The sequence below is a fragment of the Aliidongia dinghuensis genome, assembly GCF_014643535.1.
Lineage (GTDB): Bacteria > Pseudomonadota > Alphaproteobacteria > ATCC43930 > CGMCC-115725 > Aliidongia > Aliidongia dinghuensis.
The window spans coordinates 1-54,502 of the sequence record NZ_BMJQ01000023.1 but is presented as its reverse complement, the minus strand read 5'-3'; the positions used below and the strand labels follow the sequence as shown (position 1 = coordinate 54,502).

Here is a 54,502-nt window from a genome sequence, read left to right as displayed (position 1 = left end):
GGCGGCGCGCACTGCGCGCTCAATCAACTCGCGGCCGACGCCGCGGCCACGCAGCACCCGGTCGACGCTGACCGCGATTTCCGCGACCTCGGGCACGAAGGGCTTGTCGTAGGCGATCTCGCCGATGCCGACCAGATGGCCGTGCTCGAAGGCGCCGATAGCCGAATGAGTGGACCACGGCAGTTGGACAACATAGCGCCGGACATGATCGTCGCCGGCGCGGCCGTGAAACCGCGAATACCGGTCGTCGGCGTTCAGCCGAAGCAGGTGACGTTCGATCTCGCCGGCGTCCGCTTGGCCCAGCGTCCGATAGTGAATCATAGCCCAATACCGTACTGTTGCGCCGCAATGCGCTTGCTGCAGTGCAATATAGTCGGAGAATTCGGCACGACAACCCGGTGGGAGGCAGCCATGTCCCTTTTGTTACAGACTGCGGCTGTCCGGCAGAATCAGGCGATCTATTGGGCGGCGGCGTGCTGGGCAGGGGTCGGTGCGCCGAACTGCAGGGCGGCCAGGCGCGCGTAGAGCCCGCGTTCGCCGACGAGGCTCGCATGCGTCCCGGTCGCTACCACCTTGCCCTCGTCGATCACGATGATGCGGTCGGCCGACAGCACGGTCGCGAGCCGGTGGGCGATCACGAGCGTGGTGCGGCCCTTGGACAGGCGGTCGAGCGCCGTCTGCACCGCGCGCTCGGACTCCGCATCGAGCGCGCTTGTCGCTTCGTCCAGCAGCAGGATCGCCGGATCGCGCAAGATCGCCCGTGCGATGGCGAGCCGCTGGCGCTGGCCGCCCGAGAGCCGGACACCCTTTTCGCCGAGGAACGTGTCGAAGCCCTCCGGCAGCTTGTCGAGGAACTCGGTCGCGAGCGCCGCGTCGGCGGCGGCGCGCACCTCGGCGTCCGACGCCTCGGGTCGGCCGTAGCGGATGTTCTCCCAGGCGTTGGCGCTGAACACGACCGGTTCCTGTGCCACGACGCCGATGCGCCTGCGCACTTCGGCCGGATCGGCTCGGCGCAGGTCGACGCCGTCGATCAGCACCGCGCCCGCGGCCGGGTCGTACGAGCGCAGCAGCAGCTGGAACAGCGTCGTCTTGCCGGCGCCCGACGGGCCGACGAGCGCCACGGTCTCCCCCGGCGCCACCTCGAAGCTCAGGCCGTCGAGCGCCGAGCGGTCGGGCCGGGCCGGATAATGGAACGTGACGTCCCGGAACGCGACCTGGCCCCGGGGCGGCGACGGCAACGGCCCGGGCACGGCGGGGGCCGCGATGTCCGGCACCTCGCGGATCAACTCCAGAAGCCGCTCGGCTGCCCCGGCGGCGCGCTGGACGTCGCCCCAGAGCTCGCTGAGGCTGGCGCCGGCGGTCGCCACCAACACGGCATAGAGGACGAAGGCGGTGAGGTCGCCTGCCGTCATGCGGCCGGCCAGCACCTCGTGCCCGCCGATCCACAGCACGGCGGTGATGGCGCTGAAGGCGAGCGCGATCACGAGCGTCAGAAGGCGCGCGCGCGTGGCGATCCGCCGCTCGGCCGAACCCAGTGCCCGGGACACATGCTCGGCGAAGCGCCGCCGGTCGACCGATTCGTGCGTGAAGGCCTGGACGGTGCGGATGGCGTTCAGCGTCTCTTCGGCATAGGCGCCGACATCGGCGATCCGGTCCTGGGCCGCGCGCGACAGGCGCTTCTCGCGCCGGCCGAACAGCACGATCGGCACGAGCACGCAGGGCACCAGTACCAGGACGACGGCCGCGAGCTTCGGGCTCGACGCGACGAGCATGGCGAGCGCGCCCACGAACATGAGCGCGTTCCGGAGCCACTGCGACATGCTGCTGCCGACCACGGTCTGGATCAGCGTCGTGTCCGAGGTGAGCCGGGTCAGGATCTCGCCGGTCCGCGTCGTCTCGAAGAAGGCGGGCGACAGGCTCAAGACCCGGTCGAACACGGCGCGCCGGATGTCGGCAGAGACCCGCTCGCCCAGCCATGACACGAGATAGAAGCGACCGGCCGTGGCGCCGGCCAGCACGGCCACGATCAGGATCATGCCGAGTGCTGCCTGATCGAGCCGGGCGCCCGAGGGATCGGCGAAACCCCAGTCGACCAGATGGCGTACGCCCTGGCCCAGCACCAGGACCGCGCCGGCAGCGGCAATGAGGCAGAGGCCAGCCAGCGCCAGGCGGCCGCGATAGGGCGCAAGGAAGCGCCAGAGCGGCGCCAGCGCCTTCAGTTGCCCCTTGGCGCGCGGTCCGGAACTGCCGCCGGTCGGATCCTTGGCCATGTCTTCAGCCTCGCGCTCTTCTGTCGTGCAGTAAAATCAGAGGGGTAGATGGGCAGTCCGGCCGCCGCCGCAAGGCGAGCCTTTCGATGCGCGAGGGTTGGGCTTGCAATCCGCGCCGGTCTCAGGCATGTATCCGCCCCTCATTCGAGTTGCAACGCAGCGGGGCCGCCGCTATAAGACGCGGCTTATCGCGGAGCCATGCCATGAAGACCGAAATTCACCCCGATTACCACGAGATCACCGTCGTGATGACCGACGGCGAGAGCTACACCACGCGGTCCACTTACGGTAAGCCGGGTGACACGCTGCGTCTCGACATCGATCCGAAGACCCATCCGGCCTGGACCGGCGGCCAGCAGCGCCTGAACGACCAGGGCGGCCAGCTCGCCCGCTTCAACAAGCGCTTCGGCGGCTTCGGCATCAAGTACTAAGCGGTTTCGACCGTTCGGGAAGGCTGACGCGCCGGCTTGTCCGGCGCGTTCGCATTTGAGGCAATAGGCGGCGAGCGTACTCAGGCCGATCCTGCCGTCCCGCCGTGCACCAGGACTTCGCGCCTCACCCGTTCGTCGAGGCGCGATACCCGGACATAGAGCCGGAGCGAGCGCTCGAGCAGCGCCGACAGCCACTCGTCGCCCAGGCGGTCCACGTCATCGACCACCGTCAGGCAGATCTTGCTGCCGCCCAGCGCATAAGGCTCTTCCGCGCTGTCGGCGAGCGTGATCTCGCCGGCGTAGACGGCCCGCTGCGCCAAGAGCCAGGCCATGATATGGGCAAGGCGCGTTGTGAGGCGCATGGTCTCGCAGCACAGCATCAGCCGGTCGGTCGGCGTCAGGGCCGGCGGCGCCCGCAACTCGTTGACCGCAACGTAATTGCGCGCCTCGATCAGAAGCCCCATGGCCTCGTCGTAGGTCCGGCCGAAATAGGCCGTGTTGGCGGATGCCGGGTTCAGCATCGCGAGAAACCGCGATCGGGTGCGCCCGAGGGGCGCGGAAGGTTGGTGGGCCGAGCCCGACAGGTGCAGGCGTTCATAAAGATTAAGATAGGGCGGCGGCCTGCGCTGTCATCCCCCCTACGTATTCGTACGGAGGCCGGCTCCGTACTGACCGGGCGTCAGGCGACCACGAGCCGTCCCAGAATGGCTCTTGCCGTCTCGTCGAGCGGCACCGGCCGTCGCGTCGTGCGATCGACGAAGACATGGACGAAATGGCCGGTCGCGGCCGGCGCCTCGATATTCTCGCGGAAGAGGCCAATCTCGTAGCGCACGCTCGAGGTGCCGAGCCTTCCCACGCGCAGGCCCGCCTCGACCGTCTCCGGGAACACGAGCGGGGCTGCGAAGCTGCAATGGCTCTCGACGCAGAGCCCGATCGTCGGCGACCGCTCGATGTCGAGCAGTCCTTCGGCGATCAACATCTTGTTCACGACCGTGTCGAAATACGAGTAGTAGACCACGTTGTTGACGTGGCCGTAGACGTCGTTGTCCATCCAGCGGGTCGGGATGTCGAGGAACCAGCGATAGTCGGCGCGGGTGGTCGGCTTGTCCACGAGGGTCATGCTCGGGCGATCTCCGTCAGCGCTGCGGTGACCGCGCCGGGCGCCTCCTGCATCATCATGTGCCCGGCGCCGGGCAGCACGATCGTCCGGCTGCCCGCGATCGCCCGGGCGAGGGGTGCTGCCTTGGCCGGCGTCGTCATCTTGTCCTCGGCGCCGAGGATCAGCCGGGTCGGGCAGGCGACGCGCGCCGCCGCGGCGAGCGCGTCCTGGTAGGTCGCACAGGCGGCAAGATCGCTCGCAAGGCTCTGCCGGTCACCGCGCTCGAGCAGCCGTTCGGCACCGGCCGGCAGGTAGCCGCCGGGCGTACCGACCGATCCCAGCAGGCTCTGCCGACCGAAGCTCCAGCCGACCATCATGTCGATCACCCGGTGATCGCCGGCCCTAGCCGATTCCAGCATGGTCGGGTGGACCGCCATCTGCGGCACCGTGCCGAGCAGCGCCAGGCCCGTTGTCCGGTCGCCGCCCATGGCCGCTGCCTCGAGCGCCACAAGCGAGCCCATGCTGTGGCCGGCGAGCGCCGCCCGGGCGACGCCCAGCTGGTCGAGCAACCGCCAGATCCACCCAGCCATGGCTGCGACCGAGTCCAGGGCCGGCCCGGCGCTGCCGCCATGGCCGGGCAGGTCGACCGCCAGCACCGACCAGCCGCGATGGGCGAGTGCCCGCGCCTGATAGGCCCAGACGGTATGGTCCATACCGGCGCCGTGGACGAGCACGATCACCGGCAGGTGCGGGTCGAACGGGCGGCCGCCGGTCGCGATGCCGATCGATCGGCTATCGAGCATCGGCGCCGTCACTTGCGCGGCTCCTGCAGCTTCTGCGCCCGCCGCAGCGCTTGGGCCAGATCGGCGATCAGATCGTCCGGATCCTCGAGGCCGACCGAGAGGCGGATCATGTCCTCGCCAATGCCGGCGCGCGCCAGGTCCTCGGCCGCGAGCTGCTGGTGGGTCGTGCTCGCCGGATGGATCACCAGGGTCTTGGCGTCGCCGACATTGGCCAAGTGCGACACGAGGCCGAGGGCGTCGATGAAGGCCTTGCCGGCGGCACGGCCGCCCTTGATGCCGAAGCTGACGATCGAGCCGGCGCCGCGCGGCAGCAGCTCGGCCGCGAGCGCATGATCCGGATGGTCGGGCCGGCTCGGGTGATTGACCCAGGCGACCGCCTCGTGACCGGCGAGGAAGTCGATCAGCCGGGCGGTATTTTCCATGTGGCGCGCCATGCGCAGCGGCAGCGTCTCGACACCCTGCAGGATCTGGAACGCATTGGCCGGGCTCATGCACGCGCCGAAATCGCGCAGTCCCTCGGCCCGCGCCCGCTGGATGAAGGCGGCCGGGCCATATTCGGCGGCGAAATTGATGCCGTGATAGCCGGCATAGGGCTCGGTCAAGGTCGGGAACCTGGCTGATGCCGCCCAGTCGAAACGGCCGCCGTCGATGAGCGCCCCGCCGATCGCGACGCCATGGCCGCCCAGCCACTTGGTCGCCGAATGCACCAACAGGTCGGCGCCGAGCGCCAAAGGCCGCATCAGATAGGGTGTGACGAAAGTCGCGTCGACCAGCAGCGGCAGCCCATGGGCGTGGGCGAGCGCCGACAGGCGCGGGAGGTCGGCGATCTCCAGCCCCGGGTTGCCGATGCATTCCGTGAACACGAGCCGCGTCTCGGGCCGGATGGCGGCAGCGAAGCCGTCGAGGTCGCGTGCCTCCACAAACGACGTTTCGATACCGAAACGAGGAAGGGTCAACTTCAGGAGATTGGTCGAGCCACCATAGAGCGAGGCGGAGGCGACGATATGGCCGCCGGCGCCCATGAGCGTCGCCACGGCCAGATGCAGCGCCGCCTGGCCGCTCGCGGTGCAGATGGCGCCGACGCCACCTTCGAGCGCAGCCAAGCGCTCTTCGAGCACGGCCACGGTCGGGTTCGAGATGCGGCTGTAGACGTGGCCGGGCTGTTCCAGGTTGAAGAGGGCGGCCGCCTCGTCGCTCGAACCGAAGACGTAGGAGGTCGTCTGATAGATCGGCACCGCGCGGGCGCCGGTTGTCGGATCGGGGCGCTGGCCGGCATGGAGCGCCAAGGTCGCGAATTTCGGCCCGTAATTCTCGGCCATGGCAGGGAGCGGCACCTTTCGGGCGGGGCAGTGGGTCAATGAGGCGTGCCCGCATCCTAGCCCGGCCGCGAAACCGGGCTCAATCCTGGTTCTTGTGTCGGCCAGACGCAAAAACGGCGGGCGCCGCGAGGGCGCCCGCCGGGAAAGTCCTGGTGAATTCCTGTTCCGTCCGACCGCGGAGCGGTCCCGGCTAGTAGAAACCCCTCAAAATGTTCGTGCGCTACCGGCCGATAATGTGGTCTTCCCACCGCGGCCACGCACGGAACCTACGCGTGCCGAATTAAGGATTCCTCTCCAATACTCGGCAATTTAGCTAATTCATTCAGCGACCCAGCCGCCGTCGACCGAGAGTGCCGTGCCGGTCGTCGTCTCGGCATTGTCCGAGCACAGATAGACCGCAAGACCGCCCAGATGCTCGGGCGTGGTGAATTGCTTCATCGGCTGCTTTTCGCCGAGGAGGGCGGCCTTCTCGGCCTCGACCGACGTGCCGTTCTTCTGGGCGCGATCCTCGATCTGCTTTTGGACGAGCGGGGTCAGCACCCAGCCCGGGCAGATCGCATTACAGGTGACGCCGTCGTTCGCGGCTTCGATGGCGACGACCTTGGTCATGCCGATGATGCCGTGCTTGGCCGCGACATAGGCGACCTTCTGGGCGCTACCGACCAGGCCGTGGGCCGACGCGATGTTGATGATGCGGCCCCACTTCTGCTTCTTCATGTGCGGCAGCGCCGCCTTCGAGGCGTGGAACGCGGCCGACAGGTTGATGGCGATGATCGCGTCCCACTTTTCGTCCGGGAAATCCTCGGTCAGGGCCGTGAACTGGATGCCGGCGTTATTGATCAGCACGTCGACCGAGCCGAACGCCTCGACCGTGTCGGCGACCATCTGCCGGATGTCGGCCGGCTTCGACATGTCGGCCGCCGAATAGGCCGTCTTGATGCCGTGCTTCTGGGCGAGGCCGGTCTTGACCTTCTCGATCTCGGCGGCGTCGCCGAAGCCGTTCAGCATGATGTTGTAGCCCGCGGCCGCGAGGGATGTCGCGATTCCGAGCCCGATCCCGCTCGTCGAGCCGGTGACGATGGCGCTCTTGGTCATGGGTATCTCCTGGTGAAGGTCGGTGAACAGGACGGAAGGCTGCCCTGCCCCGTGGGCGTGTCCAGTGGGCGCATCCGGTGGGCGTGTCCCGTGGAGGATATAACGACAGTTTGCCGGTCCGGAACCGGTGGAAGGTGCAGTTTTTTGCGGGCGCGAAGAAAAGCCGCGTCCCCGAGGTCAGCGCTTGAACAGGCCTTCCACGCCGGAACGATGGCTTTCCTTGGCGGCAATCGCGATACGGGCGCGTGCGATCTCGGCCTCGAGCCCGGCGATATAGTGCCGCAGTTCCTCAACCGAAAGCGGCGTCAGGTCCTTGGGGGCGATTGGGCGCTTCTGCGGCAGCTCGTCGTCATCCAACGCCATGTCGTGCTCCCTGGGTCATGCTCCCTGCCGATGGACGCCGGAGGCGACGCGGTCGGCGCCGCTGCCGACCGCCTCGGCGACATGGGCAAAGCCGTCGCGCCTGAGGCAGGCGGCGAGGTCGCGCTTGATGCGCTGGATGAGCGCCGGCCCGTGATAGACCAGCGCCGAATAGAGCTGCACCAGCGAGGCACCGGCCCGGATCTTGGCATAGGCGTCCTCGCCGGAGGCAACGCCGCCGACGCCGACGAGCGGGATGCGGCCGTGGGTGCGGCGATAGACCTCGGCCAGCACGGCGGTCGACGGTTCGAACAGCGGCTTGCCCGACAGGCCGCCCGGCTCGGGCGCGTTGATGCTGCGCAGCGTGGCCGGCCGCGCCACCGTCGTGTTCGACACGATGATGCCGTCGATCTTGGAATCGAGTGCCACCTCGGCGATGTCGTCGATTTCCTGGGGTGTCAGGTCGGGCGCGATCTTGAGCAGGATCGGTGGCGGGCGATCGAGGCGGACTGCATCACGCGCCTCGATGACCGCGTGGATGAGCGCGCCCACTTCGCTCCGCCGCTGCAGGTCGCGCAGGCCCGGCGTGTTCGGCGAGGAGACATTGATCACGAGATAGTCGGCGAGCGGCGCCAGCGTGGCGACACCGCGGCAATAATCCGCCGTCGCGTCGGCCGCGTCGCGGTTCTTGCCGAGATTGGCGCCGACGATGCCGCGGCGCGCGCGGGCGGTAAGGCGCGCCGTGACGATGCCCAGGCCCTCGTTGTTGAAGCCCATCCGGTTGATGACGGCGCGATCCTCGACGAGGCGGAACAGGCGCGGCTGCGGATTGCCGGCCTGGGGGCGCGGCGTCACCGTGCCGATCTCGCTGAAGCCCATGCCCCAGCGCAGCATGGCGTCGGGCACCTCGGCATTCTTGTCGAAGCCGGCGGCGAGCCCGATCGGGTTCGGGAAATCGAGATTCCAGAGACGCGTCGCCAGCATCGGCTCGTCGGCCGGCGGCCGGGCCGGGGCGAAGCCGGCCTTGAGCGCGCGGATCGTGAGCTCGTGCGCGCGTTCCGCCGGCAGCAGCCGCAGAAGCGGGAGTGCTATGGTCGCGAGCGCCATCATGGCTGCTCGCCCGACCGGTTCAGCGGCGGGAACAGATGCTTGCCGTCGGGGCCGAGCGGCAGCTCGCGCACCCAGCTGACGGCGGTCAGCGGCAGCGACCCGTGGAGATGCGGGAAGAGCGCGCCCGAGCGCGACGGCTCCCACTTGAGCTCCGGCCCGAGGGCCGCCGGATCGACCGCGATGAGCACCAGCCCATCCTGGCCGGCGCGGTGGCGGGCGGCGCTTTCGACGATCTGCTCGGCCGTCGAGAAATGGATGAAGCCGTCGGCCTGGTCCTGGGTGGAGCCACGATAAACGGAGCGCGCGGCCGCTTGCCACTCGTCACGCCGGCACATATGGAAGATGAGGTCGGTCATAGGACCTCGAAGCGTAGGCCGCCGCGCGACGGGAGGCAAGACCGCCCCGCAGGCTGCGATGGGCCGTGCGACATCGCCGCCCCGGGGGGCGTTCCGGGCGGCGCCGGTCTCAGTCGCGCGAGGAGCGCAGGAACTCGGCGAGGCGCGGGCTCTTGGGCGCGCCGAAGATCTCAGACGGCGGTCCTTCCTCGGCGATCCGGCCCTGCTCCATGAACACGATCCGGTGCGACACGTCGCGGGCGAAGCGCATCTCGTGGGTAACGATCAGCAGGGTGGCGCCTTCGGCGGCGAGCGCCTTCACCGTCTGCAGCACCTCCTGCACCAGCTCCGGGTCGAGCGCCGAGGTGATCTCGTCGAGCAGCACCAGCTTCGGGTTCATGGCGAGCGCACGGGCGATGGCGACACGCTGTTGCTGGCCGCCGGAGAGCTGGCTCGGGAAATGGTCCGCCCGATGGCCGAGGCCGACCTTGCCGAGCCAGCTCTCGGCGAGCGACCGCGCCTCGGCCCGCTCCATGTGCCTGACCTTGCGCAGCCCCAGCATCACGTTGCCCGCCGCGGTCAGGTGCGGGAACAGGTGGAAGCCCTGGAACACCATGCCGGTCATGGCGCGTTGGCGCGACAGCTCGCGATCACCGAGCCGCCGGCGCCGGCCGTGCTGGGTCCGGTAACCGATGGCCTCGCCGTCGAGCACGATCTCGCCGTCCTCGAACTCCTCGAGCAGGTTGACGCAGCGGAGCAGCGTCGTCTTGCCGGAGCCGCTCGAGCCGATGATCGACACGACCTCCCGCTCGTGAAGGGCGAGATCGACGCCCTTCAGCACCTCGACGCCGTGGAAGCGCTTGTGAAGGTTGCGGATTTCGAGCAGCTGCGGCATGGGCGGGATAACCTTCACTAGTGGGCGAGGCGGCGTTCGACCGCCTTGCCCAGCCGTTCGACGGCGAAATTGACGGCGAGGTAGAAGCAGCCGGCCAGCACGTAGAAATCGAGGCTCATGAACGTGCGGCCGATGATCTCCTGCACCTTCAGCAGGAAGTCGCCGACGCCGATGACGGAGAGCAGGGTCGAGGCCTTGACCAGCTCGACGCCGGTATTGATCCAGGTCGGCAGGATCGACCGGAGCGCCTGGGGCAGCAGCACATAGACGAGGATCTTCGGGTATGTCAGCCCGATCGAGCGGCCCGCCTCGATCTGGCCGGGCGGGATCGATTGCAGCGCACCGCGCACGATCTCGCCGACATGGGCGCCGCAGAACAGCGTCAGCGCCAGGATGCCGGAGGTGAGCGCGTCGAGATTGAGCCGGAACACGGCCGGGAGGTAGAAGGCGGCCAGCACCAGGACCAGTACCGGTGTGCCGCGCAGCACGTCCACATAGATGCGGCAGGCGAGCTTGAGCGGCTTCGGTCCCTCGGCCAGGCTGACGCCGATCAGCAGGCCGAGCAGGCTGCCGGCGGTAATTGCCGCGGCCGAGACGCCGATGGTGCAGAAGAGGCCGCTCGCGAGCGCGCTCCGCGCCATCCAAAGTTCGTCGAAGAACGAGGCATCCATGGTCGGGGCGTCCTCAGAACTTGGGGAAGCGGCGTTCCAGCTGCCTGAGGCCCGCGGCCAGCAGGAAGCAGGTCGCGATATAGAGGGCGCTTGCGACGCTCCAGCTTTCGACCACGCGGAAACTCTCGGTGTTGATCTTGCGCGCCTGGAAGGTGAGCTCCGGCACGGCGATGACCGCGGCGATCGACGTGTCCTTGAACAGCGAGATCATCGTGCTGCCGAGCGCCGGCAGCGCATTGCGCAGCATGATGGGTGCCACGACCCAGACGCTCGTCTGCAGCCGGGTGAGCCCGATCGCGCGGCCCGCCTCGATGACGCCCTTCGGCACCGACAGGAGGCCGGCCCGGAAGACCTCCGTCAGATAGGCGCCGGCATAGAAGCCCAGCGACAGGATGAAGCTCGTGTATTTGTCGAGCCGGATCCCGAGATCGGGCAGCGCGAAATAGGCGATGAGCACGATGACGAGGATGGGCAGGTTGCGGAGCACCGTCACGTAGAGTGCCGCGATGGTCCGCGCGGCCTTGATCTGCGACACGCTGGCGAAGCCGCCGATGAGGCCGATGATCATGCCCATCAGCACGGCGGCGGCGGCGAGCCCCAGCCCGAGCGACAGCCCCGACAAAAGCTTGTCGAAGCTGCCCCACACCACCGAGAAGTTGATCGAGTAACCCATCCCCGCCTAGCCCATCCCCGTCCAGCTCATCCCTGTCAGCAGCCGGTCAACGCATCTCGGACGGGAAGCCGATCTTGGGCTCGGGCGGCGTCTCGCCGAACCAGGTTTCGAACGACTTCTTGTAGTCCTCGAAATCGACGCCGGTCATGGCCTCGCGCAGCGCCGTGTTGACATATTGCAGCCAGTCGGCGTCGCCCTGCTTCACCGCGCAGGAATAGGTCTGCGGGTTCCAGCCATAGCCGGCGTCGGTGTACTTGCCGGGGTTCTGCTTCAGATACCAGCGCAGTGCCGACATGTCGGTGGCCGCAGCGTCGGCACGACCGGAATTCACCGCCTGATAGATGAGGTCGAAGCTGTCGTACTGGTCGACCTTCGCCTCCGGCAGGGCCTGATGCACCATCTGCTCGGCATAGACGTTCTGCAGCACCGAGATCGTGACCTTGGAGCCGGCGGCCTTGAGCGCCGCATAGTCCGCGTACTTGCTGTTCTTGGGCTCGAGCAGGCCGACGCCCTCGCGGTAGTAGGGAATGGTGAAGGCGACCTGCTGGGCGCGCTGGGCGGTCACCGTCATCGCCTGGCAGGTGATGTCGACCTTGTCGGTCGTGATGTTCGGGATGCGCGCGTCGGACGCCTGGACCACGAATTCGACCTTGGACGGGTCGTTGAACAGGCCCTTCGCGATCAGGCGCGCGATGTCGATGTCGTAGCCGACGAGGTTGCCCGAGGCGTCCTTGAACTCCCACGGCGGGTTGGTGCTGCCCGTGCCCACGATCAATTTGCCGCGCTTCAGGACTTCCTGCAGCTTGCCCTCGGCCTTGGCCGAGCCTGCGGCGCCGAGGCCGAAGGCGAACACGCCCAGGGCCAAGGCCGCTGTCCTCATGCTTTTATTCCCCATGCGGTGAGCCATCCCGGTCTCCTTTCGCTTTTGGCGCTTGTTGCGCTATTTGTCCGGTATTTCGGATCAAAGTCTAGAATACCGGACATAAACCGTACGCGGAACCGGCGCCCGGCGCAAGCAATTGAATAGGGCGCAGGTTCTTCCAGCAGCGGTAGCCCATTGGGCATGGCGAATGCGGGCGGGCCTTTTCAGCGTGCGCGAACCGTGCCTAGGATTATGGCTCGGGGTCTGCCGATGGCGGGCTCCGCTCTGCGCATCTTACTGCGAAGCAGCACGTCCCAGGGGAAACCAGCAGGGAGGACCTTATGGCGTCCTGGACCTACGTGGATGGGGAATGGTTATCGGGTAATCCGCTGCTCCTCGGGCCGATGAGCCATGCCATGTGGCAGGCGTCACTCGTGTTCGACGGCGCGCGCGCGTTCGAGGGCACGACCCCCGACCTTGATCGCCATTGCGCGCGTGTCGTGGCGTCGGCCCGGGCGCTCGGGCTCGGCCCCATGCTGACGCCGGGCGAGGTCGAGGATATCGCGCGCGAGGGTCTCGGCCATTTCACCAAGGATGCGGCGCTCTATATCCGGCCGATGTTCTGGGCCGAGGGCGGCTTCCTCGGCGGCGCGCCGGAGACGACACGCTTCGCGCTCTCGGTCTATGACCTGCCGATGCCGTCGGCCGACGGTTTCTCCGCCGGCCTGTCCAGCTATCGGCGGCCGTCGCCTGAAACCGCGCCGACCGACGCCAAGGCGGCTTGCCACTACCCGAACAGCGGTCGCGCCATGGCCGAGCTCAAGGCGCGCGGTTTCGACAACGCGGTGCTGCTCGACCCCTTGGGGCACGTCGCCGAGTTCGCCTCGGCCAACCTGTTCCTGGTCAAGGACGGCGTGGTCGTGACGCCGGAGCCGAACGGCACGTTCCTGAACGGCATCACGCGCCAGCGCGTGGTACGGCTGCTGCGCCAGGCGGGCGTCGAGGTGCAGGAGCGGGTCGTGACCGTCCAGGAGCTCTTGGCAGCGGACGAGATCTTCGCGACCGGCAATCTCGGCAAGGTGCAGCCGATCACGCGCTACGAGCAGCGGGAGCTCGGCCCCGGACCGCTGTTCCAGCGCGCCCGCGAGCTTTACTGGGCCTTCGCGCACAATGCGTTGTGACAACCAAGCCCTCGCCCGCAAGCGGGCGAGGGTCAGCTCGCTCCGAACGGCGAGAGCGCCACGCGGCACGGGCCTTCGACCGTCAGCAGGTGGCCAGCCGGCACGCGATGCCAATGGTCGGCGATCTGGTCGAGCGGCTCCGACACGATGATGAGCCCGTCGGGCTCGCAGCCGTAATAGAGCGACGGCGGTTCCGGGTCGGTCGCAAAGCGCACGGCGAACGTGCGCTTGCCGTCGCTCAAGGATGCGGTCATGCGAAACGGCTCGGCGACATCGTGCGCGGCCATGATCTCGAGCACGGTGCGGGTCGTCGCGGCAAGCGCCGCCGCCGGGTCGTCATCGAGCCCGTGGTGGAACAGCAAATAGAAGAACAGCTCGCTGTCGGTCGTGCCCTGGCGGCAGTGATAGAGCTCGTCGGGGATGAGCTGCTCGAGCGCGCGCCGGATCCGGTCGTAGCCGCCGATCTGGCCGTTGTGCATGAACAGCCAGCGGCCGTGGGTGAAAGGGTGGCAGTTCGCCCGGCTGGTCGCCGTGCCGGTCGAGGCGCGGACATGGGCGAAGAACAGCGAGGCCTGCAGCTGGTGCGACAGGCTCTTGAGGTTGCGGTCGTTCCAGGCCGGCAGCGTCTCGTGATAGGTGCCCGGCATCTCGCGCTCGCCATACCAGCCGAGGCCGAAGCCGTCGCCGTTGGTCGCGACCCGCGCCTTGCGGGCGTGCAGGCTCTGCTGGATCAGGGAATTCTCGGGCTCGAACAGCAGCTTCTCGAGATAGATCGGGCGACCGCTATAGGTGAGCCAGCGACACATCGATCTTCGGTCCTCTCTGGAAAGGTCCTGTTTTGACTACCTAGCCGCGTCGGTCGGCCGCCTTGGGGCCGGTGGGTGCGTTCCGCCGCATGCGCTCGTGCGAGCGTTTGAACTCATTTATGAAGAAGATGACGCCACCCAGGGTCAGCGGCAACAGGTGATAGATGCCGCGATAGACGAGCAGCGACGACAATACCGCCTCAGGCGGCACCGAGGCCGACAGACTCTTCAGGATCACTGCCTCGAACACGCCAAGGCCGCCCGGCACGTTCGAGATGATGCCGAGGAAATAGGCGAGCACGAACACGCCGAGGAAGGTCGCGAAATTGAAGACGTTGTTCTGTGGCAGCAGCACGTAGAGCACGCTTGCGACCAGGAACCAGTCGATGCCGGAGACGGCGATCTGCACGGCGGCGAAGCGCGGGCTCGGGATGCGCAGCTCGAAGCCCCAGAGGCTGAGCGGTTCCCGGCGGAAATAGCCGACAGTGCCATAGGCCGCGACCACGGCGAGGCACAGCACGCCCAGCGCGTTGATGCCGGCCGACGGCAGGTCGGTCCAGGCCTGGACCCGGGCGCCGTCGAGCAGCAGGGCCACCCCGCCGATCAGGAACATGCCGAGGAACAAAGTAACCCCCGCCATGGCCATGATCTGCGCCACCTCGACCGCGCCGAATCCCCAGCGCGAATAGAGCCGGTAGCGCACGGTCGTGCCGGTGACCGAGGCGAATCCCAGCGAATGGCTGATCGAATAGGCCGTGAAGGCGGCGACGGCGACGCGCCAATAGGCGAGTTTCCGCTTGATGTAGCGCACGCCGATATAATCGTAGGACGTGAGCGCCAGATGGCTGACGGCCGTCAAGCCGGCGGCGATCAAGATCGACGACAGCGGGAACTCGTTGAGATCGTGCCACAGGTCCTGAAGCCGCATCTCGCTCAGCGAGCGGTACAGCAGCAGGATGGCGCCACCGATCAGGCCCAGGGTCAGGGCGGGGCCCAAATATTTGCTCAGCCTGTGCTTCATATAAATTTTCGACGCGGAGCGTCCTTTACGTCTTCTCGGGCGAGTGGGGGATGGCGCGTTCCTCCATGTAGCGGGTTTGCCGGACGAGGGGAACCGCGATTTCTGCAGCGGGCGGGCATGCCGTGCTTGCCGCGAGGGGGCCGGCCGGTCCTATAGTCGCGGCGATCATGACGTCCGCCGCTCCCTTGAAGCCGTCCCGCATCCTGGCGCCCGAAATCCCGGTGCTGGTGCTGGGCACGCGGCGCGCCGTCTGGCTCACGGCCGACGGCGAGATCGACACGCTCGACCTCCGGGCGGCCCAGCGCCGGGCGCGCGACGAGGCGCCGCTCGTGGCGCACGGCCGCGCCGTCGCCCGCCGGCTCGAGCTGCGCGATCTGCGCGCATTCGACGCGCTGGAGCTGTTTGCCTTCACCTGTCCCGGCCAATTCTGCCTGCCGACGCCGCGCGGCCTGATGATGGCACTGGGTCTCGGCCGCGCCGGCTCGCTCGAGGACCAGGCGATGGGCCTCGCCGACTCGGTGCCGGTCCTGCTCGATCGCATCCAGCGCCAAGCGACGCCGATCCTGGCCGAACTGGCGCAGCTGATGGCGGCGGGCGACTGGCCCTGGGGCCCAGCCGTGCTGGCGGCCCTGGGCGCCGCCCCCTTGCCGGGCCGGCCGCGCCGGCTCTCCGGCCTCGACATCTGGTCGCGCCTGCCGGAATGGGAGGAGGCGGGGCCGGTCGAGCCGCCGAGCCACTATCCGGTCGACCCGGCCGACGCGCGGGGCCGCTTGGCCGAGCTGGTCCAGGGCCGGGCGCGCCATGACGCCAGCTCAGCCAATGGCGCGCCCGCCGCTGAAGCGCGGCCGCAGCAGGCCGACTACGCGTCGGCGGTGAGCGCCGCCTTCGCGCCGAAAGCGGCGCCGGACGAGCCGAACCTGGTGCTGGCCGAGGCCGGCACCGGCGTCGGCAAGACCTTGGGCTACCTGGCGCCGGCCAGCCTCTGGGCCGAGCGCAACGGCGGCCCCGTCTGGGTCTCGACCTTTACGCGCAACCTGCAGACCCAGATCGACGGCGAGCTCGACCGGCTCTATCCCGATCCGCGGCTGAAAGCCGAGCGAGTCGTGCTCAGGAAGGGCCGCGAGAACTACTTGTGCCTCTTGAATTTCGAGGAGGCGGCGCAGACCGTGCTCGGCAACCCGGCGAACGCCGTCGGCCTCGGGCTCATGGCGCGCTGGGCGATGGCGACCAAGGACGGGGCGCTCGTCGGCGGCGATTTCCCGGGCTGGCTCGTCGACCTGATTGGCCGTGCCCAGAGCTTGGGCCTCGCCGACCGGCGCGGCGAATGCATCTATTCCGCCTGCCCGCATTATTCGCGCTGCTTCATCGAGCATTCGATCCGGCGGGCGCGGCGGGCCGACATCGTCGTCGCCAACCATGCGCTGGTGCTGGTCCAGGCGGCGCTCGGCGGGCTCGACGACGCGACCGTGCCGACGCGCTACGTGTTCGACGAGGGCCATCACCTGTTCGAGGCCGCGGACAGCGCCTTCTCGGCCCAGCTCTCGGGCCTGTCGGCGGCGGATCTCCGGCGCTGGATCCTGGGGGCCGAGGGCGGCGCCGGCCGCGCGCGCGGGATGCGCCGGCGCTATGAGGACCTGGTTGCGGGCGATGACGCCGCGACGGACGACCTGCAGGCGATCCTGGTCTCGGCCGCCGTGCTGCCGGGCGACGGCTGGCTGCATCGCCTGGCTGAGGGCGAGCCGCGCCACCCGATCGAGAAGTTCCTGGCGCTGGTGCGCCAGCAGGTGCTGGCCCGGGCGCAACGGCCCGAAGCGAACTACGACCTCGAAACGGAACGGCAGCCGGCGATTGAGGGCTTGGCCGAGGCGGCGCTGGAGGCGGACCAGGCGCTGGCCGGGCTCGAGGCGCCGATCCTGCGGCTGGTCAAGTATCTGGCCAAGCGCCTCGACGAGGAGGCGGAAGAGCTCGACACGGCAGTCCGCACCCGCATCGAGGCGGCGATCCGCAGCCTGGAACGGCGCGCGGTCATCACGCTCGCCGCCTGGCGCGCCATGCTCAAGGACCTGCCGCAGGCGACGCCCGAAGGCATGGTCGACTGGCTGTCGATCAGCCGGCAGGACGGGCGCGAGGTCGATGTCGGGCTGCACCGCCATTGGATCGACCCGACCGAGCCCTTCGCCAAGGCGGTCGTGACCCCGGCCCACGGCGTGGTCGTGACGTCGGCGACCTTGACCGACGGCACCGGCGATGCCGGTGTCGACTGGCAGGCGGCCGAGGCACGGACCGGCGCCGTCCATGTGGCCGCCCCGGCGATCCGCGCGCGCGTGCCGTCGCCGTTCGACTATGCCAACCAGACGCGCTGCCTGGTGGTGACCGACGTGCGCAAGGACGATCTCGACCAGGTCGCGGCCGCCTATCGCGAGCTGTTCCTGGCCGCGGGCGGCGGCGGGCTTGGCCTGTTCACGGCGATCTCGCGCCTCAAGGCCGTGCGCGAGCGCATCCTGGCGCCGCTCGACGATGCCGGCATCGAGCTCCTGTCGCAGCATGTCGACCCGGTCGACGTCGGCACGCTCATCGACATCTTCCGGGCGGAGGAGGACGCCTGCCTGCTCGGCACCGACGCGGTCCGCGACGGCGTCGACGTGCCGGGCCGCTCGCTCCGCCTGATCGTGTTCGACCGCGTGCCCTGGCCCCGGCCCGACATCTTGCACAAGGCCCGGCGCCAGGATTTCGGCTCGCGCGGCTACGACGACATGCTGACCCGCCTCAAGCTCCGCCAGGCGTTCGGCCGCCTGATCCGCCGTGCCGGCGACCAGGGCGTATTCGTGCTCCTGGACCCGATGATGCCCTCGCGCCTCTACGGCGCCTTCCCCGAGGGCGTCGACATCCGCCGCGTCGGTCTCAAGGAAGCGGTCGAGGAGACGAAATATTTCCTCCGGCCGGAGGCGGAGTGAGGATCACTTGTCGTCGCTCGGTGCCTTGCCGGCGATCCGCAGAACGGCCCCATCGGGCCGCGCGATTTCGATGATCGTCTCGACGCGCACGAGCCGGCGGTCGAGGTCCCGCACGTCCGTGGCCAGGCGCTCGACCGCAGCACCGACCGAGACGACCTTGCCGTTCAGCTCGATCGCGGTCTTGAGGCCGGCGAGGATATCTTTGATGGCACTCATGCGGCCGACCGGCCGCCGAGTTGGGTGCGCGTCTCCTCGATGCTGGCAAGCGCCCGATCCAGCGCCGCCGCTGCCTCGACGTTGCTCCGCTGCAGTTCGATCGCCAGGGCGGCAAGCTGGGTGAGCTCAGCCGCCCCATCGGGATCGAACGAATCGACGGACCGTCGCACATATTCGCCGACCGAAACGCCGGCGCCCTTCGCCTTTATCTCGAGCGCCACCTTCTCTGCCGGCGTCATCAGCACCGTGACCCGCTCGGTGGCGGCTTCCGACTGTTTCATGATGCACCATTATCATGCCCGTCGCATGATAATGGTATTGTCATGAACACTAATCAAGTCCCTGCGCTGTCCTGGCGAGCAAGAAACACGGATCACGCCGTGGGCGTCACCTTGGCCAGCTGGTCGTGGACCGTGCGGTAGAGGTCGCTCTTGACCTTGGGCACCTCGTCTTCGGCGACGGAGAATCCGAGGACGATCTCGAGCGCATTCTCGGTCGTGGTCCGATCGAGCAGCAGGGTCGGCGCCGGGTCCTTGAGCACGCGCGGGTGGGCTTCGGCCGCACCCAGCACGATGCCGGTCGCGGCCGCGAGGTCCGTCGCCTCGGGCACGCGGAAGCGGGCCTCGCCTGCGTGCGAGGTCACCGGATAATGGCTGAAGTTGCGGAGCGGCTGGCCCCAGACGCCGCTGTTCGGCACGATGACCTGCACCTTGTCGTCGGTCACGAGCTCGGTCCAGAACAGCGACAGTTCCTTGACCGTGCCGATGATGCCGCCGACCTGCACCTTGTGGCCGATGCGGAACGGCCGGAAGATCAGCAGCATGACGCCGGCCGCGAGGTTCGACAGCGTGCCTTGCAGCGCCAGGCCGACAGCGAGGCCGGCGGCGCCCAAGACCGCGACGAGGCTCGTTGTCTGGATGCCGAACTGCGACAGCACCGCCAGCACGGTGACGGTCAAGACCAGGTAGCGGACCAGGCTGCCGAAGAAGCTCTTCAGCATCGCGTCGAACTGCGGCGTCTTGCTGAGCGCGCGCACGACCCAGGTGTGGCAGCGGCCCGACAGCCACAGGCCGATGATCAGGATGACGATCGCGCCCAGCACGTTGAGGGCGTTCGAGACGATGAGCGGCAGCAACGTCTGGAAGCGGGCGTAGAGGTCGCTCGGGTTCACGTCCGGCATGGCTCTCTCTCGACATCTGGTGGGAAGGGCAGCCGACTGGGCCGGACCTATCTAAACGCGTGACGCCGCCCCTGCCAACAACGGCATTGCCCCCCATGCCTATTGTCTGGGCGCCTATCGCCCATCCACTTATCGCCCGCGCATCTATCGTTGGGCCAGCCGGTCGAGTGCCGCGCGCGCCATCGGCTCATCTGCCGGCAGCTTCCGCGCCTCAGCCGCGAGCCCGGCGCGAATGCGCGTCGGGTCGGGCAGGGGGCGGTCGGTCCAATAGCGCTTGCGCGGATCGAGGAAGCCCACCTCGTCCAGGAAAGCCGCGGTGAAATAGAGCGCATCCGGCCAGGATTCGCCGACGGCGCGGCTCTTGATCTCGCCATCGGGGCCGAGTGCGGTGCCGAGGCACCAGTCGAGCAGCTGGGCGATTTCGGCCGCGACGGCGTGCTGTCGCCCGGCGTCGAGCGCTGGCCAGCCTAGGCGGAACAGGGTCGCGACGTCGTAGTTGTTGTGGCTGGTCATGCCGGTGTCGTCGAGCCAGCCGTAGGGATACTGCGCATCCTTCATGGCGATCAGATGGTCGATGAGCGTCGGCCAATGGTCGATCTTGCCGTCGAGATAGCGAGCGATGTGGAAGGTGACGCTCAGGTCCGCCATGCGGACGGTGCGCTCGCCATCCCGGTAGCTCTCGCCGAAGAAGCCGGTCGAGGGATCCTGGGCCGCGGCAATGAAGCGGCGCACGACCGGTTCCAGATCATCGCGCCACGGATAGCCTGCGGGCTTGCGGCGCAGAATCAGGCGGACGAGATCGGCGCTCGCGATATTGAGCTCCTTGCGGCGGTCGACGCCGTCGCGCCGCAAGTCTGACTGCAGCAGGCCCGTGAGATAGGCGTCGAGCCGGGCCGGGTCGTTCACCCGGTCGAGGAGGCGCGGGTAGACCGGCATCGGCGCGCCGGACAGGAACCGGTCGGTCGAGGCGTCGAGCTTCCAGGCCCAATCCTCGACGCAGGGCCCGTAGCTGCCGTCGGCATCCTGCACGCTGCCGGCCGGATTGACGGCCGCCGCAGCGCGTTCGCGAAGCCGGTCGCGGGCGTGCTCCGCCCGTGCCACGTCGCTGGTCGAGGCCAGGAGCCAGCGCAGTTCGGTGACCGCCTGGCGCAGGCAACTGCGGTCGGCGCCGGCCTGCTCCTCGGCATCGAGTCGCACTTCGAGCGCTACGATCTCCGGCTTCATCGCCTTGCGCAGAGCGCGCATCTCGGGAAAGGCCTGGGCCAGCACCGCCTGCGGGTCGAACGTCTCGGCCCGGGCCAGTGCCGTCGTCGAGAACGCCACCGCCGAGAACGCAGTCGCCAGGACCACGAGGAGGGGCCGTCGCCACAAGTGCCTTGTTCCCGTCACCATCGCCGCGTATTCAGGCAGGACGGTTTCGTCTGCCAGAAGGACATGTTTCCATGATCGATCATCACGCGGCCCTGATCCAGACGATGTTCCTGGTCTCCGCCGCCGATGCGGACATGACTGACGCCGAGCTCGGCATCATCGGCGAAGTCGTCAGCTTTCTGCCAGTCTTCCGTGGGTACGACAATTCCAAGCTCGGTGCCACGCTCGAGGAATGCGCCAAGTTCCTGGGCCAGGATGACGGCTTGGAGCTGGCGCTGAAGCAGATCCGCGAGTCCCTGCCGCCGAAGCTCAGGGAGACGGCTTATGCGATCGCCTGCGACGTGGTCGCGGTCGATGGCGAGGCGACGCAGGAGGAGCTGCGCATCCTCGAGCTGCTGCGCCATCGCCTGGGCATCGACCGCCTGGTCGCCGCCGGCATCGAGCGCGGCGCGCGGGCGCGGTTCATGACGATCTGAACCCGTGCCGATCCGGACCTGATCGATCCGGATCGACACCTCTGCCCGGGGGCTGACCCCGTACCCGTTCCGCGTACCCGTTCCGCGTCAGGCGGCCGGCGACGTCTTTTGACGGGCCGGCCGCTTTTTCTTGGCGGCTGCCGTTTTGGTCGTCGCTGCTTTGGCCGCCGGCTTGGATGCGGCGGTTTTACGCCGCGCCGTTTTGGCCGGTGCAGTCTTGGCGCCCGTCGTTTTGGCCGATGTCGTTTTGGTCGGCGTTTCCGCTGCCGTCGTCTTGGCTGCGGTCGTCTTGGCCGGCGTCGCTTTGGCTGCCGCCGTTTTGGCCTCTGCCGCTTTGGCGGGCGTTGCCTTGGCCGCGGCCGCCTTGGGCGTCGTGGCTTTGGTTGGCGGGGCTTTTGATGACGGGGCTTTGGCCGGCGCAGTTTTGGCTGCTGCAGTTTTGGCGGGCGCAGTCTTGGTTGGCGTCGGGGCCGGCTCCGGGGCGGGTTCCGGGGCAGGGGCCTCCGCCGTCGCGGGCGAGGGACCAAGTCCGGCCAGGCGCTGCTTGCGCCAGAGCCGCCGCATGGCCTTCAGGAACCGTTCCTCGCGCCGGCCCAGCACGTCGAAGAACTCCGTGTCGACCGCGGCGACGAGCGGCAGAGCGGCCGCCAGCCGCTTGCGGCCCTCGGCCGTCAGGCTCAGGAGCCGCGAGCGCGTGTCGGCCTGGTTGCGCTCGCGCGTCACGAGGCCGGAGGTCTCAAGCGTGCGCAGCACCTGGGACGTCATCATCGGATCGGCGCCCAGCGCGTGCGCCAGCGCCGCCTGGCTGACCGTGGGCCCTTCGGCAAGCTTATCCTTGAGGCCGGACAGCAGTACGACCTGGACGTAGGTCAGGCCGGTTGGCGCCAGAGCCGCCCTGACCGCGCGTTGCCAGCCGTTGGTCACCTGCCACAGCATGAAGCCTGGACCAAGGGGCGCTGGCCCGCTTTCCGCAGGCTCATCGATTGCGCTCATGGGACGCACTCCTCTCAACAGAACGCGTTAGAGCACTATGCGCGCAGAGTTTGGCAGGCCGCTAGGAAATTTCCACTCCATCCCTTCGTTTCTGAAGATCATCTGCTAACGATCTGATTGTGCACGGGCTTGTCTCGATCGACCGGGGCGGGAAACGGCAGGCTTTCGGCCGGTGGGGCGAGGGGCTCCAGGGGGCGGTGCGACAAAGCACTTGCAAGCGAGCCTGACGGACATAAGATCGCACGCCTCTTCCGTCGGAACAGATTTCGAGGCTGCCCTTGAGCATCGCTGCTACCGCCGTGCCGGTTCGCAAGACGGCGACGGACCGTGTGGTCGCCTACTGGCTGATTGCAACGGCCGTGATGATTTTGCTGATGGTGGTGATCGGCGGCGTCACGCGTCTCACCGAGTCCGGCCTGTCCATCACCGAATGGAAGCCGGTGACGGGCACGCTGCCGCCGTTGAGCGAGGCGGCCTGGACCGACGCGTTCGCGAAGTATCAGCAGATCCCGGAATACCGCGAGATCCACCACGGCATGACGCTTGCGGAGTTCAAGGGCATCTTCTTCTGGGAATATGCGCATCGGCTATGGGGCCGGCTCATCGGCCTGGTGGCGCTCGTGCCGCTGGTCCTGTTCCTGGTGCAGGGGCGCATCAAGGGTGCCGACGTGCCGTTCCTCGTCGCCGTGCCGTTCCTGGTGGGGCTCCAGGGGGCCCTCGGCTGGTACATGGTCGAAAGCGGCCTCGCGGTCCGCACCAGCGTCAGCCAGTACCGCCTGACTGCGCATCTGATGCTGGCGGTGGCGATCTACGGCTATCTCATCTGGATCGCAGCCGACATTTTGAGGCGTGAGCCGCTCTGGCTCGACGGCGCACGGCTGCGTACGTTCCGTCGGGTGGCGCGCGGCATTCTGGCGCTGGTGACGCTGACCATGATCGCCGGCGGCTTCACGGCGGGCCTCAAGGCGGGGCTTACCTACAATACCTTCCCGCTGATGGACGGGCGGATCGTGCCGGAGGGATATCTCCAGCTCGATCCGTGGTGGCTGAACCTGTTCGAGAATATCGCGACGGTGCAGTTCGACCATCGCCTGCTTGCCATCACCACCTTCTGCGCCATCCTCGCCTTCTGGCTCGCGGCTCGCGGCCAGTGTGTGCCGCGCAGCGTGCGCACGCCCCTGAACCTGCTGATGCTGATGGCTTGCATCCAGGTGGCGCTCGGCATCTCGACCTTGCTCCTGGTCGTGCCGGTGCCGCTTGCCGCTACGCACCAGGCCGGGGCCGTGCTGCTGTTCACCTGCGCGCTCCTGACGCTGCATGGGCTCAAGGAGCCGCGCGGCGCCCGAAAACCCGTACAGAACTAGAAGCCGGTGCAGACCTAGCGGCGCTCAGGCTCTCGGCCGCCAGCGGGCGAGGCGCAGCGCGTTCGTCACGACGGCGACGCTCGAGCAGGCCATGGCCGCCGCGGCCAGGGTCGGGCTGAGCAAGCCCGCGGCGGCGAGCGGGATGCCGATCACGTTGAAGCCGAAGGCCCAGCCCAGGTTCTGCCGGATTACCGCCCAGCTCGCGCGCGACAGCGCCAGGAGGTCGGCCACGCGCGCCGGGTCACCGCCGCGGATGGAGGCGCCGGCCGCGGCGACAGCGACGTCGGTGCCGGCGTCGACCGCGATGCCAAGCGTTGCCTGGGCCAGGGCCGGGGCATCGTTGATGCCGTCGCCGACCATGGCGATTGCGCGGCCTTGCCGTTGCCAGTCCGCGATCGCCGCGGTCTTGTCGGCCGGCAGCAGGCGTGCACGGACCTCGTCGATGCCGACTGCCCGCGCGGCCGCGGCCGCGCTGCCGGCCGTGTCGCCGGTCAGGAGCGCGACCTCGACGCGCATTGCCCGCAGCCGTGCAACGGCCGACGCGGCCTGTGCGCGCACCTGGTCGGTGAAGCCGAACAGCGCCAGCGGTGCCCGGTCGCTTTGCCGGACGAGCCAGGAGAGCGTGCGGCCGTCGGCCTCGAGGCGGGCTGCCGCTTCGGCCAGCACCGCGGGCGGCGCGCCCTCCAGCAGCCGAGCGGTGCCGACCGCGTAGGCCTCTCCGTCGATCTCGGCCGCGACGCCGATGCCGGGCAGGGCACGGAAGTTGCCGATCTCGGGGGCAGCAAGGCCGCGCTCGCCGAGTGCCGCGACGAGGGCTTGGCCCAGCGGGTGCTCGCTGCCGTCCTGGAGTGCCGCGGCGCGGCGGAGGGCCGTGGCCGCGTCGCCGTCCGCGGCCAGGATCTCGGTCAGGACCGGCTTGCCCTCGGTCAGCGTGCCGGTCTTGTCGAAGGCAACCAGGTCGATGCGGTGCGCCGCTTCGAGCGCCGCCGGGTCCTTGAGCAGGATGCCGCGCCGCGCCGCACTGCCAAAGGCGGCGACGAGGGCCGCGGGTGTCGCGAGGCCGAGCGCGCAGGGGCAGGCGATCACCCAGACCGCGACGCCACGCAGCACCGCGATGGACGGCGCCGCCCCCGCGAGGGCCCAGCCGAGCATGGTCGCGAGCCCGATCACCAGCACCGCCGGCACGAAGACGCGGCTCACCCGGTCGACCAGGCGCTGGACCGGTGCCTTGGTCGCTTCCGCGGCCTCGACCTGGGCCAGGATGCGGCCCAGCGCCGATTGCCGGCCGAGTGCGGTCACCTCGATGGTGAGCGCGCCGTCGAGCGCCAGCGCGCCGGCCACGACCGTGTCGCCCGGGCCGCGCTCGACCGGATGGCTCTCGCCAGTCAGCACCGCCTCGTCGAGCCCGGCGCGGCCGTCGCGCACGATGCCATCGGCCGGCAGCCGCTCGCCTGGCCGGACGCGGATCAGGTCGCCGAGCCGGAGGGCCTCGACCGGCCGCTCGACCTCCCGGCCGTCCTCGATCACGCTGGCGGTCGAGGGGCGCAAGGCCGCGAGCGCGGTCACCGCGTCGCGCGTATGGCGCTTCGCCCGGGCCTCCAGATGCTTGCCCAGGAGCACGAAGGCAACGATCGCCGCGGCCGGCTCCAGGTAAAGCTCGGGCGTGGCGCCGGCCGGCGCGGTCGCGAGATTGTAGAGGCTCAGCACCCAGGCGGCGCTGCTGCCGAGCACGACCAGCTGGTCCATGTTGCCGTCGCCGGAGCGAAGTGCCGCCCAGGCCGCGCGGTAGAAATGCCGGCCGAACCACAGCTGCACCGGTGCGGCGAGCGCAATGCCAAGCGGGATCGGCAGCATGAGCGTGATGCCGAACGGCTGGAGCAGCATCGGCAGCAGCAGCGGGGCGGTAAAAAGACAGGCGAGGATGACCGGTAGGGCCTGCGGTCCCGCCGGTGCTGCAACCGAATCGGCGCGCGGTGCGGCGCCGTAGCCTGCCTTTACGACGGCGGCGATGAGCGCATCCGTGGGGGCCGCGGCCGAGACCAGTGCCTCCTCCGTCGCGAGATTGACGGTGACGCTCTCGACGCCGGGCACGCGCTTCAGCGCCCGCTCGACGCGGCCGGCGCAGGAGGCGCAGGTCATGCCGGTGATGGCAAGGCGCAGCGGGGCGGCGGTCGGGGTAGCAGTCACGGTCATGGCAGGGGCATCCGAATTCATCCGGCCTGAGACATGGGGTCTCCCATCATGGGAAGGTCAAGGGTGGGCTGGCTAAATTCGAGCGGGTTGCGGTAAGTTTCGTGCCGCTTGCAACTTCTTCGAGACGGAGACATGGGGATGAATCATCCGAAGCGGGTCGTCGGCTTCGTCGGACCGATCTACGACGCGCTGCAGGGGGCGAGCTACCCGTTGATGCGGATGGTGACCGGCCTGTTCCTGCTGCCGCATGGCGCACAGAAACTGTTCGGCCTGTTCGGCGGCGACATCAGCAAGACGGCCGGCTTCTTCGCGAAGGTCGGGATCGAGCCGGCGCTGCCGCTCGCCTATGTCACGGGCACGGTCGAGTTCTTCGGCGGCCTGTTCCTGGTGCTGGGCCTGTTCACCCGCATCGCGGCCGCCGGCGTCGCGATCATGATGGCGGTGGCAATCCTGTCGGTGCATCTCGCCAACGGCTATTTCTGGACCTCGGGCGGCTATGAATATCCGCTGATGTGGGCGCTGCTGGCGCTCGCCATCTTCATCCACGGCGGCGGCCGCTTCTCGCTCGATCGGGTCATCGGCTACGAGTTCTGAGCCGCATATAGCGCCAAGATGCATAACTGGCCTGTCGGGGGGCGGCCTGTCGAGAGGTGATTGGGCGGAGCCCTGATGCTATATCCGCCCGATCGTTCGACAGGTTGCCCGTGTTGGGGACATGACCCAGAGTTTCGCCACCCGGTTCATTACCGAGGAAGACGGCCGGCCCCTGCGCTGGACCTATCTTCGACCGGGCATGCCCAGGGGCGGCTCGGTCTATGACCAGGCGGCCGATGCGTTCCATGTCGGGGTGTTCGCCCTGGTCTCAAGCGCTCCCGGTTCCAGCGAAGGCGAGACGCTGGTCGGCTCCGCCTCGCTGCTGCTGGAGGACCAGGCTGGTGGCGTGACACCCGGCGTCTGGCGCCTGCGCGGCATGATCACCCATCCCGACTGGCGCGGCCGCGCGGTCGGCAGCCAGGCGCTCGCCTTCGCGCTCGATGAGCTCGACCGGCGCGGTGCCTCTCTCGTCTGGTGCGACGGCCGGACCACGGCCCTCGCCTTTTATCGACGCCATGGCTTCGAGCCGGTCGGCGCGGAGTTCGAGACTCCCGGCACCGGCCCGCACTATCGTCTCGTCCGCCCGCTGGGGTGTACCCCTTCGCCGCAGGTCGGCGCGCCAGAGGAACCGAAATGAAGATCGTCATCGGCACCGCCCATCCGGAGCTTGGACGGGACGTCTTGAAGGCGCTCGACCTGCCGCCGGTCGAGGCGGTGATCAAGCGCTTCGCCGATCAGGAGCTGTTCGCCGAGATCCACGAGAACGTGCGCGGCGAGGATGTCTACGTCATCCAGCCGACGTCGCGGCCGACCAGCGACAACCTGATGGAGCTCCTGATCCTGGCCGACACGCTGAAACGCAGCTCGGCGCGCCAGATCACGGCGGTCATCCCCTATTTCGGCTATGCGCGCCAGGATCGCAAGACAGGCTCGCGCACGCCGATCTCGGCCAAGCTCGCCGCCAACATGATCGCGGCCTCGGGCGTCGACCGGGTGCTGACCCTCGACCTGCATGCGGGCCAGATCCAGGGCTTCTTCGACATCCCGCTCGACCATCTCGAGGCGGTGCCGCTGTTCGCGGCCGAGATCCAGCGCATGTGGGGCATGGCGGTCGACGGCATCTCGATCGTCTCGCCCGACATCGGCGGCGTGGTCCGGGCCCGGCGGCTCTTGGGCAAGCTCGCGAACGACGCCGGCCCCGCGCGCAAGCCGCAGGACCTGGCGATCATCGACAAGCGCCGCCCGCAGGCCGGCGTCAGCGAGGTCATGAACATCATCGGCGAGGTCGAAGGCCGGCACTGCATCATGATCGACGACATCGCCGACACCGCCGGCACGCTGTGCAACGCCGCGGCGGCGCTGATCGATGCCGGCGCCAAGTCGGTCATCGCCTGCATCACCCATGCCGTGCTGTCGCCCGGCGCCATCGAGCGCATCGAGAATTCCAAGCTCGACGCGCTCATCGCGACCGACAGCATCCGCCCGACCGCGGAAGAGGCCGAGAGCACGAAGATCCGGCGGCTCTCGATCGCAGGGCTGCTCGCCGATGCGATCCGCGAGATCGACAGCGACGGCTCGGTCTCGATGCTGAATTTGCGCTAACGACTAAATGCCGTCGTTACCGCGCAGGTGGGGATGACGGGAAAGGTGGGAGCGCCGCTATATCGACTCGCCCGCCGTTCAACCCCGTGAAATGCCGACCCGATCTGCAACATGAGTCGGGACAAGCGCCCGTTTGCGATGCAATATGACGGCTCTGTTGCCGCGATCACGGGCAGTTCCTTGATGTCCTCCGCTGCTCTCGCGCTGCCGCGCGATACCTTGCCACCCAGCTCGTACGACCGGTTCGACCGGGCGGAATGGGCGAAGCTCCGGTCATCGACGCCGCTGACGCTCGACGAGGCCGATCTCGCGCGCCTGCGCGGCATCAATGATGCGCTGTCACTCGACGAGGTGGAGGCGATCTATCTGCCGCTGTCGCGTCTTCTGAACCTGCATGTCTCGGCGATCCAGGACCTGCAGCGGGTCAAGGAGAGCTTCCTCGGCCAGGACGTGCGGCCATCGACCTATATCATCGGCATCGCCGGGTCCGTCGCCGTCGGCAAGAGCACGACCGCGCGCATCCTGCAGGCCTTGCTCTCGCGCTGGCCGAACCATCCCAAGGTCGACCTGGTGACGACCGACGGCTTCCTCTACCCGAACGCCGTGCTCGAGGCGCGCGGCCTCATGCGCCGCAAGGGTTTCCCCGAAAGCTACGACACCAAGCGTCTCCTGGAGTTCGTGACGCGCCTCAAGGCCGGTGCCCGGCGCCTCGCCGTGCCGACCTACTCGCACCAGACCTACGACATCGTGCCGAACGCGACCCATGTCGTGGCGCGGCCGGACATCCTGATTTTGGAAGGCCTGAACGTGCTGCAGGGCGGCGACAGCCAGGGCACGAAGCCGTCGCGCCTGTTCGTCTCCGACTTCTTCGATTTCTCGCTCTACGTCGACGCGGGCGAGGACCAGCTCGAGCAGTGGTATCTGGAGCGCTTCGCGCGGCTCCGCGAGACCGCGTTCAACGACCCGCGCGCCTATTTCCGCTTCTACGCCGAAATGCCGAAGGAGCAGGCGCTCGCCCGGGCGTCCGAGATCTGGCGCGACATCAACCTCGTCAACCTGCGCCAGAACATCGCGCCGACCCGTAGCCGGGCCAATCTGGTGCTGCGCAAGAGCCGCGACCATTCGGTCGAAGAGGTCTGGCTGCGCAAGAGCTGACGTGCGGCTCGTGAAGCAGCGCGGCTAAAGCAGGTAGTCGATCAGGATGATGAGGCCGATGCCGGTTGCCATGACGAGGCAGCCGAGCACGGTGGCGATGAGCGCGAAGGCGCGCTGGCGTTCCGAGTTCCTCATGGCACGGCCACCCGGGTCCGCTTGCCCGAGGTGGCTTGGCTGCGACAGATCGGCGACGTCCCAGTCATCGTCCTCCGTCCGGACCTGGTTGCGTGGCGGTGGGGACCACTCGAAACGCCAACATGTCCGCGAAATGTAAATTCTCGATTGAGAATAGGCCGCGCGCTCGGCCTGCTCAACAATATCTTGTGGCGATATGGTTAAGATCGGGGAGATGTGGTTTCTGGTGCGGTTTCCTGGAAACGGAGCGTCTCAAAACGACGAAGGCCCGGTCTCTGCCGAGACCGGGCCTTGTTTCATGAAGGGCCGCCGAGTGGGCTCAGTCAGGCAAACTTGCGCTGGACCATCAGCTTCTTGATCTCGCCGATCGCCTTGGCCGGGTTCAAGCCCTTGGGGCAGGTCCGGGTGCAGTTCATGATCGTGTGGCAGCGGTAGAGCTTGAACGGGTCCTCGAGCTCGTCGAGACGCTCGCCGGTGCGCTCGTCACGGCTGTCCGCGATCCAGCGGTAGGCCTGCAGCAGGATGGCGGGCCCGAGATACCGCTCGCCATTCCACCAGTAGCTGGGGCAGCTGGTCGAGCAGCAGAAGCACAGGATGCATTCCCACAGGCCCTCGAGCTTGTCGCGCTCCTCGACCGACTGCAGCCGCTCGCGCGTCGGCGCCTGGCTGTCGGCCTGCAGGTACGGCTTGATCGAGCGGTACTGGGCATAGACGTGGGTCAGGTCCGGCACCAGGTCCTTCACCACCGGCATGTGCGGCAGCGGGTAGATCTTGACGTCGCCCTTGCAGTCCTCGATCGGCTTCAGGCACGCGAGCGTGTTGGTGCCGTCGATGTTCATGGCGCAGGAGCCGCAGATGCCCTCGCGGCACGAACGCCGGAACGTCAGGGTCGTGTCGGTCTCGTTCTTGATCTTGATGAGCGCGTCCAGCACCATCGGGCCGCAGGCGTCGAGATCGACCTCGTAGGTGTCGATCGACGGGTTCTGGCCGTCGTCCGGGCTCCAGCGGTAGATCTTGAACGAGCGCACGCGCTTGGCGCCGGCCGGCGCCTTGAACGAGCGGCCTTCCTTGACCTTCGAATTGGCCGGCAGAGAAAATTCAGCCATCGGAGATGGTCCCTTTCTAATCGTCCGGTTGGGTCCGCGCCGTTAGTAGACGCGCGCCTTGGGCGGGAAGACCTCGACCTCGTTGGTCAGCGTGTAGAGATGCACCGGCCGGTAGTCGATGGCGACGGCGTTCTTCTCGTCGAGCCAGGCGACCGTGTGCTTCATCCACTCCTTGTCGTCGCGGCTCGGGAAATCCTCCTGCGCATGGGCGCCGCGGCTTTCCTTGCGATTGGCCGCCGAATGGAGGGTCACGACCGCCTGGCTCAAGAGGTTGTCGAGCTCGAGCGCTTCGACCAGGTCCGTGTTCCAGACCATCGACCGGTCGGTGACCGAGAGATCGGCCATCTTGCTGGCGATCTCGTGAATCTTCTGGACGCCTTCCTCCAGCACCTGGGTGGTGCGGAACACCGCGCAGTTGTTCTGCATGGTCTTCTGCATGGCGAGCCGGATCTCGGCCGGCTTCGTCTTGCCCGCGGCATGGCGGATGCGGTCGAGCCGGGCCACCGCCGCGTCGCCGGCATCATCCGGCAACCGCTTGTGCGGCGCGTTGGGCTTCACGATCTCGGCCGCGCGATGGGCGGCGGCACGGCCGAACACCACGAGGTCCAGGAGTGAATTGGTGCCGAGGCGGTTGGCGCCATGGACCGAGACGCAGGCCGCCTCGCCGATCGCCATCAGGCCCGGGACGATCGCATCCGGATTGTCCGCCGTCGGGCGGATGACCTCGCCGTGATAGTTCGTCGGCACGCCGCCCATGTTGTAGTGCACGGTCGGCAGCATCGGGATCGGCTCGCGGGTCACATCCACGCCGGCGAAGATCTTCGCCGTTTCCGAGATGCCGGGCAGGCGCTCGTGCAGCACCTTCGGGTCCAGGTGCTCGAGATGGAGCAGGATATGATCCTTCTCCGGCCCGCAGCCGCGGCCCTCGCGGATCTCGAGCGTCATGGCGCGGCTCACCACGTCGCGCGACGCCAGGTCCTTGGCCGACGGCGCGTAGCGCTCCATGAAGCGCTCGCCCTCGGAATTGGTGAGATAGCCGCCTTCGCCGCGCGCACCCTCGGTCACGAGGCAGCCCGCGCCGTAGATGCCGGTCGGGTGGAACTGCACGAACTCCATGTCCTGGAGCGGCAGGCCGGCGCGGAGCGCCATGGCGTTGCCGTCGCCGGTGCAGGTATGCGCCGAGGTGCAGGAGAAATAGGCACGGCCGTAGCCGCCGGTCGCGAGCACGACCTCATGGGCGCGGAAGCGGTGCAGCGTGCCCTCGGCCAGGTCCCAGGCCATGACGCCGCGGCAGGCGCCTTCCTCGTCCATGATCAGGTCGAGCGCGAAATATTCGACGAAGAACTCGGCGTTGTGCTTCAGGCACTGCTGATAGAGCGTGTGGATGATGGCGTGGCCGGTCCGGTCGGCGGCGGCGCAGGCGCGCTTCGCCATGGCCTTGCCGTACTCGGTCGTGTGGCCGCCGAACGGGCGCTGATAGATCTTGCCATCGGGCGTGCGCGAGAAGGGCACGCCGAAATGCTCGAGCTCGATGATCGCCGGGATGGCCTCGCGGCACATGTACTCGATCGCGTCCTGGTCGCCCAGCCAGTCCGACCCCTTGACGGTGTCGTACATGTGCCAGCGCCAGTCGTCGTCGCCGAGGTTGCCCAAGGCCGCCGAGATGCCGCCCTGGGCCGCCACCGTGTGGCTGCGCGTCGGGAACACCTTGGTGATGCAGGCGGTCTTCAAGCCGGCCGCGGTCATGCCGAGCGTCGCGCGCAGGCCGGCGCCGCCGGCGCCCACGACGACGACGTCGTAGGCGTGGTCGATGATCTTGTAGGACTGGGCCATGGTCCTCTCAGCCTCCGAAAGCGATGCGCAGCACGGCGAACACGCCGACGACGCCCAGGAGGACGCAGCCGAACTTCACGACGACGAGGGCCGCGAGCTTCTGCCATTCGACGTGGACGTAATCCTCGATGACGACCTGCAGGCCGTGGGCCATGTGCCAGAACGTCACCGCGATGGTGATGGTGAGCAGGACCGCCGGCACGGGGCTCGCGACCCAGGCGGCGAAGCTCTCGTAGTCGGCGCCGGCATTGGCGATGACGGAGGCGGCGAACCAGAGCGACAGCGGGATGAGGGCGAGCGACGACAGCCGCATCACCCACCATTCCTTGGCACCCTCGCGTGCGGAGCCGAGGCCGCGGGCGCTGCCCAGCGGCGAGCGCATCTTTTCAGCCATTACTTGCCTCCCCAGGAGCTGAGGCCGGCGATCCATGCGACGATGGTGAGAACGGCGGTGGCGATCAGCACCCAGCGGCCGGACTTGTAGGTCGCGTCGAGCGTGAAGCCGTAGCCCGCGTCCCAGAACAGGTGCCGGATGCCGTTGGCCAGATGGTAGAACAGCGAGATCGACCAGCCGAACAGGACGAGGATGCCGAGCCAGGAGCCGGCAAAGCCCTGAAACACCGCGTAGGCGTCGGGGCCGCTCGCCGCGGCCAGCAACTGCCAGACCAGATAGAGCGATCCCACGCTCAGCGCGATCCCCGCGGCGCGATGGCTGATCGACAGGACGGATGTAAGCTGCGGCTTGTACACCTGCAGGTGAGGCGACAAGGGGCGATTTGCGGTCGGCATGGGAACGCCTCGTAAAGTGAAGCCTTCAGAGGTCTCTCAGAACGTGCGGGCACAAGGCCGAACGCACTGCAGCGAGACATAAAGCGGGGTCCGGACCAAGTCAATCGCCCGGGGTGCCATAAGGCGCCGGCCGGCATTAAGCGCAAGCGATAAAAGCCGAAGCAACCGGTGTTTCGGGATTGCTGCGTTCGAATTCCGGCATTCCCTAAAATTCCTCTGAGAAATAATCACAAGGCATGTGACTTCGGCCCCGGCATGGTCAACGCGCCATGGTCAGCGCGCGATGCGGGGAGGAAACGCCCGCCGCCTGCGTACTGTCAGTCCTGTAGAGGCAACCCATGGGAAGGGGTGTTTCATCGTGCTGAAGGATATGACGCGGGCGGCTTTGGCGGCTGCCCTGCTCGTCGCCGGTCTCTCATCCAGCCTGCCGGCCGCGGCCCAGGGCTATCCGCCCCCGCCGCCCCCGCCCGGCGCGGTCCCCGGCGCGGTCATCGTCCCCATGGCGCCTCCGGCGCCGCGCGTCGAGGTCGTGCCGGCGCCGCCGCCCTATGCGGCGGTCTGGCAAGCCGGCTTCTGGCGCTGGGACGGCTATCGCTACCGCTGGATCCGCGGCCATTACGTGCGTCCGCCGCGCGAGCGGCACGAATGGGTTGCCGGCCATTGGGAAGAGCGTCCTGGCGGGCACATCTGGATCGAGGGCTTCTGGCGGTAAAACCATGCGGTCCCTCGCCCGCAGGAGCGGGCGAGGGCCGAGGGTTACCGCGGCATCAGCGCCCAGTAATCCAGTTCCAGGATCACGGCGGGGTCGTACCCGCCGTCGATCCGCCCCGGGAAATCCGCCGCCGTCCGGTTCTTGACGCCGTAGGTGCGCAGCCGGAGTGCCCCCAGGTCGACGCGGCCCGGCACCGGCTCGGCCTCGACCACTTCCGACCAGGCATAGACCGTATCGCCCGCGAAGCAGGGGGCGACATGCCGGCCGCCGTTCAGTCCCACGATCTTGAAGGCATTGCCGAGGCCGTTGAAGCTCAAGGCGCGCGTCAGGCTGATCACATGGCCGCCGTAGATCAGCCGCCGGCCGAACCGGCCCTTTTCCTGTTCGAACTGGTTGAAATGGACCTTGGCCGTGTTCTGGTAGAGCCGGGTCGCGAGTTGATGCTCGGCCTCCTCGATGGTCATGCCGTCGACATGGTCGATCCGCTCGCCGGCGGCGTAATCGTCGAAGCGCCAGGGCGAGCCGGCGCGGGCCGGGTCATAGGCCTCGAGCACCAGGCCTTCCGGCACCACCAGCGACTCGACCGGCACCGCGTCGGGCAGCGACGGGACATGGGCCGTTGGCGCCGGGCTCGCCTTGTCGCGCTTCCGCACCATGACCCAGCGCACGTAGTCGAGCACGGTCTCGCCCAGCTGGTTGCGGCCGATCGAGCGGACATAGACCGTGCCGCTCTCGCCGCTCGAATTCTCCTTGAGCCCGATCACCTCGGACGTCGCCTGGATCGTGTCGCCGACGAAGACCGGCGCCAGGAAGCGGCCGGCGGCATAGCCCAGGTTCGCGACGGCGTTCAGCGAGACGTCCGGCACGGTCTTGCCGAACACCATGTGGAAGACGAGCCAATCGTCGACCGGCGCCTCGGGGAAGCCCAGAGTGTGGGCGAAGGGCTCGGCGCATTCGAGCGCGAAGCGCGATCCGGTGAGCGCCACATAGAGCGCCACGTCGCCGGCCGTGATCGTGCGCGGGGTCGCGTGTTCGATCACCTGGCCGATCGAGAAATCCTCGAAGGTGTTGCCGGGGTTGGTCTTGAGCGCGCTCACGACCCGGCCTCCAGCTCCGCGATGCGCGCGACCAGCGCCAGCAGGCGCCGGGCGTTCGCGACATGCAGGTTCTCGACCAGCTTGCCGTCGACCAGCACCACGCCCTTGCCTTCGGCCTCTGCCGCGTCGAATGCGGCGATGAATCTCTTCGCCTGCTCGATCTCCGCGGCAGACGGCGCGAAGGCCTCGTTGGCGGTGGCGATGGTCTTTGGATGGATCAGCGTCTTGCCGTCGAATCCCAGCTCGACACCTTGCCGGCAGGAATAGGCGAAGCCCTCGTCGTCCGAGAGGTCGAGATAGACGCCGTCGAGGATCGCAAGCCCATAGGCGCGGGCCGCGAGCAGGCAGAGGCCGAGGCCGGTCAGGAGCGGCAGCCGGTCACGCGTGTGGCGGGCGTGCAGGTCGTTCGCCAGGTCCGACGTGCCCATGACGAAGCCCGCGAGGCGCGGATGGGATCCGGCGATCTCCTCAGCCCGCAGCATGCCCATCGGCGTTTCCATCATGCACCAGATCGCGAGCTCCGCCGGGGCGCCGGCCTTCTCCAGGATGGCGGCCGCCTGGCGTACGGTCGCGGCACTCTCGACCTTGGGCAGCAGCACGCCGTGCACCGGCATCTTGGCTGCGGCGGTGAGGTCGCCGTGGCCCCAGGGCGTGTCGAGCCCGTTCGTGCGCAGGATGAGCTCGCGTTTGCCGTAGCCGCCGGCCGCGAGTGCCTCCGATATCACGCCGCGTGCCGCCTCCTTGGCGTCGGGCGAGACTGCGTCCTCGAGATCGAAGATCAGCGCGTCGGCGGCGAGCCCGCGCGCCTTTTCCAGCGCGCGTGGGTTCGAGCCCGGCATATAGAGCATGCTGCGGCGGGGGCGCGTAACGGTCGGCATCCTCAACTCTCCCAAAGCGGCCGGCTCATGCCGACCCGTCGTTTCTTCATATCGGCAAAGAGGATACAGACGGCTACCATCGAGCGCGAGAGTACGGGTGGCAAAAAAGGAGCGGCGTTTGGACGGAATCCTGTCGATCCAGTCCTGGGTCACCTACGGCCGCGTCGGCAATGCCGCGGCGATCTTCCCGCTTGAGCGCCTGGGCTTCGAGACCTGGGCGGTCCACACGGTGCAGTTCTCGAACCACACGGGCTATGGCCAATGGCGCGGCACCGTGTTCCCGCCCGACCATATCGCCGGCCTGATCGAGGGCATGGCCGAACGGGGCGCGCTCGACTGTTGCCGGGCGGTCTTGACCGGCTATATGGGCGATGCGGCGCTGGGCGAGATCGTGCTCGATACGGTCGAGCGGGTGCGCGCCGCCAATCCGGCTGCCTTGTGGCTGTGCGATCCCGTGATGGGCGACGTCGGCGACGGCTTCTACGTCAAGCCCGGCTTGCCGGAGTTCTTCCGCGACCGGGCCGTGCCGATGGCCGACATCATCACGCCCAACCAGTTCGAGCTCGAATATCTGACGGGCCGGACGATCCGGAGCCTGGCCGACGCGGTCGAGGCTACGGCCGCAGCCAGGGCGCTCGGGCCCAAGGTCGTGGTGCTGACGAGCTTGGTCAGGTCCGACGCGCCGGCGGATGAGATCGAACTGCTGGTTGCGACCGCCGCCGGCACCTGGCGCGTTGCCACCCCCCTGCTGCCGATCACGGTCAACGGCTCGGGCGATGCGGTCGCGGCGCTGTTCCTCGCCCATTGGCTCAAGACCGGCGGCGATCCGGCCGCAGCACTCTCGGCCGCAGCCTCGGCGATCTATGCCGTGCTCAAGGAAACCCATGCCCGCGGCGAGCGGGAGATCCAGCTGATTGCGGCGCAGGACGAACTGGTCCAACCGCGGGAGGTGTTTAAGGCGGAGCGGGTGGGGTGAGCGGTAGTGCCCTCGCCCTACTCCCGCGGCAAGTGCTCGCCTCGTCAAGGTAGTCTTCTGGCGAAGCGCCCCGAACTGCGGCCGTCAAGTCGGATTGACGGTGCCGTCCTCTATCAGCGCAATGGTCATGCGGGCATCCAGTCTAAACGGTCCGAAATCTTCCTTTATAATTTGCCTGAGCACACCAAGAGCTGGCTCCCGGGCGACTCCCAGACTGGTCGTAGCAGCATTGATTCGAACTTGGGTGTTAGGGTGTGTAAACAATTTGGTGAGTTCAAGACGTGCCGCGATGCCGCGCCTGCGCAACTCTTTGTCTATTTCATTTCGCTTTTTTATGATCTGTTTGGCCTTTCCGCCCTCGTCATTGAGTGTCAGCGGATATTGCTGCTCGCTGAACGACACGAAGAGGGAGATGAGTTCATCGACCGTCAATGTATCCAGCTTCATTTCAGCACTCCCACTGCGTGCAAGCCCATCAGTCCCACCCTTCTACGTTCATCGTACCCTCTACCGACAAGATATTTCCGCGGCGTCATGTAGTTACCACTCGAATCAAGGAGACTGCTATTTGGCGTCTGGTACCATGAATTAAGTTGCCAGTGTCGTAGAGTCGGGATGCTGACTAGGTTCTCGCCCGAGTTTATCAACTGCGTCGGTATTTCGCCGCTGCGCCCCGATGCCTGCTCGACGATGTGATGCACGTCGTAGCCGCGGCGCGCCGGGCCTTGGGCCGCCCGTTCGAGTTCGTCGAGCGGTTTCGGCGGGTCATTGTAGGCCCGGATATAGGGATAGTATTCATAGACCCATGCGGCGACCTGCGCCGCGTTCAGGGCTAGGCCGACCGGGCCGCCCGCTGCATCTTCGGCGGCTAGGATCACGGCGCGTTTCGCCGCCCAGCGCGCCAGCGCCTTGATGATCGGCCAGCGATAGGAGGCGCCGGGGTTCTCCGGCGGTACCGGCGGCGCGTCGTCGAAGAGCGGCGGGCCGCCATTGTGGCCGATGCCGGGGCGGTTCGGATCAGGACGCGGCACGCTCGACACCGACACGGCCGGCTTGTCGACCGGCCGAAACTGCCCGGGCCGGCCTTCATTCGCACCCGGCGGCCAGCGCGGATGCTTGTCGGAGTCCCAAACCCCCGCTTTGTCGAGCCAGTCGGCGGCCTCGGCGAAGCGGTCGAACATCGGTGCCAGGCCCAGAACGAAGTGCCGGTCCCAGAGCGGCATGCGTTTGGCGATCGGCGTGGCGGGCACGTCAATGCCGAGCCGGGCGGCGACCGCCCGCGCCAGCATGGCGCCCTCCGGCGACAAGGTGCCGGCCGGCGCACGGTCGAGGCTGGCTTGGGCGGCGGTCTCGTCGCCCACGGTCAGATATTCGGCGGCCCGCGCGACCTGCATCGGCACCGGCTGGCCGACGACTTCCGGCCCCATCAACTTACTCAGCCAAAAACGCAAGGCGTCGGGCGGGATCGGCCGGATGGTGCCGCCGCGCCGTTCGGTCAGCGGAATGCCCGGCCATAGCCAGACGGTTCCCGCCTTGGCGATGAGCAGCCAGTGCCGCGCCGGCGCACGACAAGGCGCCCGCGCGATCGAGAGGATCGGCATAAGAGGACTCTTCGGAATTTGGGCAAAAGAAAACCGCCGGAGGCGGGGCCAGCCGGCGGTTGGTTGCGGCGGGAAGCGCGCCTGGGCGCGCCTTCGCTATGTTCGGCTAGGAGACCGGATTAATTCGGAACGGTCAAGCGAATAGAACAAAAAAGGAACAAGCCTCGCGCCGCGCTCCGATTTGCGTCACAGATCGGTGGAGCGATGCCGGCGTAGGCTAAAGAGAGCGGAACCTGCGCAGTGGCTGGATGAGACTGGGCGAGGTGCTGCCGCTCAGCGCGCGCCCAGCCGCTTCTTCTCCGCCGGCTCCAGGTAATCCCGGTCCAACAGTTCCGCGATCTGCACCGCGTTCAAGGCCGCACCCTTGCGCAGATTGTCCGCCACGACCCAGAGCGTGAGGCCGTGCTTCACGGTCGGGTCCTTGCGGATGCGGGAGACGAACACAGCGTCCTCGCCGGCGCATTCCTGCGGGGTGACATAGCCCTCGTCGACCCGGTGGTCGATCACGGTGACGCCGGGGGCCGCCTTGAGCGCGGCGCGGGCGCGCTCGACCGAGATCTCGTCCTCGAACTCGACGTTGATCGCCTCGGCATGGCCGATGAACACCGGCACGCGCACGCAGGTGGCGCTCACCTGGATGTCGGGATCGAGGATCTTCCGCGTCTCGACCACCATCTTCCATTCTTCCTTGGTCGAGCCGTCTTCCATGAAGACGTCGATGTGCGGAATCACGTTGAAGGCGATACGCTTGGTGAACTGCTCCGGCTTGATCGGGTCGTTCACGTAGATGGCGCGGGTCTGGGTGAAGAGCTCGTCCATCGCCTCCTTGCCCTTGCCCGAGACCGACTGGTAGGTGGCGACGACCACCCGCTTGATGCGGGCGATGTCGTGCAGCGGCTTCAGCGCCACGACCATCTGGATGGTCGAGCAGTTCGGGTTGGCGATGATGTTGCGCTTGGTGTAGCGCGCGATCGCCTTGGGATTGACCTCGGGCACCACTAGCGGCACGTCCGGATCCATGCGGAACTGCGAGGTGTTGTCGATCACGACGGTGCCCGCGGCCGCGGCGCGCGGCGCATGCACGGCCGAAACCTTGGCGCCCGGCGAGAAGAGCGCGATGTCGATGCCCTTGAAGCTGAACGTGTCGAGCGCCTGGACCTTGAGCGTATCGTCCTCGCCCCACGACACTTCCGAGCCGATCGAGCGGGTGGAGGCGAGCGCCACCACGTCGTCGACCGGGAACTCGCGCTCGTGCAAGGTGGTCAGCATCTCGCGGCCGACATTGCCGGTGGCGCCGACGACGGCAACCCGATAGCCCATGACGAATTCCTCGACCCAGAATGACAAGAAGTGACACACTAAACGCGCCTCGCCGACGCGAAACAAGACGTGAGGAATCATGGCCGACCTGACCCACCGCGATGGGGCGCTCGACTATCACGCATTCTGGCTGCGCTACCTCCGGGCCCACGCGAAGCCGGAGACGCGCGCGCTGCACTATTGCGGCAGTCTCTTGGCCCTTGCTGCGGTCGTGCTCGCGATCGCGAGCGGGGCTTGGCTCTGGCTGATCGCAGCCCCGCTCCTGGGCTACGGCTTCGCCTGGACCGCCCATTTCGGCGTCGAGCACAACAAGCCCGAGACCTTCGGCCATCCGTTCTGGTCGCTCATGAGCGACTACCGCATGCTGGGCCTGTTCCTGACGGGCCGCCTTGGCCCGCACTTGGCCGCGGCCGGCGTGCGGCCCGGCGCGTGATGGGGCTCGTGAGCGCCCGCATCCATCGTGCCATCCAGCACCGCTCGCCGATCGTCGGGATCGAGGTGCTGAGCCTCACCTCGAACCTGGCCTTTCCGCGCCATGTCCATGATCATCTCGGCATCGGCGTCATCGCCGAGGGCGGGCATCGGTCCTGGAGCGACATCGGCGCCGTCGAGGCGGTGGCCGGCGAGATCATCATGGTCAATCCGGGCGAGATGCACGATGGCCTGCCGGTCGCCGGCCATATTCGCTCCTGGCGCATGCTGTGTTTCGAGCCGGATCTGGTCGCGCGCGAGTTGGCCGACGAGACGCCGCACCTGCCGGATGCAGTGCTGCCGATGGCGAGCGATCCCATGCTGGCGGCGCGGTTCCTGCGGCTGTTCGAACGCATGCGTGAGGCAGCGCCGGAAGCGCTTGCGGTCGAGGAAGGCGTGCTCGCGACCCTGATGCAGGTCATGCGCCGGCACGCGAGCCGGCCGATCGCGGTCGATCGCCGCTCGCCGGTCGTCGCCAAGGCGCAACGACGGATCGACGAGGCGCCGGAGCTGCCAGTGACATTGGCAGAGCTTGCCGCCCTTGCCGGCACCAGCCGGTTCCAGCTGCTGCGCGGCTTCGCGCGCGAGCTTGGCATCACGCCGCATGCCTATCTGGTGACGCGCCGGGTCGGGCTCGCGCGCCGGCTGATCAGGGCGGGCCATGCGCTCGCCGACGTCGCGGCCGCGGCCGGCTTCGCCGACCAGAGCCACCTGAACCGCGCCTTCGTGCGCCAATGCGGCGTCACACCCGGGCGCTATCGCGCGGCACTCGCCTGACCGCGCTGCAATTCTATCCAAGACCACGCGTCGGCCGCGGCGCCTAATCCCGCCCATCGACCAGCGGGGATGGAGCGGGCAAGATTGCGCGACGGCTATGTGCACGGCTACGCGCCGCGCGAGCAGCAGCGGCTGCAGGACCAGGCGCGTTCGCTCGCCGACCTGCTGCACCACGACACGGCCTATCCGGCCGGCGCCCGGGTGCTGGAGGTGGGGTGCGGCGTCGGCGCCCAGACCGTGACGCTCGCCCGGCGCAGCCCGGGGGCCGAGATCACCGCCGTCGACATCTCGGCCGTCTCGCTCGCCGAGGCTGAGCGGGCGGTCGAGGCGGCAGGCTTCGGCAACGTGCGCTTCCTCGAGGCCGATCTCTTCGACCTGCCGTTCGCGCCCGAAAGCTTCGACCATGTCTTTGCCTGCTTCGTGCTGGAGCATCTGGCCCAGCCGGCGGCGGCGCTCGAGCGCTTCATCCGGCTGGTGCGGCCGGGCGGGACCGTGACGGTGATCGAGGGCGACCATGGGCTCATCTGCTTCCATCCGGAGAGTGCGGCGGCCCGGGCGGCAATCGAGTGTCAGGCGGCGCTGCAGCGCGCGGTGGGCGGCGATGCCTTGATCGGCCGGCGGCTCTATCCGCTGCTCCGCGCGGCCGGGCTCGAAGCGGTGCGCGTGTCGCCGCGCATGGTCTATGTCGACGGCAGCCGGCCGGACCTGGCCGAGAGCTTCACGCGCGACACGTTCACCGCGATGATCGAGGGTGTCGCGACGCAAGCTGTCGAGGCCGGGCTCGCCGATGCTGCGCACTTTGCCGCCGGCGTCCGCGACCTGCACCGGACCGCCGAACCGGACGGCATGTTTACCTACACATTCTTCAAGGGCGTCGGCACCCGCCCGGCCTGAGGCGGGGCACATAGAAGAAACCGGCCGCCGGATCGCACCGGCGGCCGCTCTCTTGACCCGAAGCCTCGATCAGAAGCTAAGGCGCAGCTTCGCTGTCGCCTGATAGTCGTTGCCGTCGCTGCGGCTGGTCGTGGCGTTGAAGTCGACGAGCGCGCTCATGTTGGCGCCCATGCCGATGTCGACGCCGCCGCCGATGCGCACGGAGTCGCGCGCCGGCGTGTCGAGCAGTGTCGCGTTCGTCAGGAGCGGCTGCGAGACGAGGCGGGTAATGATGTCGCGCGGCCCATCCTTGAACTCGTGGTCGTAGGTCACGCGCAGGTGCGGCGACAGGCTGACCTCGCCGAAGCCGGCGGTGAAGGACAGCTGGCCGCCGAATGCGCCGACCAGCGTGTCGAAGTTCTGATGGTCGACCTGCTGGTTCATGCCGTCGGCGCCGCTTTCGCTGTAGCCGTCGATGCGGATGTTGGCGTAACGCACCTCGCCGACCGGGCCGAGATGGACGCCGCCCACATCGAAGACATAGCCGGTCTCGAACTTGAGGCCGGCCGTGCGGCCCTGGCTCGTCGCCGCCGCCACTTCGCCTACGACGAAGGTATTGCGGTTGAGCTTGCCCCAGCTGTCGCCGACATAGGTGCCACCAAGCGTGCCGTAGAAGCCGCCCTGGAAGTATGTGGCGTAGAGCGCGCCCTGGTAACTGTCGAGATCGGCCTCGCCCATGCTGCCGTGCAGGTCGCCCTTGGTCGTGCCATAGCCGAACAGGCCGCCCGCGACCAGGTTGGGCGTGATCCGATAGTCGAGGCCGGCATAGACATTGTCGGCAGTGTAGTTGAAGCCGGCCGCCGTTGTGCGGTCATCGCGCTTGCCCCAGCCGTGGGTGCCGGAGACGAAGGCGGCGAACGGCTTGTCCGGGTTGGCGATGCCACTGCCGCCGCCTGTGCCGCCGAGGTCGGAGAGGAGGAGCCCAGAAGCGCCGTCGCGCAGCGCCTGGGTGCGGCTGGTGATGGCGTCGAACGTGTTCTGGATGGCGATGATGGCGAGCTCGCCTTGCGCACCGACCACGGTCGGGGCATCGATCGTGGACGCGAAATATTGCGCGAGCAGCGCGTGGCTCTGTTCGGTCGGATGCACGCCATCCCAGAACAGGTACGGCAGCTTCTGCGCGACGCAGGCGGCGTTGAGCAGGCATTGCTGGGTCGTGTTGGTGACGCCGAACTTGGTCGGGTCGGCCAGCACCTGGGCGTTGAGCGCACTCACGTCCACGACGATGATGTTGACGTGGTACTGCGCCTGCAAAGCGGCGAGTGCGGTCGGCAGCAGCTGGTTGTGGATCGTCGAGATCTGGGTCGCGGTCGCCGAGTTGGTCGGACTGGTATTAAAGTCCGGCGTGGCACCCAGATTCGGCAAGTTCGGCACGACGAAATTGGTGACGCCGGCCTGGGCGAGGCGCGTCACGTCGGCCACGATATTGCCAACGGTCGTGTTGACCTGCGTCTGCAAGGCCGCCGTCTGCTGGGAGGTCGGCAGGGCTTGGATGCCGGGCAGCGCGCCAAAATAGTCGTTGGCGCCGGCCCAGACGACGGTCAGATCGCGGGCGCCAGGGTGCGGATTGGTCGCGAGATAACGGTCGATCTCCTGCGACACGCCGGCATTGGGCAGGCCGCCGATATTGCCGGTGCCGGCCTGGGCGCCGCCGATGGCGTAGTCGGTGAAGTTCCCCGCCGGGACGCTGAGCAGCCCGTTCAGGTACTCGGCATAGACCGGCCCGTTCGAGAAGCGGTTCATGTAATAGGGCGGGGCCGGCACGTTGATGCCGAACAGCTTCGGAATGTTGCCGTTATCGGACAGGCTGTCGCCGAACACGAGGATGTTGGAAAATTCGCTGGCGGCTTGGGCCGCGCCGGACAGCATGGCGAGCGAGACGCCGACTCCGGCGATGAAAGCGCGCATGAACTCCCCCCAGAGACGTTTGATTATTTTTCAAACTGTCACTGGTTTGTATCAGTCGCGCACCCGGTCGCACAACAAGACGGGCGGCCGGGTCAAAAGACCGGCCGCCCGTCGTTGCTCGGGCGCCACACGCGAATTCTTGCGCTCTATTGCGGCTTATTGCTCGGTGGCAAGGGTTTCGAGCTCGGCGATCAGCGCCTTGCCCATCTCCTGGGTCGAGACCGGCGCACGGCCTTCGAGCCGGATGTCGGCCGTCCGCACGCCCTTGGCGAGCAGCTTTTCGACCGCATCCTCGATGAGTGCCGCATCCTCGTCCATGTCGAAGGAGTAGCGCAGCATCATGGCGAAGCTCATGAGGGTCGCGAGCGGGTTCGCCAGGCCCTTGCCGGCAATGTCCGGTGCGGAGCCGTGCACCGGCTCGTAGAGCGCCTTGCGCCGGCCGCTCTCGTCGGCCGCCCCCAGCGAGGCCGACGGCAGCATGCCGAGCGAGCCGGTCAGCATCGCGGCGCAGTCGCTCAAGATGTCGCCGAACAGGTTGTCGGTGACGATCACGTCGAACTGCTTCGGTGCGCGGACCAGCTGCATCGCGCAATTGTCGGCGTACATGTGGCTCAATTCGACGTCGGGATAGTCCTTGTCGCCCAAGGCCTGCACGACCTCGCGCCACAGCACGCCCGACTCCATGACGTTCGCCTTCTCGACCGAGCAGAGCTTGTTCGAGCGCTTGCGGGCGAGCTCGAATCCCACGCGCGCGACCCGCTCGATCTCACTCGTCGTATAGCTCTGGGTGTTGAAGCCGCGCTTCTCGCCATTGGGCAGCGTCTCGATGCCGCGCGGCTCGCCGAAATAGACGCCGCCGGTGAGCTCGCGCAGGATCATGATGTCGAGCCCGCGCACGAGGTCGGGCTTCAGGCTCGACGCATCGACCAGCGGCTCGAACACCTGGGCGGGGCGCAGGTTGGCGAACAGCGCCATCTCCTTGCGCAAGCGCAGGAGGCCGCGTTCCGGCCGGTGCTCGAACGGCAGCTTCTCCCATTTCGGGCCGCCGACGGCGCCCAGCAGCACCGCGTCCGCACCCTGCGCCTTCGCCATGGTCGCATCCGTGAGCGGCGTGCCCTCGGCGTCGTACGCCGAGCCGCCGACGAGCGCGCGCTCGACCGAGAAGGTCACGCGCCGCTTGGCGTCGAGCCACTCGACCACGCGCTCGACCTCGTCCATCACCTCAGGGCCGATGCCGTCGCCGGGCAAGACCAGGAGTTTCTTGTTCGCCGTCACTTCACGCTCCTCGAATTTCGTTCAATCTGGCCGCTCGACCCTCACCCCAACCCTCTCCCGCCGTGCGGGAGAGGGAGGGACCCGCGAGAGCGGGAGGGTGAGGGTCTGTCGGGCGACCGGCCTTACGCCCGCGCGAGCCAGGGCTGGGTCAGCTTGAGCTGGTCCTCGTAGCTGTCGATCTCCCGGCCCTTTTCGAGGGTGAGGCCGATGTCGTCGAGGCCGTTCAGCAGGCAATGCTTGCGGAACGGGTCGATCTGGAACGACACCTTCTCGCCGTCCGGGCGGCTGATCGTCTGGTTCTCGAGGTCGATGGTCAGCACCGCGTTGGCGCCCTTGCCGGCGTCCTCCATCAGCTGCGCCACGGTCTCTTCCGGCACGATCAGCGGCAGGACGCCGTTCTTGAAGCAGTTGTTGTAGAAGATGTCGGCGAAGCTCGACGCGATGATGCAGCGGATGCCGTAGTCGAGCAGCGCCCAGGGTGCATGCTCGCGGCTCGAGCCGCAGCCGAAATTCTCGCCGGCGACCAGGATCTTCGACTGGCGATAGGCCGGCTGGTTCAGGACGAAGTCCGGGTTCTCCGAACCGTCGGCCTTGTAGCGCATCTCGTCGAACAGGCCCTTGCCGAGCCCGGTCCGCTGGATCGTCTTCAGGTACTGCTTCGGGATGATCTTGTCGGTGTCGATGTTGATCATCGGCAGCGGGGCCGCGACCCCGGTCAGGCTGGTGAATTTCTGCATGGATCGGCGCCTGGCGTCAGAGGGAAGGGCGTCAGAGGGAGGGCAGGGTGCGCACGTCGGCGAGCGTGCCGGTCACTGCGGCCGCGACCGCCATCGCCGGACTGACCAGATGGGTGCGGCCGCCGCGCCCTTGGCGTCCCTCGAAATTGCGGTTCGAGGTCGAGGCGCAGCGTTCGCCCGGCTCGAGCTTGTCGGCATTCATGGCGAGGCACATGGAGCAGCCGGGCTCGCGCCATTCGAAGCCCGCGGCGAGGAAGACCTGGTCCAGGCCCTCTTCCTCCGCCTGGTGCTTGACCAGGCCCGAGCCGGGCACGACCATCGCCTGGACGCCGGCCGCAACCTTGCGGCCCTTGGCGACCGCGGCGGCAGCGCGCAGATCCTCGATCCGGCCGTTCGTGCAGGAGCCGATGAACACGCGCTGCACCGGCACTGCCGTGAGCGGCGTGCCCGGCTCGAGGCCCATGTAATCGAGCGAGCGCTGCATCGCGGCGCGGCGCTGATCGTCGGCCTCCTTAGCCGGATCCGGCACGTGGCCGGTGATCGGCAGCACGTCCTCGGGGCTGGTCCCCCAGGTCACCTGCGGCACGATGTCGGCGGCGTTGATGCGCACGACCTTGTCGTAATGGGCGCCCGGGTCGGACGGCAGCGTCTTCCAATAGGCGACGGCCTGTTCCCAGGCGGCACCCTTGGGCGCCATCGGCCGGCCCTGGGCATATGCGAAGGTCGTCTCGTCCGGGGCGATCAGGCCGGCGCGGGCGCCGCCCTCGATCGACATGTTGCAGACCGTCATGCGCCCCGCCATGTCGAGCGCGCGGATGGTCGAGCCGGCATATTCGATGACGTGGCCGGTGCCGCCGGCCGTGCCGATGAGCCCGATGATGTGCAGCACGATGTCCTTGGCCGTCGCACCCGGCGGCAGGTCGCCCTCGACCTCGACCAGCATGTTCTTGGCCGGCTTCTGGATCAGCGTCTGGGTCGCCAGCACATGCTCGACCTCCGACGTGCCGATGCCGAACGCGAGCGCGCCGAACGCGCCGTGCGTCGAGGTATGGCTGTCGCCGCACACGATCGTCGTACCCGGCAGCGTGAAGCCCTGCTCGGGCCCGACGATATGCACGATGCCCTGGCGGACGTCGTCCATCGCGAAATAGGTGATGCCCGTCGCCGCCGCATTCTTCTCCAGGGTTTCGACCTGGATGCGCGATTCTTCGTCCGTGATGCCGGCGGCCCGGTCGGTTGTCGGCACGTTATGGTCGGCGACGGCAAGCGTCGCGTCCGGCCGGCGCACGGGCCGGTGGGCAAGGCGCAACCCCTCGAACGCCTGCGGACTCGTCACCTCATGGACGAGATGGCGGTCGATATATATCAGGCAGGTGCCGTCGTCCTGACGATGGACCAGATGGCTGGCCCAGATCTTGTCGAAGAGCGTGCGCGGTGCGGCCACGGTCGGGTGTCCTCGGTATCACAGGGCTGAAAGAGGCGCGATGATACCCCGGGCGTCCGGCGGCAAAATGGATTTTTTGTTCCGCGTGCGGTGCGGTTTTGGAAAGATTGGGCTGGCTTCGAATGGCTGCGACGCAATGTCGTCATGGACGCGTCGTTAGGGATGTGCCGAAACCCCCGCGGCGCGAGGTGCTGCCGCGGGCCGGCTTGCTTGCCTGAAAGCCGGGCTCAGGACTCGAGGCTCTTGATGTAGTTAAGACCGTCCGCCTGGCTCCAGCGGGTCCCGGTCGAGTCGACGTAATTGCCATCATACATGGCGATGACCGTGCCCTTCGAGATCGGGTAGTTGGTGATCCCGGCTGCCGAGCCGTTGCCGCTGTTGGCGGCGTTGAGATAGGCGGCGACGAAGTGGAACTCGGTGCTGCCCGGGCTCTGCCACAGGAGGGTGCCGAACGTGGCGGTCGGCCCGGCGCCGAAGATCGAGTGAAAGGTGGCGCCGCTGGCCGGATAGGAACAGCCCGCATGATTGCCGGCCTGCGGCGAGACCAGTGCGTAGGGGTTGCTATCGCAGTAGCCCTGCTTCCAATAGCCGGGCGACCGGCCGAGGCTGCAGGACGACTTCGGCTGATGCGACAGGCTGACGCCGTTCCTGTTGGCCACGGTGATCGACATCCAGGCCGACGGTGCCTGGCACGAGGACGTCGATGCGAAGGTCGGCCGGTTATGCATGAGCACGACAGGGGCGGCGGCGAGACCGACCTTGAGCCAGTTGCGGCGGGATGCGGCGAACGCGTACTTACCCGCCCCGACCTCTTCCGGCGGCGCAGGGGGCTTCGGCTGGGGCGACTGGACTTCGCTCATAATATTGATCCCATAAAAAAAGTAGTTGGACGCCGTGCTAGAACATCAATGCGATCAAAAGCACCCTAACAATGGGCGCGGACTATATCGTATTTTATCGAATATCACCATACCGCACTTCTGGTTGCGCGGATGTGATCTCCACCACCAGCACCCAATACCGCGCGGGACATCTTGCCCGCACGGAATTTGGCGATCTTGAGGAAGCGCGCCCAAGGCCAACGGTCGGCTGGCCCCGGGATGCAACAAGCGCTTACTCGGCGTCCTTGGCGGCCGTCGAGCGGGCCTTTTCGGTGATGCGGGCGGCCTTGCCGGTCCGGCCGCGCAGGTAGTAGAGCTTGGCGCGGCGCACGTCGCCCTGGCGCACCACCTCGATCGCCGTCAGCCGCGGCGAATAGAGCGGGAAGACGCGCTCGACACCCTCGCCGTACGAAATCTTGCGCAGCGTGAAGTTCGAGTTGATGCCGGCGTTCTTGCGGGCGATGCACACGCCCTCGAACGCCTGGATGCGCTCACGGTCGCCCTCGACGACCTTGACGCTGACCTTGATCGTGTCGCCCGGAATGAAGTCCGGCACGCCGCGCTCGGCGGCCAGCTTGTCGACCTGCTCCTGCTCGATCGTCTGCAGAAGGTTCATTTCTACACCTCTTCCTCGATGGCGCCGGCCAGTGGGCCGGTCGCGCGTTCAGTTCCATTGCTATTCTGGCGGGCGGCCGTCCTGGCCTGGTACCGATCCCACAGATCGGGCCGTCGCCCCTTCGTCGCCGCCTCTGCCGCAGCCTGTCGCCAGGCCTTGATCTTGGCGTGGTTGCCGGACAGGAGGACCTCCGGTACCGCGCGCCCCCGCCACACCTGCGGTCTGGTGTAGTGGGGGTATTCCAACAAGCCCGCCTCGAAGCTCTCCTCGATCAGCGTCTCGGGCGCTCCGACCGTGCCCGGCAGCAGCCGGACGCAGGCGTCGAGGATGGCGATCGCCGCCGGCTCGCCGCCGGAGAGCACGAAATCGCCGAGGCTCAGCTCCTCGAGCGCATGTTCTTCGATCACCCGCTGGTCCAGCCCCTCGAACCGGCCGCACAGCAGCACGGCCCCAGGGCCCTCGACCAGTTCCCGGATGCGCCGCTGATCGACCACCCGCCCACGGGGCGAGAGATAGATCCGCGGGCCTGGCGTCGTCTCGGCCCTGAGCGCCGCATCGACCACGTCCGGCTTCAGCACCATGCCCGGGCCGCCGCCGAACGGCGTGTCGTCGACCGTCCGGTGGGCATCCGTCGCGAACGACCTGATGTCCACCGTCTTCAACGACCAGCGCCCGCGCTCCATCGCCTTGCCGGCGAGCGAGAGCCCGAGCGGTCCCGGAAACATCTCCGGGAACAGGGTGAGCACGGCCGCGGCCCAAGTCCCCCGCGACGTCACGACGGGTCTCCGGCCAGTGCCGCCTGCTGCTCGAGCGGCTGCGGCGGCTCCGGCTTTTCGAACAGTCCGGCCGGCGGGTCGATGACGACCTTGCCGGCAGCGAGGTCGACGACCGGTACAGCAGCCTTGGTGAAGGGCACCATGACCACGGCACCGTCGGCACCCGTCACCTCGAGCGCATCGCCGGCCCCGAAGTCATAGACTGCGGTGATCCGGCCCAGCGCCTGGCCCCCGACCAGCTCGGCCGCAAGGCCCAGCAGGTCGGCGTGGTAGTACTCTTCCTCGTCCGCCGGCGGCAGCCGGTCCCGGTCGACGAAGAGGTGCAGGCCCCTCAGCGCTTCGGCCGCGTTGCGGTCCGTGACGCCCGAGAGGGTGGCCACGACCACGCCCTTGGACTGGCCGACCGACTTGAGCGTGAACGTCCGCGTGCCCGCCTCGTCCGACACCGGGCCATAGGCGTCGATGTCGATCGGATCGGCGGTGAAGCTCTTGATGCGGACCGCCCCCCGGATGCCTTGGGCACCGGTGACGATTCCAACACAGAGACGCTTCGAGGGCGCGGACATGGCTTGAAGGCCGGCTTAGCTGTGAATGGGCACTGGGCCTCAGGCGTTCGCCGCAGCGTCGGCCTTGGCGGCCGCCTGCTTGGCACGCTCCTGGGCCTTCGCCTTCGGCGCCGACTGCTTCGGCGTCTCGACGCGCTGCTTCTTCGCGACCAGCTCGGCGTCGGCCAGGAAGCGCTCGACACGGTCCGTCGGCGAGGCGCCGACCGACAGCCAATGCTTCAGGCGCTCGACCTTCAGCACCAGACGCTCCGGATGGTCCTTCTCGACCATCGGGTTGTAGGTGCCGACCCGCTCGATGAAGCGGCCGTCGCGCGGGCTGCGCGCGTCAGCGATGACGATGCTGTAGAACGGCCGCTTCTTGGCGCCACCGCGCGACAGCCGGATCTTGAGGCTCATGTGCGTTCCTTCTCTTTAACCTGAAATCAAAACCGAAAACTCATGGAAACCTTGGGCGTCCGCCGTCCGTCAGTGACGGAACGGCCCGCCGCCGCCGCCGCCCGGCAACAGGCCCGCCAATCCCTGGCGCATGATGCCTTTCTTGCCGAGCTTCTGGACCTTCTTCATCATCGTCGCCATGTCCTGATGCTGCTTCAGGAGCTTGTTGACGTCCTGCACGCTGGTGCCGGATCCCGCGGCGATGCGCCGGCGGCGCGAGCCGTTCAGGATCTTCGGATTCTTGCGCTCTGCCTTGGTCATCGACGAGATGATCGCCTCCTGGCGCTTGATGATCCTGTCGTCGATGTTGGCTTCGGAGAGCTGCTTCTTGATCTTGCCGATGCCGGGCAGCATGCCCAGCATCCCCGACATGCCGCCCATCTTGCGGAGCTGCTTCAGCTGCGCCGCCAGGTCGTCCAGGTCGAAATTGCCCTTTTCCATCTTGGCCGCGAGTTTCGCGGCCTCTTCCTGGTCGATGGTCTCGGCGGCCTTCTCGACCAGGCTCACCACGTCGCCCATGCCGAGGATGCGGCCGGCGATGCGGTCGGGATGGAACGTCTCGAGGGCGTCCAGCTTCTCGCCCATGCCGAGGAGCTTGATCGGCTTGCCGGTGACGGCGCGCATGGACAAGGCCGCACCGCCGCGCGCATCGCCGTCGACGCGGGTCAAGACAATGCCGGTCAACCCGATGCGCTCGTTGAACGCCTTGCCGACCGTCACCGCGTCCTGGCCGGTCATGGCGTCGGCGACCAGCAGCGTCTCGTGCGGCTTGACGAGATCGCGCACGGCCGCGACCTCCATCATCAGCGCCTCGTCGATATGCAGCCGGCCGGCGGTATCCAGCATGACCACGTCATAGCCTTCGAGCCGGCCCATCTTCATCGCGCGCTCGGCGATCGCGATCGGCTTCTCGCCTGCTACGATCGGCAGCGTGTCGATGCCGGCCTGGCGGCCGAGGATGGCGAGCTGCTCCTGCGCTGCCGGGCGATGCACGTCGAGCGACGCCAGCAGCACCTTCTTCTTGTCGCGGTTCTTGAGGCGGAGCGCGATCTTGGCCGAGGTCGTGGTCTTGCCCGAGCCCTGCAGGCCCACCATCAGCACCGGCACCGGCGGCACCGAGGCGAACGAAAGCTCGACCGCGTCCGAGCCCAGCACCTCGACCAGGTGGTCGTGGACGATCTTGATGACCATCTGGCCGGGGCTGACCGACCGGACGACGTCCTGGCCGATCGCCTTGTCCTTCACCGCATTGACGAAGTCCTTGACGACCGGCAGCGCCACGTCGGCCTCGAGCAGCGCCACGCGCACCTCGCGCAGCGCCGCCGTGACGTCGGCCTCCGAGAGCGCGCCGCGCTTGCGCAGCCGGTCGAAGACGTCGCCGAGCCGTGTGGTCAGACTATCGAACATCAGCCGTGCCCAAGCCCCATCCGGACAAAACAAAAAGGCCAGTGCGCGACACTCGCGGACTGGCGGCGACTCTCCGATCGGGTCGGGCGAGCCGATGAAAACCGAGGCGAAGCCCTTACCGGACTTCGCAACAGGGGCGGATTGATAGAAGCGGGGGACGTCGGAGTCAAGTCCGACGGGGCAGGGGCGCCCTGCGCGAGCCGCATGCGGCCTTGTGCCTCAATCGGATCTCAGTCCGCCGCAATTCCGCCACCACAATACCACCACTTCGTCGCGGACTATCCTGTTCCGAGGGTCCGTTATCAGGGCGTCTCATCCACGAGACGACCCAGAAGGACGGAACAGATTATGATTGCCAAGCTCACCACCCTGTCGCGGTCCCTCATCGTCGCCGGTGCGCTGGCGATGGCGCCGGCCTTCGCCCTTGCCCAGAGCGCCGCTCCGACCAGTGCTGCGCCCGCGGCGACCTCGCCGGCCGGCAGCGCTTCGACCAGCATCTCTTCTGCGCCGGCCGCCGCCGTCACGGCGCCCACGGTCAAGCAGGACGCGACCGCCAAGGCGCCCGACGTCAAGGGCGAGACCAAGGCGGCGGTCAAGGCGCCCGAGAGCAAGGCGAAATCGACGGTGAAGAAGGCTCACGCCGTCAAGAAAGCGACGAAGACCGAGATGAAGGACGCCGGCAAGACGCCCGTCAAGGCGGACGGCAAGGCCGAGACGAAGGGCGACGCCAAGGTCGACAGCAAGGCGCCGGCGGCGCCCGCGACCCCGGCGGTCCAGCCGAAGTCGTAACCGTCACCCAGGTGCCGGGGGGCGCCGGCCGGTGCGGTTCGTCGGAACTGCGGTTCGTCGGGACCAACGGCGGCACCGGCCGAAAGCACCTTCCAGGGGGAACCCTCGCCCGCTCGCCCGGGCGGGGGTTTATGCTTTCGTGATGCCCTCTTTCTTGACGCCCGCGACCGCCTCCGCCCAGAAGCGGATGATGGTCGAGAAGTCCTTGGCGCCCCAGCCGGCCGCCGTGGCGCTGGCATAGGCGGCAAGTGCGCCGGTCGCGGCCGGGGTCGGCACGCCGGCCTGGTGGCAGGCGGCGGTCATCGCCAGCAGATCCTTGCGCACGCCGGCGATGTCGAACGGAATGTCGCCGACCTCGCCCAGGATGGCCGGCAGCTTGCGCGGCAAGGCCGCGAGCGCGCCGGGGCTGTCGATCATGACCGCAAGCATGGCTTCGAGGTCGAGCCCGTGGCGCTGGCCCAGCGCCAGGCCTTCGGCGAGCGCCTGGAAATAGACGCCGATCGGCAGGTTCGCGACCAGCTTCATGACCGTGCCGCTGCCGACGGGGCCCATGTGGGCGACCTTGCGGCAGAAGTGCCCCAGCACCGGCCGCGCGCGCTCGACGTCCTGGGCTTCGCCGCCGACGAAGGCCAGGCTCTGGCTGGCCGCGACCACGGCCGGGCCGCCGGCGACCGGCGCGTCGATCAGGCGGGCGCCCAGCGCCTCGGACCGGGCCGCGATCCCGCGCACCGTTTCGGGCCGGATCGTGCTCATCTCGACGAACAGCCGTCCCGCGACCGGTCCGGCCAGAAGCTCGTCATAGATCGCCTCGACCGCGGTATCGTCGGTCAGGCTGGTCAGGATGACATCGGCCTCCTCGACGAGCGCGACGGCCGTCGCGACCTCGACCGCATGTACCAGACCGTCCGCCCGGCCGCGCGTCCGGTTCCACACCCGGACCGGTGCGCCGTCGGCGCCGATCTTGGCGGCGAACGCCCGTCCCATCCGCCCGAGTCCAGCGATCGCCACGCGCATGCCGTTTCCTCCCCGTCACCGTTCGGCATGAAGAGCAGAACGGCCGGCGGAGACTGTCAAGCGGCGGCGGCGTAAATGGCCCTGACGCGGGCTCCGAAGAGGTTCTTTCCGGAGCGCTGGCATCCTGCCATCGTTCCATCATCGTCAATCCGTGCCAAAGAGACCTCGCGCCCATGTACGTGCCGCCGCATTTCAAGGAGACCGACCTCGCCGTCCTGCACGAGGCCATACGCAACAGCGGGCTCGTGACGCTCGTGAGCCTCAGCGCCGACGGTCTGATCGCGAGCCATGTGCCGATGCTGCTCGACGCCGACGCGGGACCCTACGGCACGCTCGTCGGCCATCTGGCCAAGCCCAATCCGCAAGGTCGTGGTGCCGCACCGGGCGTGGATGCGCTCGCGATCTTCCAGGGGCCGGACTTCTACGTGTCGCCGAGCTGGTACGCGACGAAGCGCGAGCACGGCAAGGTCGTGCCGACCTGGAACTATGTGGCGATCCACGCCTACGGCCCGCTCGAATTCTTCGACGACGCGGACCAGCTCCTGGACGTGGTGACGCGCCTCACCAACCGGCACGAGGGACCGCGCACTTCGCCCTGGGCCGTGACCGACGCGCCGCCGGACTTCATCCGCGCGCACTTGAAAGGCATCGTGGGCTTCCGCCTGCCAATCGCGCGGCTCGAAGGCAAATGGAAGATGAGCCAGAACCGGCCGGTGGCCGACCGGACGGGCGTCGCCGAGGGATTGCGGGCGGACGGGCAGGGGGAATTGGCGGGGCTGGTGCCGGAAAAATAAGCGACGCAAGCCTCACGCGCATATGAGCGCACTAACCAATGCCGTTCGGTGACTTTGCCGTCACGACAATAAATAGAGTCGTCCGTGATCAATCGATAGGCGATTGATCTGGCGCGGTTTTCCGGAGCGCTGAAGTAACTGGATTTGCAGGAAAGCCGTGTCAAGACGGCGGTTTTTCTGCGTTTTCGATTCCCCATTTCGGC

General features: G+C 67.9%; 58 protein-coding genes (1 of these 58 cut by a window edge). 16 read left to right on the top strand and 42 right to left on the bottom strand.

Annotated elements, in window-relative coordinates; translation table 11 throughout:
• Positions 1-321, bottom strand: the 5' portion of a protein-coding gene (locus tag IEY58_RS30490; RefSeq protein WP_189051954.1) for a GNAT family N-acetyltransferase. It extends 219 nt beyond the left edge of the window; 321 of the gene's 540 nt are visible here — the first part of the coding sequence; it begins with the start codon at positions 319-321; the stop codon falls past the left edge of the window.
• Between the two features lie 137 nt (positions 322-458).
• Positions 459-2,270: an ABC transporter transmembrane domain-containing protein gene (locus IEY58_RS30485; RefSeq protein WP_189051953.1), complete on the bottom strand. Its 1,812-nt coding sequence runs from the start codon at positions 2,268-2,270 to the stop codon at positions 459-461.
• Positions 2,271-2,473: 203 nt separating this feature from the next.
• Between IEY58_RS30485 and rpmE the strand changes: the two genes are divergently transcribed.
• Positions 2,474-2,701 (top strand): 50S ribosomal protein L31, encoded by a 228-nt coding sequence (gene rpmE / locus IEY58_RS30480; protein WP_189051952.1) that lies wholly within the window; start codon positions 2,474-2,476, stop codon positions 2,699-2,701.
• 80 nt (positions 2,702-2,781) lie between these two features.
• On the opposite strand, the gene IEY58_RS30475 is transcribed toward rpmE, so the two are convergent.
• From IEY58_RS30475 to IEY58_RS30420, 12 genes are all read right to left on the bottom strand, one after another.
• Entirely contained in the window at positions 2,782-3,222 is a 441-nt protein-coding gene (locus IEY58_RS30475) for a DUF1465 family protein (RefSeq protein WP_189051951.1), read from the bottom strand.
• A gap of 158 nt (positions 3,223-3,380) precedes the next feature.
• Complete coding sequence (locus IEY58_RS30470) at positions 3,381-3,821, bottom strand: acyl-CoA thioesterase (protein WP_189051950.1); 441 nt, start codon at positions 3,819-3,821, stop codon at positions 3,381-3,383.
• A complete protein-coding gene (locus IEY58_RS30465; RefSeq protein ID WP_229744075.1) occupies positions 3,818-4,615 on the bottom strand; it encodes an alpha/beta fold hydrolase in 798 nt (265 codons plus the stop codon). Before IEY58_RS30465 ends, IEY58_RS30470 begins: the two co-directional genes overlap by 4 nt.
• A complete protein-coding gene (locus IEY58_RS30460) occupies positions 4,612-5,922 on the bottom strand; it encodes an O-acetylhomoserine aminocarboxypropyltransferase (protein WP_189051949.1) in 1,311 nt (436 codons plus the stop codon). Before IEY58_RS30460 ends, IEY58_RS30465 begins: the two co-directional genes overlap by 4 nt.
• Before the next feature lie 318 nt (positions 5,923-6,240).
• A complete protein-coding gene (locus tag IEY58_RS30455; RefSeq protein ID WP_189051948.1) occupies positions 6,241-7,017 on the bottom strand; it encodes a 3-hydroxybutyrate dehydrogenase in 777 nt (258 codons plus the stop codon).
• Between the two features lie 177 nt (positions 7,018-7,194).
• Entirely contained in the window at positions 7,195-7,380 is a 186-nt protein-coding gene (locus IEY58_RS30450; protein WP_189051947.1) for a DUF1192 domain-containing protein, read from the bottom strand.
• 15 nt (positions 7,381-7,395) lie between these two features.
• Positions 7,396-8,487: a quinone-dependent dihydroorotate dehydrogenase gene (locus tag IEY58_RS30445; protein WP_189051946.1), complete on the bottom strand. Its 1,092-nt coding sequence runs from the start codon at positions 8,485-8,487 to the stop codon at positions 7,396-7,398.
• A complete protein-coding gene (locus tag IEY58_RS30440; protein WP_189051945.1) occupies positions 8,484-8,843 on the bottom strand; it encodes a DUF952 domain-containing protein in 360 nt (119 codons plus the stop codon). The genes IEY58_RS30445 and IEY58_RS30440 overlap by 4 nt, the downstream gene beginning before the upstream one ends.
• 109 nt (positions 8,844-8,952) lie before the next feature.
• Entirely contained in the window at positions 8,953-9,717 is a 765-nt protein-coding gene (locus tag IEY58_RS30435; RefSeq protein ID WP_189051944.1) for an amino acid ABC transporter ATP-binding protein, read from the bottom strand.
• Positions 9,718-9,734: 17 nt separating this feature from the next.
• Positions 9,735-10,388 carry an amino acid ABC transporter permease gene (locus IEY58_RS30430; RefSeq protein ID WP_189051943.1) on the bottom strand — a complete coding sequence of 218 codons (654 nt, stop codon included), beginning with the start codon at positions 10,386-10,388 and terminating at the stop codon, positions 9,735-9,737.
• A 13-nt stretch (positions 10,389-10,401) separates the two neighbouring features.
• On the bottom strand, positions 10,402-11,061 hold the full coding sequence (locus IEY58_RS30425) for an amino acid ABC transporter permease (protein WP_189051942.1): 660 nt from the start codon (positions 11,059-11,061) through the stop codon (positions 10,402-10,404).
• Between the two features lie 46 nt (positions 11,062-11,107).
• Positions 11,108-11,941 (bottom strand): transporter substrate-binding domain-containing protein, encoded by an 834-nt coding sequence (locus tag IEY58_RS30420; RefSeq protein WP_189051941.1) that lies wholly within the window; start codon positions 11,939-11,941, stop codon positions 11,108-11,110.
• 323 nt (positions 11,942-12,264) lie between these two features.
• On the opposite strand from IEY58_RS30420, the gene IEY58_RS30415 reads away from it, so the two are divergent.
• The gene (locus tag IEY58_RS30415) at positions 12,265-13,104 is read left to right on the top strand and encodes a branched-chain amino acid aminotransferase (protein WP_189051940.1); all 840 of its coding nucleotides are present in this window, start codon (positions 12,265-12,267) and stop codon (positions 13,102-13,104) included.
• A 32-nt stretch (positions 13,105-13,136) separates the two neighbouring features.
• Here IEY58_RS30415 and IEY58_RS30410 read toward each other — a convergent pair whose 3' ends face one another.
• Both IEY58_RS30410 and IEY58_RS30405 read right to left on the bottom strand, forming a co-directional pair.
• Complete coding sequence (locus IEY58_RS30410) at positions 13,137-13,910, bottom strand: class II glutamine amidotransferase (RefSeq protein ID WP_189051939.1); 774 nt, start codon at positions 13,908-13,910, stop codon at positions 13,137-13,139.
• Positions 13,911-13,950: 40 nt separating this feature from the next.
• Positions 13,951-14,931: a lysylphosphatidylglycerol synthase domain-containing protein gene (locus tag IEY58_RS30405; protein WP_189051938.1), complete on the bottom strand. Its 981-nt coding sequence runs from the start codon at positions 14,929-14,931 to the stop codon at positions 13,951-13,953.
• Between the two features lie 167 nt (positions 14,932-15,098).
• Between IEY58_RS30405 and IEY58_RS30400 the strand changes: the two genes are divergently transcribed.
• Complete coding sequence (locus IEY58_RS30400; RefSeq protein ID WP_189051937.1) at positions 15,099-17,885, top strand: ATP-dependent DNA helicase; 2,787 nt, start codon at positions 15,099-15,101, stop codon at positions 17,883-17,885.
• Between the two features lie 3 nt (positions 17,886-17,888).
• Here the strand turns inward: IEY58_RS30400 and IEY58_RS30395 are convergent, their stop codons facing one another.
• From IEY58_RS30395 to IEY58_RS30380, 4 genes are all read right to left on the bottom strand, one after another.
• A complete protein-coding gene (locus IEY58_RS30395; RefSeq protein WP_189051936.1) occupies positions 17,889-18,101 on the bottom strand; it encodes a hypothetical protein in 213 nt (70 codons plus the stop codon).
• Positions 18,098-18,382 carry a plasmid mobilization protein gene (locus IEY58_RS30390; RefSeq protein ID WP_189051935.1) on the bottom strand — a complete coding sequence of 95 codons (285 nt, stop codon included), beginning with the start codon at positions 18,380-18,382 and terminating at the stop codon, positions 18,098-18,100. Before IEY58_RS30390 ends, IEY58_RS30395 begins: the two co-directional genes overlap by 4 nt.
• A 92-nt stretch (positions 18,383-18,474) precedes the next feature.
• Entirely contained in the window at positions 18,475-19,281 is an 807-nt protein-coding gene (locus tag IEY58_RS30385; protein ID WP_189051934.1) for a mechanosensitive ion channel family protein, read from the bottom strand.
• A 144-nt stretch (positions 19,282-19,425) separates the two neighbouring features.
• Positions 19,426-20,652 (bottom strand): hypothetical protein, encoded by a 1,227-nt coding sequence (locus IEY58_RS30380; protein WP_189051933.1) that lies wholly within the window; start codon positions 20,650-20,652, stop codon positions 19,426-19,428.
• Positions 20,653-20,723: 71 nt separating this feature from the next.
• Between IEY58_RS30380 and IEY58_RS30375 the strand changes: the two genes are divergently transcribed.
• Complete coding sequence (locus tag IEY58_RS30375) at positions 20,724-21,128, top strand: tellurite resistance TerB family protein (RefSeq protein WP_189051932.1); 405 nt, start codon at positions 20,724-20,726, stop codon at positions 21,126-21,128.
• Between the two features lie 87 nt (positions 21,129-21,215).
• On the opposite strand, the gene IEY58_RS30370 is transcribed toward IEY58_RS30375, so the two are convergent.
• The gene (locus tag IEY58_RS30370; RefSeq protein WP_189051931.1) at positions 21,216-22,121 is read right to left on the bottom strand and encodes a MarR family winged helix-turn-helix transcriptional regulator; all 906 of its coding nucleotides are present in this window, start codon (positions 22,119-22,121) and stop codon (positions 21,216-21,218) included.
• A 278-nt stretch (positions 22,122-22,399) separates the two neighbouring features.
• Between IEY58_RS30370 and IEY58_RS30365 the strand changes: the two genes are divergently transcribed.
• Positions 22,400-23,485, top strand: a complete 1,086-nt coding sequence (locus IEY58_RS30365; protein WP_229744074.1) for a COX15/CtaA family protein — start codon at positions 22,400-22,402, stop codon at positions 23,483-23,485.
• 24 nt (positions 23,486-23,509) lie between these two features.
• On the opposite strand, the gene IEY58_RS30360 is transcribed toward IEY58_RS30365, so the two are convergent.
• Positions 23,510-25,678 (bottom strand): heavy metal translocating P-type ATPase, encoded by a 2,169-nt coding sequence (locus IEY58_RS30360; protein WP_189051930.1) that lies wholly within the window; start codon positions 25,676-25,678, stop codon positions 23,510-23,512.
• Positions 25,679-25,816: 138 nt separating this feature from the next.
• On the opposite strand from IEY58_RS30360, the gene IEY58_RS30355 reads away from it, so the two are divergent.
• The 4 genes from IEY58_RS30355 to coaA all read left to right on the top strand — a co-directional run bounded on the left by IEY58_RS30355 (position 25,817) and on the right by coaA (position 29,029).
• Positions 25,817-26,272 carry a DoxX family protein gene (locus IEY58_RS30355; RefSeq protein ID WP_229744073.1) on the top strand — a complete coding sequence of 152 codons (456 nt, stop codon included), beginning with the start codon at positions 25,817-25,819 and terminating at the stop codon, positions 26,270-26,272.
• A gap of 121 nt (positions 26,273-26,393) precedes the next feature.
• A complete protein-coding gene (locus IEY58_RS30350; RefSeq protein WP_189051928.1) occupies positions 26,394-26,909 on the top strand; it encodes a GNAT family N-acetyltransferase in 516 nt (171 codons plus the stop codon).
• Positions 26,906-27,874 carry a ribose-phosphate pyrophosphokinase gene (locus IEY58_RS30345; RefSeq protein WP_189051927.1) on the top strand — a complete coding sequence of 323 codons (969 nt, stop codon included), beginning with the start codon at positions 26,906-26,908 and terminating at the stop codon, positions 27,872-27,874. Before IEY58_RS30350 ends, IEY58_RS30345 begins: the two co-directional genes overlap by 4 nt.
• A 183-nt stretch (positions 27,875-28,057) precedes the next feature.
• Positions 28,058-29,029: a type I pantothenate kinase gene (coaA, locus tag IEY58_RS30340; RefSeq protein ID WP_189051926.1), complete on the top strand. Its 972-nt coding sequence runs from the start codon at positions 28,058-28,060 to the stop codon at positions 29,027-29,029.
• 458 nt (positions 29,030-29,487) lie between these two features.
• On the opposite strand, the gene IEY58_RS30335 is transcribed toward coaA, so the two are convergent.
• From IEY58_RS30335 to sdhC, 4 genes are read right to left on the bottom strand one after another with little or no spacing between them, the layout of a single operon-like run.
• Positions 29,488-30,270 (bottom strand): succinate dehydrogenase iron-sulfur subunit, encoded by a 783-nt coding sequence (locus tag IEY58_RS30335; RefSeq protein ID WP_189051925.1) that lies wholly within the window; start codon positions 30,268-30,270, stop codon positions 29,488-29,490.
• 42 nt (positions 30,271-30,312) lie between these two features.
• Positions 30,313-32,103: a succinate dehydrogenase flavoprotein subunit gene (gene sdhA / locus IEY58_RS30330; protein ID WP_189051924.1), complete on the bottom strand. Its 1,791-nt coding sequence runs from the start codon at positions 32,101-32,103 to the stop codon at positions 30,313-30,315.
• 7 nt (positions 32,104-32,110) lie between these two features.
• Positions 32,111-32,497 (bottom strand): succinate dehydrogenase, hydrophobic membrane anchor protein, encoded by a 387-nt coding sequence (gene sdhD, locus IEY58_RS30325; protein ID WP_189051923.1) that lies wholly within the window; start codon positions 32,495-32,497, stop codon positions 32,111-32,113.
• Positions 32,497-32,892, bottom strand: a complete 396-nt coding sequence (sdhC, locus tag IEY58_RS30320) for a succinate dehydrogenase, cytochrome b556 subunit (protein ID WP_189051922.1) — start codon at positions 32,890-32,892, stop codon at positions 32,497-32,499. The genes sdhD and sdhC overlap by 1 nt, the downstream gene beginning before the upstream one ends.
• Positions 32,893-33,250: 358 nt before the next feature.
• On the opposite strand from sdhC, the gene IEY58_RS30315 reads away from it, so the two are divergent.
• Positions 33,251-33,604, top strand: coding sequence for a hypothetical protein (locus IEY58_RS30315; RefSeq protein ID WP_229744072.1), 354 nt, complete (start codon positions 33,251-33,253; stop codon positions 33,602-33,604).
• 44 nt (positions 33,605-33,648) lie between these two features.
• Here the strand turns inward: IEY58_RS30315 and IEY58_RS30310 are convergent, their stop codons facing one another.
• The gene (locus tag IEY58_RS30310; RefSeq protein WP_189051921.1) at positions 33,649-34,701 is read right to left on the bottom strand and encodes a MaoC family dehydratase; all 1,053 of its coding nucleotides are present in this window, start codon (positions 34,699-34,701) and stop codon (positions 33,649-33,651) included.
• The gene (locus IEY58_RS30305) at positions 34,698-35,579 is read right to left on the bottom strand and encodes an HpcH/HpaI aldolase/citrate lyase family protein (RefSeq protein WP_189051920.1); all 882 of its coding nucleotides are present in this window, start codon (positions 35,577-35,579) and stop codon (positions 34,698-34,700) included. Before IEY58_RS30305 ends, IEY58_RS30310 begins: the two co-directional genes overlap by 4 nt.
• A 118-nt stretch (positions 35,580-35,697) precedes the next feature.
• On the opposite strand from IEY58_RS30305, the gene pdxY reads away from it, so the two are divergent.
• Positions 35,698-36,555: a pyridoxal kinase PdxY gene (gene pdxY, locus IEY58_RS30300; RefSeq protein WP_229744071.1), complete on the top strand. Its 858-nt coding sequence runs from the start codon at positions 35,698-35,700 to the stop codon at positions 36,553-36,555.
• 84 nt (positions 36,556-36,639) lie between these two features.
• Here the strand turns inward: pdxY and IEY58_RS30295 are convergent, their stop codons facing one another.
• From IEY58_RS30295 to IEY58_RS30285, 3 genes are all read right to left on the bottom strand, one after another.
• Positions 36,640-37,002 (bottom strand): DUF2019 domain-containing protein, encoded by a 363-nt coding sequence (locus tag IEY58_RS30295; protein ID WP_189051918.1) that lies wholly within the window; start codon positions 37,000-37,002, stop codon positions 36,640-36,642.
• Entirely contained in the window at positions 36,999-38,156 is a 1,158-nt protein-coding gene (locus tag IEY58_RS30290) for a hypothetical protein (protein WP_189051917.1), read from the bottom strand. Before IEY58_RS30290 ends, IEY58_RS30295 begins: the two co-directional genes overlap by 4 nt.
• Before the next feature lie 273 nt (positions 38,157-38,429).
• The gene (locus tag IEY58_RS30285; RefSeq protein WP_189051916.1) at positions 38,430-39,476 is read right to left on the bottom strand and encodes an aspartate-semialdehyde dehydrogenase; all 1,047 of its coding nucleotides are present in this window, start codon (positions 39,474-39,476) and stop codon (positions 38,430-38,432) included.
• 79 nt (positions 39,477-39,555) lie between these two features.
• On the opposite strand from IEY58_RS30285, the gene IEY58_RS30280 reads away from it, so the two are divergent.
• From IEY58_RS30280 to IEY58_RS30270, 3 genes are all read left to right on the top strand, one after another.
• Positions 39,556-39,909, top strand: a complete 354-nt coding sequence (locus IEY58_RS30280; protein ID WP_189051915.1) for a DUF962 domain-containing protein — start codon at positions 39,556-39,558, stop codon at positions 39,907-39,909.
• An 8-nt stretch (positions 39,910-39,917) separates the two neighbouring features.
• Positions 39,918-40,724 (top strand): AraC family transcriptional regulator, encoded by an 807-nt coding sequence (locus IEY58_RS30275; protein WP_229744070.1) that lies wholly within the window; start codon positions 39,918-39,920, stop codon positions 40,722-40,724.
• Positions 40,725-40,808: 84 nt separating this feature from the next.
• Positions 40,809-41,618 carry a methyltransferase domain-containing protein gene (locus IEY58_RS30270; RefSeq protein ID WP_189051913.1) on the top strand — a complete coding sequence of 270 codons (810 nt, stop codon included), beginning with the start codon at positions 40,809-40,811 and terminating at the stop codon, positions 41,616-41,618.
• A 69-nt stretch (positions 41,619-41,687) separates the two neighbouring features.
• On the opposite strand, the gene IEY58_RS30265 is transcribed toward IEY58_RS30270, so the two are convergent.
• The 10 genes from IEY58_RS30265 to ffh all read right to left on the bottom strand — a co-directional run bounded on the left by IEY58_RS30265 (position 41,688) and on the right by ffh (position 51,702).
• Positions 41,688-43,565 (bottom strand): autotransporter domain-containing protein, encoded by a 1,878-nt coding sequence (locus tag IEY58_RS30265; RefSeq protein WP_189051912.1) that lies wholly within the window; start codon positions 43,563-43,565, stop codon positions 41,688-41,690.
• A 156-nt stretch (positions 43,566-43,721) separates the two neighbouring features.
• On the bottom strand, positions 43,722-44,840 hold the full coding sequence (gene leuB / locus IEY58_RS30260; RefSeq protein ID WP_189051911.1) for a 3-isopropylmalate dehydrogenase: 1,119 nt from the start codon (positions 44,838-44,840) through the stop codon (positions 43,722-43,724).
• A 122-nt stretch (positions 44,841-44,962) separates the two neighbouring features.
• Complete coding sequence (gene leuD / locus IEY58_RS30255; RefSeq protein ID WP_189051910.1) at positions 44,963-45,577, bottom strand: 3-isopropylmalate dehydratase small subunit; 615 nt, start codon at positions 45,575-45,577, stop codon at positions 44,963-44,965.
• Between the two features lie 31 nt (positions 45,578-45,608).
• Positions 45,609-47,021 (bottom strand): 3-isopropylmalate dehydratase large subunit, encoded by a 1,413-nt coding sequence (gene leuC / locus IEY58_RS30250; RefSeq protein WP_189051909.1) that lies wholly within the window; start codon positions 47,019-47,021, stop codon positions 45,609-45,611.
• A 227-nt stretch (positions 47,022-47,248) separates the two neighbouring features.
• Positions 47,249-47,881: a hypothetical protein gene (locus IEY58_RS30245; protein WP_189051908.1), complete on the bottom strand. Its 633-nt coding sequence runs from the start codon at positions 47,879-47,881 to the stop codon at positions 47,249-47,251.
• 253 nt (positions 47,882-48,134) lie between these two features.
• Entirely contained in the window at positions 48,135-48,518 is a 384-nt protein-coding gene (gene rplS / locus IEY58_RS30240) for a 50S ribosomal protein L19 (protein ID WP_189051907.1), read from the bottom strand.
• 2 nt (positions 48,519-48,520) lie between these two features.
• Positions 48,521-49,294 carry a tRNA (guanosine(37)-N1)-methyltransferase TrmD gene (gene trmD, locus IEY58_RS30235; RefSeq protein ID WP_268237601.1) on the bottom strand — a complete coding sequence of 258 codons (774 nt, stop codon included), beginning with the start codon at positions 49,292-49,294 and terminating at the stop codon, positions 48,521-48,523.
• Positions 49,291-49,860: a ribosome maturation factor RimM gene (gene rimM, locus IEY58_RS30230; protein ID WP_189051906.1), complete on the bottom strand. Its 570-nt coding sequence runs from the start codon at positions 49,858-49,860 to the stop codon at positions 49,291-49,293. Before rimM ends, trmD begins: the two co-directional genes overlap by 4 nt.
• A 39-nt stretch (positions 49,861-49,899) precedes the next feature.
• The gene (gene rpsP / locus IEY58_RS30225; protein WP_189051905.1) at positions 49,900-50,256 is read right to left on the bottom strand and encodes a 30S ribosomal protein S16; all 357 of its coding nucleotides are present in this window, start codon (positions 50,254-50,256) and stop codon (positions 49,900-49,902) included.
• Positions 50,257-50,325: 69 nt separating this feature from the next.
• Positions 50,326-51,702: a signal recognition particle protein gene (gene ffh, locus IEY58_RS30220; RefSeq protein ID WP_189051904.1), complete on the bottom strand. Its 1,377-nt coding sequence runs from the start codon at positions 51,700-51,702 to the stop codon at positions 50,326-50,328.
• A gap of 348 nt (positions 51,703-52,050) precedes the next feature.
• Between ffh and IEY58_RS30215 the strand changes: the two genes are divergently transcribed.
• A complete protein-coding gene (locus IEY58_RS30215) occupies positions 52,051-52,491 on the top strand; it encodes a hypothetical protein (RefSeq protein WP_189051903.1) in 441 nt (146 codons plus the stop codon).
• A 129-nt stretch (positions 52,492-52,620) separates the two neighbouring features.
• Here IEY58_RS30215 and IEY58_RS30210 read toward each other — a convergent pair whose 3' ends face one another.
• Positions 52,621-53,505: an NAD(P)-dependent oxidoreductase gene (locus tag IEY58_RS30210; protein WP_189051902.1), complete on the bottom strand. Its 885-nt coding sequence runs from the start codon at positions 53,503-53,505 to the stop codon at positions 52,621-52,623.
• A gap of 173 nt (positions 53,506-53,678) precedes the next feature.
• Between IEY58_RS30210 and IEY58_RS30205 the strand changes: the two genes are divergently transcribed.
• The gene (locus IEY58_RS30205) at positions 53,679-54,299 is read left to right on the top strand and encodes an FMN-binding negative transcriptional regulator (protein ID WP_189051901.1); all 621 of its coding nucleotides are present in this window, start codon (positions 53,679-53,681) and stop codon (positions 54,297-54,299) included.
• Positions 54,300-54,502 lie beyond the last annotated feature (203 nt).

Excerpts from the sequence above, each read along its gene's own strand:
- sdhA (WP_189051924.1), bottom strand. The coding sequence starts at position 32,103 with ATGGCCCAGTCCTACAAGATCATCGACCACGCCTACGACGTCGTCGTC.
- IEY58_RS30455 (WP_189051948.1), bottom strand. The coding sequence starts at position 7,017 with ATGACCAAGAGCGCCATCGTCACCGGCTCGACGAGCGGGATCGGGCTC.
- IEY58_RS30385 (WP_189051934.1), bottom strand. The coding sequence starts at position 19,281 with ATGCCGGACGTGAACCCGAGCGACCTCTACGCCCGCTTCCAGACGTTG.
- IEY58_RS30445 (WP_189051946.1), bottom strand. The coding sequence starts at position 8,487 with ATGATGGCGCTCGCGACCATAGCACTCCCGCTTCTGCGGCTGCTGCCG.
- IEY58_RS30265 (WP_189051912.1), bottom strand. The coding sequence starts at position 43,565 with ATGCGCGCTTTCATCGCCGGAGTCGGCGTCTCGCTCGCCATGCTGTCC.
- leuD (WP_189051910.1), bottom strand. The coding sequence starts at position 45,577 with ATGCAGAAATTCACCAGCCTGACCGGGGTCGCGGCCCCGCTGCCGATG.
- IEY58_RS30360 (WP_189051930.1), bottom strand. The coding sequence starts at position 25,678 with ATGACCGTGACTGCTACCCCGACCGCCGCCCCGCTGCGCCTTGCCATC.
- IEY58_RS30420 (WP_189051941.1), bottom strand. The coding sequence starts at position 11,941 with ATGAGGACAGCGGCCTTGGCCCTGGGCGTGTTCGCCTTCGGCCTCGGC.
- IEY58_RS30305 (WP_189051920.1), bottom strand. The coding sequence starts at position 35,579 with ATGCCGACCGTTACGCGCCCCCGCCGCAGCATGCTCTATATGCCGGGC.
- IEY58_RS30400 (WP_189051937.1), top strand. The coding sequence starts at position 15,099 with ATGACGTCCGCCGCTCCCTTGAAGCCGTCCCGCATCCTGGCGCCCGAA.
- ffh (WP_189051904.1), bottom strand. The coding sequence starts at position 51,702 with ATGTTCGATAGTCTGACCACACGGCTCGGCGACGTCTTCGACCGGCTG.
- IEY58_RS30415 (WP_189051940.1), top strand. The coding sequence starts at position 12,265 with ATGGCGTCCTGGACCTACGTGGATGGGGAATGGTTATCGGGTAATCCG.
- sdhC (WP_189051922.1), bottom strand. The coding sequence starts at position 32,892 with ATGCCGACCGCAAATCGCCCCTTGTCGCCTCACCTGCAGGTGTACAAG.
- IEY58_RS30355 (WP_229744073.1), top strand. The coding sequence starts at position 25,817 with ATGAATCATCCGAAGCGGGTCGTCGGCTTCGTCGGACCGATCTACGAC.
- IEY58_RS30335 (WP_189051925.1), bottom strand. The coding sequence starts at position 30,270 with ATGGCTGAATTTTCTCTGCCGGCCAATTCGAAGGTCAAGGAAGGCCGC.
- IEY58_RS30435 (WP_189051944.1), bottom strand. The coding sequence starts at position 9,717 with ATGCCGCAGCTGCTCGAAATCCGCAACCTTCACAAGCGCTTCCACGGC.
- IEY58_RS30410 (WP_189051939.1), bottom strand. The coding sequence starts at position 13,910 with ATGTGTCGCTGGCTCACCTATAGCGGTCGCCCGATCTATCTCGAGAAG.
- IEY58_RS30205 (WP_189051901.1), top strand. The coding sequence starts at position 53,679 with ATGTACGTGCCGCCGCATTTCAAGGAGACCGACCTCGCCGTCCTGCAC.
- IEY58_RS30475 (WP_189051951.1), bottom strand. The coding sequence starts at position 3,222 with ATGCTGAACCCGGCATCCGCCAACACGGCCTATTTCGGCCGGACCTAC.
- IEY58_RS30210 (WP_189051902.1), bottom strand. The coding sequence starts at position 53,505 with ATGCGCGTGGCGATCGCTGGACTCGGGCGGATGGGACGGGCGTTCGCC.
- coaA (WP_189051926.1), top strand. The coding sequence starts at position 28,058 with ATGTCCTCCGCTGCTCTCGCGCTGCCGCGCGATACCTTGCCACCCAGC.
- IEY58_RS30295 (WP_189051918.1), bottom strand. The coding sequence starts at position 37,002 with ATGAAGCTGGATACATTGACGGTCGATGAACTCATCTCCCTCTTCGTG.
- IEY58_RS30245 (WP_189051908.1), bottom strand. The coding sequence starts at position 47,881 with ATGAGCGAAGTCCAGTCGCCCCAGCCGAAGCCCCCTGCGCCGCCGGAA.
- IEY58_RS30290 (WP_189051917.1), bottom strand. The coding sequence starts at position 38,156 with ATGCCGATCCTCTCGATCGCGCGGGCGCCTTGTCGTGCGCCGGCGCGG.
- IEY58_RS30405 (WP_189051938.1), bottom strand. The coding sequence starts at position 14,931 with ATGAAGCACAGGCTGAGCAAATATTTGGGCCCCGCCCTGACCCTGGGC.
- IEY58_RS30425 (WP_189051942.1), bottom strand. The coding sequence starts at position 11,061 with ATGGGTTACTCGATCAACTTCTCGGTGGTGTGGGGCAGCTTCGACAAG.
- rpmE (WP_189051952.1), top strand. The coding sequence starts at position 2,474 with ATGAAGACCGAAATTCACCCCGATTACCACGAGATCACCGTCGTGATG.
- IEY58_RS30375 (WP_189051932.1), top strand. The coding sequence starts at position 20,724 with ATGATCGATCATCACGCGGCCCTGATCCAGACGATGTTCCTGGTCTCC.
- IEY58_RS30395 (WP_189051936.1), bottom strand. The coding sequence starts at position 18,101 with ATGAGTGCCATCAAAGATATCCTCGCCGGCCTCAAGACCGCGATCGAG.
- sdhD (WP_189051923.1), bottom strand. The coding sequence starts at position 32,497 with ATGGCTGAAAAGATGCGCTCGCCGCTGGGCAGCGCCCGCGGCCTCGGC.
- IEY58_RS30370 (WP_189051931.1), bottom strand. The coding sequence starts at position 22,121 with ATGAGCGCAATCGATGAGCCTGCGGAAAGCGGGCCAGCGCCCCTTGGT.
- IEY58_RS30215 (WP_189051903.1), top strand. The coding sequence starts at position 52,051 with ATGATTGCCAAGCTCACCACCCTGTCGCGGTCCCTCATCGTCGCCGGT.
- rpsP (WP_189051905.1), bottom strand. The coding sequence starts at position 50,256 with ATGAGCCTCAAGATCCGGCTGTCGCGCGGTGGCGCCAAGAAGCGGCCG.
- IEY58_RS30485 (WP_189051953.1), bottom strand. The coding sequence starts at position 2,270 with ATGGCCAAGGATCCGACCGGCGGCAGTTCCGGACCGCGCGCCAAGGGG.
- IEY58_RS30460 (WP_189051949.1), bottom strand. The coding sequence starts at position 5,922 with ATGGCCGAGAATTACGGGCCGAAATTCGCGACCTTGGCGCTCCATGCC.
- IEY58_RS30345 (WP_189051927.1), top strand. The coding sequence starts at position 26,906 with ATGAAGATCGTCATCGGCACCGCCCATCCGGAGCTTGGACGGGACGTC.
- IEY58_RS30280 (WP_189051915.1), top strand. The coding sequence starts at position 39,556 with ATGGCCGACCTGACCCACCGCGATGGGGCGCTCGACTATCACGCATTC.
- IEY58_RS30350 (WP_189051928.1), top strand. The coding sequence starts at position 26,394 with ATGACCCAGAGTTTCGCCACCCGGTTCATTACCGAGGAAGACGGCCGG.
- IEY58_RS30430 (WP_189051943.1), bottom strand. The coding sequence starts at position 10,388 with ATGGATGCCTCGTTCTTCGACGAACTTTGGATGGCGCGGAGCGCGCTC.
- IEY58_RS30390 (WP_189051935.1), bottom strand. The coding sequence starts at position 18,382 with ATGAAACAGTCGGAAGCCGCCACCGAGCGGGTCACGGTGCTGATGACG.
- IEY58_RS30470 (WP_189051950.1), bottom strand. The coding sequence starts at position 3,821 with ATGACCCTCGTGGACAAGCCGACCACCCGCGCCGACTATCGCTGGTTC.
- IEY58_RS30450 (WP_189051947.1), bottom strand. The coding sequence starts at position 7,380 with ATGGCGTTGGATGACGACGAGCTGCCGCAGAAGCGCCCAATCGCCCCC.
- IEY58_RS30285 (WP_189051916.1), bottom strand. The coding sequence starts at position 39,476 with ATGGGCTATCGGGTTGCCGTCGTCGGCGCCACCGGCAATGTCGGCCGC.
- IEY58_RS30440 (WP_189051945.1), bottom strand. The coding sequence starts at position 8,843 with ATGACCGACCTCATCTTCCATATGTGCCGGCGTGACGAGTGGCAAGCG.
- rimM (WP_189051906.1), bottom strand. The coding sequence starts at position 49,860 with ATGTCCGCGCCCTCGAAGCGTCTCTGTGTTGGAATCGTCACCGGTGCC.
- rplS (WP_189051907.1), bottom strand. The coding sequence starts at position 48,518 with ATGAACCTTCTGCAGACGATCGAGCAGGAGCAGGTCGACAAGCTGGCC.